Source organism: Streptomyces sp. NPDC043738 (assembly GCF_056436545.1).
In genome coordinates this window covers 360411-408322 of sequence record NZ_JBWKCJ010000004.1, presented here as the reverse complement: position 1 = coordinate 408322, position 47912 = coordinate 360411, and the positions used below count along the sequence as shown (strand labels likewise).

General features: G+C 73.6%; 49 protein-coding genes (1 of these 49 only partly in view). 33 read left to right on the top strand and 16 right to left on the bottom strand.

The annotated features are described in order from the left end of the window. Window positions 1–177: 177 nt before the first annotated feature. Both AC0680_RS09155 and AC0680_RS09150 read left to right on the top strand, forming a co-directional pair. Entirely contained in the window at window positions 178–612 is a 435-nt protein-coding gene (locus AC0680_RS09155; RefSeq protein WP_478626212.1) for a hypothetical protein, read from the top strand. A 16-nt stretch (window positions 613–628) separates the two neighbouring features. Further along, entirely contained in the window at window positions 629–1354 is a 726-nt protein-coding gene (locus tag AC0680_RS09150; RefSeq protein WP_478626210.1) for a helical backbone metal receptor, read from the top strand. A gap of 100 nt (window positions 1355–1454) precedes the next feature. Here the strand turns inward: AC0680_RS09150 and AC0680_RS09145 are convergent, their stop codons facing one another. Next, complete coding sequence (locus tag AC0680_RS09145; protein ID WP_478626208.1) at window positions 1455–1724, bottom strand: hypothetical protein; 270 nt, start codon at window positions 1722–1724, stop codon at window positions 1455–1457. Window positions 1725–1922: 198 nt separating this feature from the next. Between AC0680_RS09145 and AC0680_RS09140 the strand changes: the two genes are divergently transcribed. Continuing rightward, window positions 1923–2579, top strand: coding sequence for a maleylpyruvate isomerase N-terminal domain-containing protein (locus AC0680_RS09140; RefSeq protein ID WP_478626206.1), 657 nt, complete (start codon window positions 1923–1925; stop codon window positions 2577–2579). 40 nt (window positions 2580–2619) lie between these two features. Here the strand turns inward: AC0680_RS09140 and AC0680_RS09135 are convergent, their stop codons facing one another. Next, window positions 2620–3750, bottom strand: a complete 1131-nt coding sequence (locus AC0680_RS09135; protein ID WP_478626204.1) for a TDT family transporter — start codon at window positions 3748–3750, stop codon at window positions 2620–2622. Between the two features lie 86 nt (window positions 3751–3836). Here AC0680_RS09135 and AC0680_RS09130 point away from each other — a divergent pair, with 86 nt between their 5' ends. Both AC0680_RS09130 and AC0680_RS09125 read left to right on the top strand, forming a co-directional pair. Next, the gene (locus AC0680_RS09130) at window positions 3837–4760 is read left to right on the top strand and encodes a LysR family transcriptional regulator (protein ID WP_478626202.1); all 924 of its coding nucleotides are present in this window, start codon (window positions 3837–3839) and stop codon (window positions 4758–4760) included. A 115-nt stretch (window positions 4761–4875) separates the two neighbouring features. Continuing rightward, window positions 4876–5235, top strand: a complete 360-nt coding sequence (locus tag AC0680_RS09125) for a hypothetical protein (RefSeq protein WP_384428613.1) — start codon at window positions 4876–4878, stop codon at window positions 5233–5235. Window positions 5236–5240: 5 nt separating this feature from the next. Here AC0680_RS09125 and AC0680_RS09120 read toward each other — a convergent pair whose 3' ends face one another. The 3 genes from AC0680_RS09120 to AC0680_RS09110 form a co-directional block, all read right to left on the bottom strand. Continuing rightward, window positions 5241–5939, bottom strand: coding sequence for a gamma-glutamyl-gamma-aminobutyrate hydrolase family protein (locus AC0680_RS09120; RefSeq protein WP_478626200.1), 699 nt, complete (start codon window positions 5937–5939; stop codon window positions 5241–5243). 78 nt (window positions 5940–6017) lie between these two features. Beyond that, on the bottom strand, window positions 6018–7505 hold the full coding sequence (gene eat / locus AC0680_RS09115; protein ID WP_478626199.1) for an ethanolamine permease: 1488 nt from the start codon (window positions 7503–7505) through the stop codon (window positions 6018–6020). 140 nt (window positions 7506–7645) lie between these two features. Next, window positions 7646–8377, bottom strand: a complete 732-nt coding sequence (locus AC0680_RS09110) for a FadR/GntR family transcriptional regulator (protein WP_478626198.1) — start codon at window positions 8375–8377, stop codon at window positions 7646–7648. Window positions 8378–8450: 73 nt separating this feature from the next. Here AC0680_RS09110 and AC0680_RS09105 point away from each other — a divergent pair, with 73 nt between their 5' ends. The 4 genes from AC0680_RS09105 (at window position 8451) to AC0680_RS09090 (ending at window position 13389) form a co-directional block, all read left to right on the top strand. Next, a complete protein-coding gene (locus AC0680_RS09105) occupies window positions 8451–9818 on the top strand; it encodes a glutamine synthetase family protein (protein ID WP_393488159.1) in 1368 nt (455 codons plus the stop codon). A gap of 11 nt (window positions 9819–9829) precedes the next feature. Then, on the top strand, window positions 9830–11206 hold the full coding sequence (locus AC0680_RS09100) for an aldehyde dehydrogenase family protein (RefSeq protein ID WP_478626195.1): 1377 nt from the start codon (window positions 9830–9832) through the stop codon (window positions 11204–11206). After that, window positions 11207–12007 carry a 3-oxoacyl-ACP reductase gene (locus AC0680_RS09095; RefSeq protein ID WP_478626193.1) on the top strand — a complete coding sequence of 267 codons (801 nt, stop codon included), beginning with the start codon at window positions 11207–11209 and terminating at the stop codon, window positions 12005–12007. Between the two features lie 113 nt (window positions 12008–12120). Beyond that, on the top strand, window positions 12121–13389 hold the full coding sequence (locus AC0680_RS09090; RefSeq protein ID WP_478626191.1) for an HAD family hydrolase: 1269 nt from the start codon (window positions 12121–12123) through the stop codon (window positions 13387–13389). A gap of 35 nt (window positions 13390–13424) precedes the next feature. Here AC0680_RS09090 and AC0680_RS09085 read toward each other — a convergent pair whose 3' ends face one another. Further along, the gene (locus AC0680_RS09085; protein ID WP_478626189.1) at window positions 13425–14648 is read right to left on the bottom strand and encodes an amino acid deaminase/aldolase; all 1224 of its coding nucleotides are present in this window, start codon (window positions 14646–14648) and stop codon (window positions 13425–13427) included. Between the two features lie 360 nt (window positions 14649–15008). Between AC0680_RS09085 and AC0680_RS09080 the strand changes: the two genes are divergently transcribed. The 4 genes from AC0680_RS09080 (at window position 15009) to AC0680_RS09065 (ending at window position 19154) form a co-directional block, all read left to right on the top strand. Then, the gene (locus tag AC0680_RS09080) at window positions 15009–16319 is read left to right on the top strand and encodes a hypothetical protein (protein ID WP_478626187.1); all 1311 of its coding nucleotides are present in this window, start codon (window positions 15009–15011) and stop codon (window positions 16317–16319) included. Beyond that, window positions 16316–17476: a type VII secretion-associated serine protease mycosin gene (mycP, locus tag AC0680_RS09075; protein WP_478626185.1), complete on the top strand. Its 1161-nt coding sequence runs from the start codon at window positions 16316–16318 to the stop codon at window positions 17474–17476. The genes AC0680_RS09080 and mycP overlap by 4 nt, the downstream gene beginning before the upstream one ends. A 49-nt stretch (window positions 17477–17525) precedes the next feature. Then, window positions 17526–18257, top strand: a complete 732-nt coding sequence (locus AC0680_RS09070; protein WP_478626184.1) for an SseB family protein — start codon at window positions 17526–17528, stop codon at window positions 18255–18257. Between the two features lie 114 nt (window positions 18258–18371). Further along, on the top strand, window positions 18372–19154 hold the full coding sequence (locus tag AC0680_RS09065) for an MIP family channel protein (protein WP_478626182.1): 783 nt from the start codon (window positions 18372–18374) through the stop codon (window positions 19152–19154). Window positions 19155–19240: 86 nt separating this feature from the next. Here AC0680_RS09065 and AC0680_RS09060 read toward each other — a convergent pair whose 3' ends face one another. Beyond that, window positions 19241–19621, bottom strand: a complete 381-nt coding sequence (locus tag AC0680_RS09060; protein ID WP_393488147.1) for a DUF1844 domain-containing protein — start codon at window positions 19619–19621, stop codon at window positions 19241–19243. 344 nt (window positions 19622–19965) lie between these two features. On the opposite strand from AC0680_RS09060, the gene infC reads away from it, so the two are divergent. The 8 genes from infC (at window position 19966) to AC0680_RS09020 (ending at window position 29245) form a co-directional block, all read left to right on the top strand. Next, window positions 19966–20652 carry a translation initiation factor IF-3 gene (gene infC / locus AC0680_RS09055; protein WP_451447783.1) on the top strand — a complete coding sequence of 229 codons (687 nt, stop codon included), beginning with the start codon at window positions 19966–19968 and terminating at the stop codon, window positions 20650–20652. A gap of 121 nt (window positions 20653–20773) precedes the next feature. After that, complete coding sequence (gene rpmI / locus AC0680_RS09050; RefSeq protein WP_016576627.1) at window positions 20774–20968, top strand: 50S ribosomal protein L35; 195 nt, start codon at window positions 20774–20776, stop codon at window positions 20966–20968. A gap of 102 nt (window positions 20969–21070) precedes the next feature. Then, window positions 21071–21454, top strand: a complete 384-nt coding sequence (gene rplT / locus AC0680_RS09045; RefSeq protein WP_384428642.1) for a 50S ribosomal protein L20 — start codon at window positions 21071–21073, stop codon at window positions 21452–21454. Between the two features lie 132 nt (window positions 21455–21586). Then, entirely contained in the window at window positions 21587–22441 is an 855-nt protein-coding gene (locus tag AC0680_RS09040) for a TrmH family RNA methyltransferase (protein ID WP_478626179.1), read from the top strand. An 82-nt stretch (window positions 22442–22523) separates the two neighbouring features. After that, on the top strand, window positions 22524–23672 hold the full coding sequence (locus tag AC0680_RS09035; RefSeq protein WP_478626177.1) for a sensor histidine kinase: 1149 nt from the start codon (window positions 22524–22526) through the stop codon (window positions 23670–23672). 190 nt (window positions 23673–23862) lie between these two features. After that, a complete protein-coding gene (gene pheS / locus AC0680_RS09030) occupies window positions 23863–24987 on the top strand; it encodes a phenylalanine--tRNA ligase subunit alpha (protein ID WP_393488141.1) in 1125 nt (374 codons plus the stop codon). After that, entirely contained in the window at window positions 24987–27512 is a 2526-nt protein-coding gene (pheT, locus tag AC0680_RS09025; protein WP_478626175.1) for a phenylalanine--tRNA ligase subunit beta, read from the top strand. Before pheS ends, pheT begins: the two co-directional genes overlap by 1 nt. Before the next feature lie 482 nt (window positions 27513–27994). Further along, window positions 27995–29245, top strand: coding sequence for a PP2C family protein-serine/threonine phosphatase (locus AC0680_RS09020; protein WP_478626173.1), 1251 nt, complete (start codon window positions 27995–27997; stop codon window positions 29243–29245). 71 nt (window positions 29246–29316) lie between these two features. On the opposite strand, the gene AC0680_RS09015 is transcribed toward AC0680_RS09020, so the two are convergent. After that, a complete protein-coding gene (locus AC0680_RS09015) occupies window positions 29317–30261 on the bottom strand; it encodes an oxidoreductase (protein WP_478626172.1) in 945 nt (314 codons plus the stop codon). Between the two features lie 81 nt (window positions 30262–30342). Here AC0680_RS09015 and AC0680_RS09010 point away from each other — a divergent pair, with 81 nt between their 5' ends. The 3 genes from AC0680_RS09010 to AC0680_RS09000 all read left to right on the top strand — a co-directional run bounded on the left by AC0680_RS09010 (window position 30343) and on the right by AC0680_RS09000 (window position 33031). Next, on the top strand, window positions 30343–31020 hold the full coding sequence (locus AC0680_RS09010; RefSeq protein WP_478626171.1) for a TetR/AcrR family transcriptional regulator: 678 nt from the start codon (window positions 30343–30345) through the stop codon (window positions 31018–31020). Window positions 31021–31114: 94 nt separating this feature from the next. Continuing rightward, window positions 31115–32452, top strand: coding sequence for a transcriptional regulator (locus tag AC0680_RS09005; RefSeq protein WP_478626169.1), 1338 nt, complete (start codon window positions 31115–31117; stop codon window positions 32450–32452). 48 nt (window positions 32453–32500) lie between these two features. Continuing rightward, window positions 32501–33031, top strand: a complete 531-nt coding sequence (locus AC0680_RS09000) for an NUDIX domain-containing protein (RefSeq protein ID WP_393488131.1) — start codon at window positions 32501–32503, stop codon at window positions 33029–33031. 256 nt (window positions 33032–33287) lie between these two features. Here the strand turns inward: AC0680_RS09000 and AC0680_RS08995 are convergent, their stop codons facing one another. Both AC0680_RS08995 and AC0680_RS08990 read right to left on the bottom strand, forming a co-directional pair. Next, window positions 33288–33545, bottom strand: coding sequence for a hypothetical protein (locus AC0680_RS08995; RefSeq protein ID WP_478626167.1), 258 nt, complete (start codon window positions 33543–33545; stop codon window positions 33288–33290). 343 nt (window positions 33546–33888) lie between these two features. Further along, window positions 33889–34758, bottom strand: coding sequence for a 3-hydroxybutyryl-CoA dehydrogenase (locus AC0680_RS08990; protein WP_393488087.1), 870 nt, complete (start codon window positions 34756–34758; stop codon window positions 33889–33891). Between the two features lie 159 nt (window positions 34759–34917). Here AC0680_RS08990 and AC0680_RS08985 point away from each other — a divergent pair, with 159 nt between their 5' ends. Then, a complete protein-coding gene (locus AC0680_RS08985) occupies window positions 34918–36150 on the top strand; it encodes a glycoside hydrolase family 10-like protein (protein ID WP_478626166.1) in 1233 nt (410 codons plus the stop codon). A gap of 42 nt (window positions 36151–36192) precedes the next feature. Here AC0680_RS08985 and AC0680_RS08980 read toward each other — a convergent pair whose 3' ends face one another. Further along, window positions 36193–36402 (bottom strand): DUF1918 domain-containing protein, encoded by a 210-nt coding sequence (locus AC0680_RS08980; protein ID WP_384428818.1) that lies wholly within the window; start codon window positions 36400–36402, stop codon window positions 36193–36195. Between the two features lie 566 nt (window positions 36403–36968). Then, window positions 36969–37955 (bottom strand): DMT family transporter, encoded by a 987-nt coding sequence (locus AC0680_RS08975; RefSeq protein WP_478626163.1) that lies wholly within the window; start codon window positions 37953–37955, stop codon window positions 36969–36971. On the opposite strand from AC0680_RS08975, the gene AC0680_RS08970 reads away from it, so the two are divergent. From AC0680_RS08970 to AC0680_RS08950, 5 genes are all read left to right on the top strand, one after another. Further along, window positions 37954–39462 carry an aminotransferase-like domain-containing protein gene (locus AC0680_RS08970; protein ID WP_478626161.1) on the top strand — a complete coding sequence of 503 codons (1509 nt, stop codon included), beginning with the start codon at window positions 37954–37956 and terminating at the stop codon, window positions 39460–39462. The two genes, AC0680_RS08975 and AC0680_RS08970, sit on opposite strands and share 2 nt — an antisense overlap. A 104-nt stretch (window positions 39463–39566) precedes the next feature. Then, window positions 39567–40019 (top strand): GNAT family N-acetyltransferase, encoded by a 453-nt coding sequence (locus AC0680_RS08965; RefSeq protein ID WP_478626159.1) that lies wholly within the window; start codon window positions 39567–39569, stop codon window positions 40017–40019. A gap of 43 nt (window positions 40020–40062) precedes the next feature. Beyond that, window positions 40063–40632, top strand: coding sequence for a histidine phosphatase family protein (locus tag AC0680_RS08960; protein ID WP_468976695.1), 570 nt, complete (start codon window positions 40063–40065; stop codon window positions 40630–40632). 167 nt (window positions 40633–40799) lie between these two features. Further along, window positions 40800–41552, top strand: a complete 753-nt coding sequence (locus tag AC0680_RS08955) for a hypothetical protein (protein ID WP_478626157.1) — start codon at window positions 40800–40802, stop codon at window positions 41550–41552. A 5-nt stretch (window positions 41553–41557) separates the two neighbouring features. After that, window positions 41558–41932 (top strand): DUF4333 domain-containing protein, encoded by a 375-nt coding sequence (locus AC0680_RS08950; protein WP_478626156.1) that lies wholly within the window; start codon window positions 41558–41560, stop codon window positions 41930–41932. Between the two features lie 46 nt (window positions 41933–41978). On the opposite strand, the gene AC0680_RS08945 is transcribed toward AC0680_RS08950, so the two are convergent. Next, on the bottom strand, window positions 41979–42728 hold the full coding sequence (locus tag AC0680_RS08945) for a helix-turn-helix transcriptional regulator (RefSeq protein WP_478626154.1): 750 nt from the start codon (window positions 42726–42728) through the stop codon (window positions 41979–41981). A gap of 123 nt (window positions 42729–42851) precedes the next feature. Then, the gene (locus AC0680_RS08940) at window positions 42852–43940 is read right to left on the bottom strand and encodes a class I SAM-dependent methyltransferase (RefSeq protein WP_478626152.1); all 1089 of its coding nucleotides are present in this window, start codon (window positions 43938–43940) and stop codon (window positions 42852–42854) included. A 147-nt stretch (window positions 43941–44087) separates the two neighbouring features. On the opposite strand from AC0680_RS08940, the gene AC0680_RS08935 reads away from it, so the two are divergent. Further along, window positions 44088–44279: a DUF1059 domain-containing protein gene (locus tag AC0680_RS08935; RefSeq protein WP_478626150.1), complete on the top strand. Its 192-nt coding sequence runs from the start codon at window positions 44088–44090 to the stop codon at window positions 44277–44279. 20 nt (window positions 44280–44299) lie between these two features. Here AC0680_RS08935 and AC0680_RS08930 read toward each other — a convergent pair whose 3' ends face one another. Further along, window positions 44300–45064 carry a LysR substrate-binding domain-containing protein gene (locus AC0680_RS08930; protein ID WP_478626149.1) on the bottom strand — a complete coding sequence of 255 codons (765 nt, stop codon included), beginning with the start codon at window positions 45062–45064 and terminating at the stop codon, window positions 44300–44302. A 57-nt stretch (window positions 45065–45121) separates the two neighbouring features. Between AC0680_RS08930 and AC0680_RS08925 the strand changes: the two genes are divergently transcribed. Continuing rightward, window positions 45122–45526, top strand: coding sequence for a DUF5997 family protein (locus AC0680_RS08925; RefSeq protein ID WP_478626147.1), 405 nt, complete (start codon window positions 45122–45124; stop codon window positions 45524–45526). 76 nt (window positions 45527–45602) lie between these two features. On the opposite strand, the gene AC0680_RS08920 is transcribed toward AC0680_RS08925, so the two are convergent. Next, window positions 45603–46742: a PP2C family protein-serine/threonine phosphatase gene (locus AC0680_RS08920; protein ID WP_478626145.1), complete on the bottom strand. Its 1140-nt coding sequence runs from the start codon at window positions 46740–46742 to the stop codon at window positions 45603–45605. A gap of 151 nt (window positions 46743–46893) precedes the next feature. Between AC0680_RS08920 and argC the strand changes: the two genes are divergently transcribed. Further along, window positions 46894–47912, top strand: the 5' portion of a protein-coding gene (gene argC, locus AC0680_RS08915) for an N-acetyl-gamma-glutamyl-phosphate reductase (protein ID WP_478626144.1). The gene runs 10 nt beyond the window's last position; only the first 1019 of its 1029 coding nucleotides appear in the window; it begins with the start codon at window positions 46894–46896; its stop codon lies beyond the right edge, outside the window.

The following is a 47912-nucleotide window of genomic DNA, read 5'->3' as shown; positions in this document are numbered from 1 at the left end:
GTCATGCTGGATACGCACCCCCCGCCCCCCCCCCCCCCCCCTCCCCCCCCCTCCCCCCCCCCCCCCCCCCCCCCCCCCCCCCCCCCCCCCCCCCCCCCCCCCCCCGCCCTTGCGCGGCTCACCCGGGCGGGTGCGGGTAGCGGGCGGGACGGCGGGGCGGGTGATTGGCTGGAGTGCGTGAAGCCCGCGCACGCAGCCGCCGCCGCCCTGATCGGCGCGGCCACCCTGGGGATCGCCGCGCCGGTCGCGTCGGCGCAGGTCGAGCCCGATCCGATGGTGGCCGGACAACGGGTGAGCATCAGCGACGGCAGGCACTGCGCGACGGCTTCAGGAGCGCGGGTGGCCTCGGCGCTCTTCGGCTCGGTGGTGCTGCGGCCGGGGGAGCGCGGGATGGCCGCCGACGCCACGGTCGCTGAACAGGCCAGGCCGGGGCGCTACCAGGTCACCATCGAATGCGCGCCGGGCGGAGCGAGGTTCACCGAAACCGTGACGGTGCAGGACAGCCGGGTGGAGGGAGTGAACGTGACACAGGCGGCCGGTGGCCTGGTGCTGTTCGTGCTGGCCGGCAGCGCGGCGTATCTGCTGCGCCGCAGGGCCGGCGGGCGCGCCTGAGCCGTACCGTGGACGGATGACCGTGCAGCGCGTGGTGTCCCTGGTGCCCTCCCTCACCGAGGCGGTGGCCGCCTGCGCGCCCGAGTTGCTGGTCGGGGTCACCGACTGGTGCAGCCATCCGGCCGGGCTGGCGGCCGCCCGGGTCGGCGGCACCAAGAATCCCGACGCCCGGCGGATCGCCGCCCTGGCGCCCGACCTCGTGCTCGCCAACGAGGAGGAGAACCGCCCGCAGGACCTGGCCGCGCTGCGGGCCGCGGGCCTGGACGTCCTGGTCACCGAGGTGCGGGCCCTGGACCAGGGGCTGCGCGAGCTGGACCGCGTACTGGTCGCGGGCTGCGGGCTGGCCCGACCCGACTGGCTCGACGCCGCCGAGGCCGCATGGCGCGAGCTGCCGGCCCGGCCGGCGCCGCGGACCGCGGTGGTGCCGGTCTGGCGCCGGCCGTGGATGGTGCTCGGCCGGGACACCTTCGCCGGGGACCTGCTGGCCCGTCTCGGCGTGCGCAATCGCTACGCCGGCCACGCCGAGCGCTATCCGAGGATCGCGCTCGACGCGCTCAACGCCGGTCCGGCCGACCTCGTGGTCCTCCCCGACGAGCCGTACCGCTTCACCGTCGAGGACGGCCCCGAGGCGTTTCCCGGCCTGCCCGCCGCGCTGGTCAGCGGCCGCCATCTGACGTGGTACGGACCGTCGTTGACCGAGGCCCCGGCCGTACTGGCGACGGCCCTGGCCGCGGCGCGCTGAGCGACCGCGCCCAGGAACGCACGGCGCGCCGCCCGCCCGGCGGCCAGCCGGGACGCGCCGCCGCACCCCGGAGCAGCGTGCCGCGGGGTGCGGCGCGGTGTCAGCGGCGGCCTCGCCCGCCGGCGCGCACCAGGGTGCCGTCGATGTCGCCCGCGGCGGTCTGCTTGAGCGTGGCGACGGTCTTGTGGTTGTCGATGAGGATGTTCGTGAGGCAGCCGTCCGAGGGGAACAGGAGGCTGAACGTCGGTGCGCAGTGCACGTCCTCGTTGAAGAAATCGGACCAGCCCTTGGCACTGGCCGTGCCCGACGCCGACATCAGCAGCGCACCGGCCCCGAGGGCGCCCGCGACCAAACGCATTGCCTTACCCATGACGGAACTTCCTTCCTGTCTGGACCCGGTCCGGTGCCGGGATCACCGCGCTAACGAACCAGCAACGAGTGGATTACGCTGCGTTACTCCGTCGTGGTGACGGGGGCCGCCGAGCGCGTCGGCGGGAGCGGGGGCGTGCCACCCGGATCCGCCCAAATCCGTTTGTCCGCCGTTCGGGCACCGCACTACCGTGCCGGGGTGGATCTCTTCTCACGCTCCTGGGCGGCGCTGCGCACGGCGGTCGCCGAACTCCCGGACAAGGACTTCGAGCGGCCGTCCGGCTGCACCGGCTGGCTCGTACGGGACCTGGTGTGCCACCTGGTCATCGACGCGCAGGACGTCCTGATCACCCTCGTCACCCCGGCCGAGGCGGAACCGACCGTCGACGCCGTGACCTACTGGAAGGTCGGGGAGCAACCGCCGACCGGCCAGGATCCGCTCGACGCGCTGATCGTCCGGCTGGCCGCCGCCTACGAGGAACCGCACCTGCTCAAGTTCCACCTCGACGACGTCGGCTCCGCCGCCGGCCGCGCCGCCGAACTCGCCGACCGCGGCGCCCGGGTGAGCACTCAGGACGAGGTCCTCACCGTGGGCGACTACCTCACCGCGTACGTCCTGGAGTGGACGCTGCACCACCTCGACCTGATCGCGCACCTCCCGGATGCGGCCCGGCCGCCCGCGGAGGCCCTGGCCCGGTCCCGCGCGCTGCTGGAGGAGATCGCCGGCGGCGCGTTCCCCGCGTCGTTCAGCGACCAGGACGCACTTGTGGTCGGCACCGGCCGCCGGGCACCGACCGCCGAGGAGCGGGCCGCACTCGGCCGACTGGCCGCGAGACTGCCGCTCTTCCTCGGCTGAACCGACGAGCCGCAGCCCGGCGCCCCGGCACCGGAGCCGCTCAGTGCCCGGCCGGCGGCGGCGGTGCCGGCAGCCGGCCGTGTGCCAGGCCCGAGGCGGTGCGGGTGGCGGTCACCGCCACCGCCGTCACCAAGGCGGCGAACAGCGCCCCGGCCAGCCAGTCGAACACGCCCAGCCCGGTGTGCCGGGTCAGGCCCGCCGCGCCCGTGACGCAGGTCCCCAGCGGGAAGGTGAAGCCCCACCAGGTCATGGCGAAGCCCATGCCGTTGCGGAAGGCGCGGACCACCATCGCCGTCGCGATCGCCAGCCAGAGCAGCGCGAAGCCCATCACGGGCACGCCGTAGAGGACGGCGAAGGCGCTCATGGCGTGCGCGGAGGAGGCGTCCACGACTCCCGGGGCGACGTCGGCGAGGTTGTTCACGGCGGTGGTGGACTGGCCGAGCGGGCCGAGGACGAGGAACAGGGTCGGGGTGAGGGCGAGCGGCAGGGCGCCGTGGTGGAGCAGCCGGGACACCACCAGTGGCAGCACGAGCAGGGTGGCCAGCAGGGACATGCCGAAGAGCGCGTAGCAGCCGAGCACCATCGCCACTCGCCACTGGCCGGGCGGCAGGTGGGGGACCAGCGCGGGCCCCAGCGCCGCCGAGACCATGGGGGCGACCAGCGGCAGGAGCCACACCGGGGTGGCGCCGGCCGGCTCGATGCGGTGCCGGGTCACCATCAGGTACGGGATCACCGCGGCGCCCGTGAGGCCGACGAGGGTGCCGACGGTCCACAGGGCGGCGTCGGCGGCCACCGCGGCCGGCTCGCCGACGACGTCCCGGCCGACCGCGAGCGTGCCGCCGCCGACCGCCAGCAGCGCCATGGCCAGGCAGCCGTAGAACGGGGCGACGGCCGGGTCGAGGAGGTGGCGCCTGGCCTGGTCGGGGTGCCGGCGCCAGTGCACGGCCCGGGCGGCCAGCAGTGCCAGCAGCAGCACCGCCGACAGCGCCCAGACGGCCTCGTAGGCACCGCGCAGGCCGGGCGCCGTGAACGGGAGGGCCGCGCCGGCGTTGGCGACGATCGCCGTGCCCATGACGCAGGCGTACCAGTTCGGGCCGAGGTGGCGGACCGCCCCGGGGGTGCGGGGGGCGGCGGAGGTGGTGCGGGAAGGTGCTTGCGTAAGTGTTGCCATGAGAAGAGCGTGACTGCTCCAAGCGGCCCCCACCAGGGACATTGTCTCTATGAGGGCATAAGCTGGGGTTATGTGTCGGGGGATTGATGGGTGAGGTCCAGCCCGCCTCGTTGTCGCACCGGGTCCCGGACCTCGGCGCGCTGGAGCTGCTGCTCGCCATCGCCCGGCTCGGCAGTCTGGGGCGGGCCGCCCGTGCGCGCGGGATCAGCCAGCCGGCCGCCAGCAGCCGCCTTCGCGCCATGGAGCGCCAGCTGGGGGTGGCCCTGGTCGAGCGGTCGCCGCGGGGCTCCCGGCTGACGGACGCCGGGGTGCTGGTGACGGACTGGGCGCGGCGGGTGGTCGAGGCCGCCGAGGCGCTGGACGCGGGCGCCCAGGCGCTGCGCGGGCGGCGCGACTCCCGGCTGCGGGTCGCGGCGAGCATGACGATCGCCGAGTACCTGCTTCCGGGGTGGCTGATCTCGCTGCGCACGGAACTGCCCGGGACGGCCGTCTCGCTGCTGGCGGGGAACTCCAGCGCGGTGGCCGAGCGGCTGGCGCGGGGCGAGGCGGACCTGGGCTTCGTGGAGGGGCTGGACGTGCCGGCGGGGCTGGACGGCGCGGTCATCGGGCACGACCGGCTGGTCGTCGTCGCCGCGCCGTCGCATCGCTGGGCCCGGCGCCGTACGGAGCTGACCGCCGCCGAGCTGGCCGCGACCCCGCTGATCCTGCGCGAGCGCGGCTCCGGCACCCGGCAGGTGCTGGACGCGGCGCTCGCCGAGCACGGCGGGCTGGCCGAACCGCTGCTGGAGCTCGCCTCGACCACCGCCGTGAAGGCCGCCGTGGTGAGCGAGGCGGCGCCGTCGGTGCTCAGCGAGCTGGCGGTCGGCGAGGAGCTGAGCGCCCGGCGGCTGGTGGAGATCCCGGTGCGGGGACTGCGGCTCGGCCGTGACCTGCGTGCCGTGTGGCCGGCCGGGCAGCGGCCGGTGGGGCCGGCCCGTCACTTGCTGGGGCTGACCCGCGCGGCCTCCTGAGGCGGGCGGAACCGCCCGCCGCCGGCCCCACCCTTGCGTTAGTGTGTTCGAATCCTTGATCGCGTGCGCGCGACAGGATCTGACCATGCGCCAACTACCACTACGGGGACCACACATGAGGATGAGGACGACGGCCGGGATCATCGCCTCCACGGCTCTGCTCGGCACCGCGCTGGCCGGCGGTGTCGCCACGGCCGCCACGCCGGGCACCGCGCACCCGGCCGCCGCGGCCACCACCGCGACGGCCGCCTGCGTCAACGCCGAGGCGCAGGAGAACGTGAAGATCCGCAAGGAGCGCAAGCTGAACAGCACCGCGGTCGGGCTGTTCACCAAGGGCGCGAAGACCTGCATCCGCGGCAAGGCCACGGGGCAGTCGTACAACCTCTGCGGACGCTCGGGCACCGACTGGATGAAGATCACCTTCCGGGGCAACACCGGCTGGATCCCCGGCGCCTGCGGGTCGCGGGAGGTCTGAGGCTCCTACGCCTCCGGGGACGCCCCGCGTGCCGCCGCCACCAGCGCGTCCATCACGCGGGTGTCGTCCCCGGCCTCCGGGTGCCACTGCACCGCCAGCGCGAAGCCGCGCGCGTCCGGCAGCTCCAGCGCCTCGATGGTGCCGTCCTCCGCGTACGCCGAGGCCAGCAGCCCGCGCCCGAGTTGGTCCACTGCCTGGTGGTGGTAGGTCGGTACCGCCACCGGCTCGGGCAGCGCGCGGCCCAGCAGCGTCCCGGGGACCGGCTTGATGTCGTGCCGCCCGAAGACCCCGGGCGGCCCGGCGTGCCCGTCGAGGTGCTGGACGAGGGTGCCGCCCAGCGCCACGTTCAGCAGCTGCAGCCCGCGGCAGATGCCCAGCAGCGGTACGCCGCCCGCCAACGCGGCCTCGATCAGGGCGAGTTCCCAGGCGTCCCGGTCCAGGGCCGGCGGACCGGTCCGGGGATGCGGCTCCGCTCCGTACCGCGCCGGCGCCACGTCCGCGCCGCCGGCGATCACCAGCCCGTCCAGCCGTGCCACCGCCGCCGCGGCCGTCGCCGGATCGCCGGGCGGCAGCAGGGCGGCCAGCCCGCCCGAGCGCTGCACCAGCTTCGGATAGCCGGCCGGCACCAGCGCGGCCGGCTGGGTCCACACGCCCCAGCGGGCCTCTTCCTGGTAGGTGCTGATGCCGATGAGGGGCTGGGACATGGGGTGGGGTCCTCCGTGCGTGCGGATGGGGATCGGATCGCCGGTGCCGGACCGGATGCCCGGCCGGCACCGGGTGTCTCAGTCGCGTTCGAGCTCGGCCTCGGCCGCCGCCAGCGCCGCGAACTCCTCCTCGGGCGCCGCGGCGACCAGCCGGTGCCGGGAGTAGAACGCGAAGTACGCCAGCGCCACGACGTAGACGCCGAGCGCGATGAAGGCGGCGTCCTTGTCGACCAGGAACGTCGCCACCAGCGCCGAGCAGGCCAGGACGAAGGCGACGGACGAGGTCAGCATGCCGCCCGGGGTCCGGTAGGGGCGGGGCAGAGCGGGCTCGCGGCGGCGCAGCACGATGTGCGAGAGCGCCATCAGGGCGTAGGAGATGGTGGCGCCGAAGACCGCGACGTTCAGCATCCGGGCGCCGTCGCCGGTGGCCGCGGCCAGCGCGAAGCCCAGCGCGCCGGGCACCAGCAGGCCCAGGTAGGGGGCCTTGCGACGGCTGGTGAGGGAGAGGAAGCGGGGCAGGTAGCCGGCCCGGGAGAGCGCGAACAGCTGCCGGGACCCGGCGAAGATCAGGGAGAAGAAGGACGCCACCAGGCCCGCCAGCCCGGCGTAGTTGACGATCCGGCCGACGGTCGTGGGCTTGCCGTCCGGCTGGAGCGCCTGGACCAGCGGATCGCCCACCGACTGGATCGCGGCCGAGCCGCGCGCGCCGGTCGCGGCGACAAAGGTGATCAGCGCGAGCAGCAGCAGGATGCCCATCGCGGCGGCCATCGCCCTGGGCAGCGACCGGGCCGGGTCCTTGGTCTCCTCCGCCGCCAGCGGTACGCCCTCGATGCCGAGGAAGAACCACATGCCGAACGGGAAGGCCGCCCAGATACCGAGAATGCCGAACGGGAGCCAGGAGTTGGCGCCGAAGGCACCGGCCTGGACGGGGATGTCGTTGAGCGCGTCCACATGGAAGTCGGTGAGGGCGGCGAGCGCGAAGACGACGATCGCGGCGACCGCGACCGCGGTGACGATCAGGCTGAAGCGCAGCGCCTCACCGACGCCCCACAGGTGGATGCCGATGAACAGCACGAAGCAGGCGAGGTAGACCGGCCAGCTGGAGTGCAGTCCGAACAGGCCGAGCGATTCGACGTAGTCACCGATGAAGATGGAGATCGCGGCGGGCGCCAGGACGTATTCGATCAGGATGGCGGTGCCGGTGAGGAAGCCGCCCCAGGTGCCCAGTGCCCGGCGGGCGAAGCCGTAGCCGCCGCCCGCGGTGGGCAGGATCGAGGCCAGCTCCGCCAGCGCGAAGACCAGACAGGTGTACATCAGGCCCATCAGGACGGCGGCGATCGCCAGACCGCCGAAGCCGCCGTGCGCCAGTCCGTTGTTCCAGCCCGAGAAGTCGCCGGAGACGACGTAGGCGACGCCCAGGCCGGTCAGCAGCAGCGGTCCCGCGCTGCCGCGGCGCAGCGTGCGCCGCTCCAGATAGGTCTCGTCGGGCGACGCGCCGCCGCCCGGTGTGCCGCCGTCCACGGAAGCGGTGGGCGGTGCGGTCTGCGATTCCGTGCTGTCGGCCATGAGCCGCTCCTGCCTCGCCGAAGGGGAAAATCGAGCAAAGGTTCAGCGGCATACCTTTGCCCTGGGGGCCGCTCCGGCGCAAGACCCGTGCGTAAAAGAATGGTTAACAGGGGAGCTCGCGGGGCCCGGCGCGGCCGGGCTCAGGCCGCCGGGCCGGTCAGGAAGCCGCGCAGCAGCGCCGCGGTCCCGCAGCAGTGCTCCCGCATCACCTCGCGCGCGCCGTCCGCGTCGCCCTCCAGCACCGCCTCCACCAGCGCGCCGTGCTGGGCCTGGGAGTGCTCCAGATTGCGCACCAGCAGCGGAATGCAGTCCAACAGGTCGTTCACGCTCGCCCGTACCGCGGCGTACTGGGCCGCCAGCGAAGGCGAGCCGGACAGCTCCGCGAGCGTCAGATGCAGCAGGGTGTCGCGCCGGCGGTAGTCCGCCAGCGGCGCTTCCTGGGTCGCGGCCAGGGCCTGGCGCAGCCGGTCGGCCTGCTCGGCGGTCAGCCCGTGGGCCGCGCACAGGCCCGCCGCGCCCACCTCCAGCACCTCCCGGAACCGCAGGGTGTCCTCGACGTCGATCTTCTCGATCCGGCGCCGCAGCTCGGCCTCGCCCTGGTGCTCCTTGCGTGCGCGCACGAACGTGCCCCCGTAGCGCCCGCGCCGGCTCTCCACCAGGTCCTCGTCCTGCAGCACCTTGAGCACCTCGCGCAGGGTGACCCGGCTGATCTGCAGCCGCTCCGCCAACTCCCGCTCCGCGGGCAGTCGTTCGCCCTGGGGCACCAGGCCGAGCCGGACGATCTGGAGTATCTGCTCCAGCGCCTCCTCGAAACCGTTGCCCGCCCGCACCGGCCGCAGCACAGGTGCCAGCCGATCAGCCGCATCGTCCATCGAAACCCCTTCCCAAGCAAAGGTTCGTGTGCATACCTTATGACCTCCGGATGCAGTGACAGGAGGCAACACCGTGGCAGACCGCACGCCCCCACTCTCCGTCGAGGAGCTCAGAGTCCTCGTCGACGCCGGGGAGATCGACACTGTCGTCCTCGCCTTCACCGACATGCAGGGCAGGCTCCAGGGCAAGCGGTTCGCGGCCCGATACTTCCTCGACACCGTCCTGGAGCACGGCACGGAGGGCTGCAACTACCTCCTCGCCGTCGACGTCGACCTCAACACCGTCGACGGCTACCAGATGTCCTCCTGGGAACGCGGCTACGGCGACTTCGCCATGCACGGCGACACCGCCACCCTGCGCCGCACCCCCTGGAACCCCGGCACCGCCCTGATCACCGCCGACCTGGCCTGGCACGACGGCTCGCCGGTCGTCGCCTCGCCCCGGCAGATCCTGCGCCGCCAGCTCGACCGCCTGGCCGAGCGCGGCTGGCGCGCCTACGCCGGCACCGAGCTGGAGTTCATGCTCTTCAAGGACACCTACGAGGACGCCTGGTCCCGCGGCTACCGCCAGATGACCCCGGCCAACCAGTACAACGGCGACTACTCCGTCCTCGGCACCGGCCGCGTCGAGCCCGTGCTGCGCCGCATCCGCAACGAGATGGGCGCGGCCGGGATGACCGTGGAGTCCGCCAAGGGCGAGTGCAACCTCGGCCAGCACGAGATCGTGTTCGTCTACGACGAGGCGCTGACCACCTGCGACCAGCACTCCATCTACAAGACCGGTGCCAAGGAGATCGCCGCCCAGGAAGGCATGGCGCTCACCTTCATGGCGAAGTACGACGAGCGCGAGGGCAACTCCTGTCATATCCACCTCTCGCTCCAGGACGAGCAGGGGCGGCCCGTACTGGCCGATGACTCCGGCCCCTACGGCATGTCCCGCACCATGCAGCACTTCCTCGCCGGTCAGATCGCCGCGATGCGCGACTTCACGCTCTTCTACGCGCCGAACATCAACTCCTACAAGCGCTTCCGCCCCGGCTCCTTCGCCCCCACCGCCGTCGCCTGGGGCCCCGACAACCGCACCTGCGCGCTGCGGGTCGTCGGCCACGGCCGCTCCCACCGCCTGGAGAACCGCCTGCCCGGCGGCGATGTGAACCCCTACCTCGCGGTCGCCGCCATGGTCGCGGCCGGCCTGTACGGCATAGAACACCAGCTGGAGCTCCCCGAGGCGACCACCGGCAACGCCTACGCCGGCGACGCCGCCCATGTCCCCACCACGCTGCGCGAGGCCGCCGAGCGGTGGGAGAACAGCCCGATCGCCCGGGAGGCCTTCGGCGACGAGGTCGTCGACCACTACCGCCACATGGCCCGCGTCGAACAGGACGCCTACGACGCCGCCGTCACGGACTGGGAGCGCTTCCGCTCCTTCGAGCGCATGTAAGGAACCACGCTGTGTCCAATGGTCCGCACGAGCTGAAGATCCTCAACCCGGCCACCGAGGAAGTGGTGGCCACCGTCCCCACCACCTCCCCCGAAGAGGTCGACGCCGCCGTCCGCCGGGCGGCCGCGGCCCAGGAGGCCTGGGCCGCCGTCGCACCCGGCGACCGGGCCCGCCTGCTGCGCCGCTTCGCCGACGTCGTCGACGCCCATGTCGACCCGCTCGCCGAACTCGAACTCCGCGAGGCAGGCCACCCGCTGGGCAACGCCCGGTGGGAGGCGGGCAACGTCCGCGATCTGCTGCACTATGCCGCCGGGGGCGTGGAGCGCCTGACCGGCACCCAGATCCCGGTCGCCGGCGGTCTCAACATCACCGTCCAGGAGCCGCTCGGCGTGGTCGCCGTCATCGCGCCCTGGAACTTCCCGATGCCGATCGCCGCCTGGGGCGCCGCCCCCGCCCTCGCGGCCGGCAACGCCGTCCTGCTCAAGCCCGCCGAGACCACCCCGCTGACCGCGCTGCGGCTCGCCGAGCTGGCCCTGGAGGCCGGACTGCCCGAGGGCCTCTTCCAGGTCCTGCCCGGCGAGGGGCCCGTCACCGGCACCGCGCTGGTCGACCACCCCGGCGTCGCCAAGGTCGTCTTCACCGGCTCCACCGCCACCGGCCGGCAGATCGCCGCCCGCTGCGCGGCGCAGACCAAGCGGCTCACCCTCGAACTCGGCGGCAAGAGCCCCAACATCGTCTTCGCCGACGCCGACATCGAGGCCGCCGCGGCCGCCGCCCCCGGCTCCTTCCTCGACAACACCGGCCAGGACTGCTGCGCCCGCAGCCGCATCCTCGTCCAGCGCGGCGTCTACGACCGCTTCATGGAGCTGCTGGAGCCCGCCGTCAAGGCCTTCGCGGTCGGCGACCCGGCCGACCCCGCCACCCAGATGGGCCCGCTGATCTCCGCCGCCCAGCGCGAGCGGGTACGGTCCTACGTCCCCGAGGACGCCCCGGCCGCGATCCGCGGCGAGGCGCCCGCCGGCAAGGGCTTCTGGTACCCGGCCACCGTCCTGGAGGGCCACCCCGAGGACCGTACGGCCGTCGAGGAGATCTTCGGGCCGGTCGCCGTGGTCCTGCCCTTCGACGACGAGGCCGAGGCGGTGCGGCTCGCCAACGCCACCGACTACGGCCTGTCCGGCTCGCTGTGGACCCGCGACGTCGGCCGTGCGCTGCGCGTCTCGCGCGCCGTCGCGGCCGGCAACCTCTCCGTCAACTCCCACAGCAGCGTGCGCTACTGGACCCCCTTCGGCGGGTTCAAGCAGTCCGGCCTCGGCCGTGAGCTGGGCCCGGACGCGCTCGCCGCCTTCACCGAGACCAAGAACATCTTCATCAGCACAGAGGAGCGCTAAGTGACCGACCAGACCGCAGTGTGCCGCCGCCTCGTCGGCCGTACCGCCGTGATCACCGGGGCCGGCAGCGGCATCGGCCTGGCCACCGCCCGCCGGCTCGCCTCCGAAGGCGCCAACGTCGTCTGCGCCGACATCGACGAGACGGCCGGCAAGGCCGCCGCCGAAGAGGTCGGCGGCACTTTCGTCCAGGTCGACGTGACCGACTCCGAGCAGGTCGAGGCGCTCTACAAGACCGCCTTCGACACCTACGGCTCGGTCGATGTCACCTTCAACAACGCCGGCATCTCGCCGCCCGACGACGACTCGATCCTCACCACCGGCCTGGACGCCTGGAAGCGCGTCCAGGAGGTCAACCTGACCTCGGTCTACCTGTGCTGCAAGCACGCGCTGCCCTACATGCAGAGCCAGTTCGAGCGGACCGGCCGCGGCGGCTCCATCATCAACACCGCCTCCTTCGTCGCCGTCATGGGCGCCGCCACCTCCCAGATCAGCTACACCGCCTCCAAGGGCGGCGTGCTGGCGATGTCCCGTGAACTGGGCGTGCAGTTCGCCCGCGAGGGCATCCGGGTCAACGCCCTGTGCCCGGGGCCGGTCAACACCCCGCTGCTCAAGGAGCTGTTCGCCAAGGACCCCGAGCGCGCCGCGCGCCGCCTGGTGCACGTCCCCGTCGGGCGGTTCGCCGAGCCCGAGGAGATCGCCGCCGCGGTCGCCTTCCTCGCCAGCGACGACTCCTCGTTCGTCAACGCCGCCGAATTCCTGGTCGACGGCGGTATCGCGGGAGCGTACGTCACCCCGCTGTAAGCCGCCTGTTGTTCACCTCCAGGCAAGCGCCACGGCGGCCGGACGTCGCTCGACGCCCGGCCGCCATGCGCTAGCGTCCGCCTTCGGTTCTTCGTTCGACAGGAGTGCGTTCCATGCTCAACAAGCGTCGCTGGCTGGCAGCCTGTGCCGCCCTCGCCGTCGCCGGAGGCGGCGTCGCGGTCGCCCAGACGGCCACCGCCGGGCCGGCCCCGCGCCACTGCCCCACCCTCCACGTGTCCAAGGGCTGGTACGGCGACAACCACGCCAAGCTGCAGAAGATGATCGACGAGCGCGGCAGCTGCTCCGGAAGCGGGGGCGCGCGACCGGTCGCGACCTTCGACTGGGACAACACCGTCGTCAAGAACGACATCTCCGACGCCACGCTGGCCTGGATGCTCCGGCACGACAAGGTGCTGCGCCCGGCGAGCTGGAAGGCCACCAACAAGTGGCTGACCGACGACGCCGCCCGCGCGCTCACCAAGGCCTGCGGCACCTCCGTGCCCGCCGGCCGTCCGCTGCCGACGTCGACCGACACCGACTGCACCGACGAGATCCTCGACGTCTACCAGGACGCCGAGACCTCCACCGGCAAGAAGGCGTTCGAGGGGGAGTGGAACCACCGGCGCACCGTCCCCGAGTACGTCTGGATCACCCAGCTGTTCGCCGGCCACAGCCCCGAGCGGCTGACCGGCTTCGCCCGCGCCGCGCGCGCCGAGAACCTCGCCGCGCCGATCGGCACGGAGCAGAAGGTCGGCACGCACACGATGGAGGGCTACGTCCGCTACTACACGCAGCAGCGCGACCTCATCGGCACCCTCAAGAAGGCCGGCTTCGACGTCTACATCGTCTCCGCCTCGGCGGAGCCGCTGGTACGCGCCTGGGCGCCCGGCGTGGGCATCGACCGCGACCACGTCATCGGCATCCGCAACCTCGTCCGCGACGGCAGGCTCACCACCGGAGTCCAGGGCTGCGGCGACGTCGAGGACACCAACGGCGAGGTCCTGACGTACATGGACGGCAAGCGCTGCTGGATCAACCAGGAGATCTTCCACGTCAAGGGAGCCAAGGCCTGGCGGCAGCAGGACCGGGCGCACCGCCCCGCCTTCGCCGCGGGCGACGCCGAGACCGATGTGACCTTCGTCGGCGACGCCACCGCGGGACACCTGGCCATCAACCGCAACAAGCCCGAGCTGATGTGCCGGGCCTACGACAACAGCGATCACCGCTGGCTGGTCAACCCGATGTTCATCGAGCCCAAGAAGCGTCAGGCCGACCCGTACCCGTGCGCGACCGCCGGCTACACCCGGCCGGACGGCACGCTCGGTCCGGTCCACCGCGCCGACGGCTCGGTGATCCCCGACCAGCAGGACACCGTGTACTGACCGCACCGATCCGTACCCGGGGAGGCCCGCGCCGGTCACAGAAAGGCGTGGCCCTCCCCGCGGTACGTCGGCACTGTGTCCACCACCTCGTCCCCGTCGACCAGTTGCAGCCGGTCGAACCGCTCGCACAGCTCACCGGCCTTGGCGTGCCGGAACCACACCTTGTCGCCGATCGCCAGCCGGTCCGCGGCCGGCCCCAGCAGCGGCGTCTGCACCTCGCCGGGCCCCTCCTGCGGGTCGTAGCGCAGCCCGGCGGGCAGATGCGGTACCGGCAGCCGGTCCGCGCCCGCCACCCCCGACGCCGGATAGCCCCCGCCCAGCACCGTCACCACGCCGGGACCGGGCCGGCGCACCACCGGCTGGGCGAACAGCGCCGCCGGCCGCCCGCTGAACGAACGGAAGTTGTCGAACAGTCGCGGCACATACAGCCCCGATCCGGCCGCGATCTCGGTGACGGCCGCCTCCGCCGCCGTGTGCTGCACACTGCCGGTCCCACCGCCGTTGACGAACTCCAGCCGCGGGGCCACCGCCCGCACCGCCCGTACGGCCTCCCAGCGGCGCCGCGCCAGCTCCTTGCGCGCCGCCGCCTGCATCACCCGGACCGTCCGCGAGAACACCGGCTTGCCGGCGACCTCGTCGCCCACACCCGCCACGTGCCCCTCGTACGCCATCAGCCCCACCAGCCGGAACCCGGGGCGGCGCACCACCGTCCGGGCCAGCGCGGCCAGTTGGGCCGGCGCCCGCAGCGGCGAGCGCCGCGCGCCGACCCGCACCCCGCCGCCCAGCAGCCGGAAGGAGGTGTCCAGCTCCAGGCACACCCGCACCTCCTCGCCGCCGCGGGCGCCGTCCGGACGCGCCGCGTCGATCAGATCGAGCTGCGCCGGATCGTCGACCATCACCGTCACCGCGCCGGCGAGCGCGGCATCGGCGGTCAGCTCGGCGAAGCCGGCCCGGTCCACCGACGGGTACGCCAGCAGCACGTCAGGGAAGCCCGAACGCGCCAGCCACAGCGATTCGGCCAGCGTGAAACTCATGATCCCGGCGAATCCGTCCCGCGCCAGCACCCGTTCCAGCAGGGCCCGGCAGCGCACCGACTTGCTCGCCACCCGGATCGGCTTCCCCTTCGAGCGGCGCACCAGATCCGCGGCGTTGGCGTCGAAGGCCTGCAGGTCGACGACGGCCAGCGGTGCGTCGAGGTGGGCGGTGGCCCGGTCGTAACGGGCTTTGTCGCCATGGGTGTCGGCGGTGTGCGGGGACATGGCCCGCAGCCTGCCAGACCTCTTTACCACTGGGTAGGGGAGAGATCGCGACAGAGCGGACATGGCGGCGACCGGGGGTACCCCCTGCTCATTCGGAGCCTGGGGGAGGGTTGGAGCGCCGACGGCGCCAGCCCTTAGAGTGGCCCGACACCGCAACCAGCAGGTCAGCGGCGTGTTGTCCGGATACCAGCCACCCTGCCCCGATTGCGGATCGGGTCCGGGGACACGGCGCAAGGGGGAGCGCGGGTGAGCACCGACGCCGATTTCGCCGATGCGCGGCACATCCCGCCCATACCCCCGCGGCCTTCCCCAAGCTCTCCACTCCGTTCGAGCGGGGGAGGCCCCGATCGGCAGCCCCCGGTGACCGCGGCGCCCGCGCCGAACACCGACCCCCGTACGACCGTGCTGCGCCGGGTCCCGAGCCCGCCGCCCGCCCCGCCCATCGGGGCGCAGGCCGCGCAGCCCCCTGCCGACCCCACACCGCCCCAGCGGCCCACGCCCCCCGCCGTCCCGCCGCGCCCCACCGCGCCACCACCGGCGCCGCCCACCGCACCACCCCCGGCGCCGCCCGCCGCGCCACCCCAGGGCCCGCACCACGCGCCCGGCTCCCCGGCACCCGCCGCACCGCCGCCCCGGCGCCCGGACACCTTCCGGGACACCGCCGCCTTCCACCTGGCCAACAGTCAGGAGCTGTGGAACGGCAACGGCGAGCCCGGCGCCCCGCCGCGGGCCCGCAAGCCCGCCTCCGCCACCCCGTCCGCGGCACCCGGCAGCGAGCCGCCGACGCACGCGGCCGAGCGTCCACCGCAGCCGCCCTGGCCCCAACGGCCCCTGCCGCACCAGACGGCCGGAGCCGTCCCCGGCATGCCCGCCCGGCCCCGGCCGCGGCCCTCGGCCGGCCGCCGCCCCGGCGCCCGGCTGGCCGCCGTCGCGGCCTGCCTCGTCCTCGGCATCGGCCTCATCGGCGGTGCGGCGGCCGGCAGTTGGCTCACCGACGACTCCGCCGACGCCCCGCCCACCCCCGAGGCCGCCTTCGCCGCGGGCCGCGACGCCTGGCGCAACACCCCCGTCGACACGCTCTTCCCGCGCACCGTCGACGGCCTGGGCGTCGGCCCCGGCGGCGCCGACCGGACCTGGACCCGGATCGCCGTCGCCCCCGACAGCGGCTGCACCGGCGCCTACGACCGCCCGCTCGCCGAGGCGCTCGCCGGGGCGGGCTGCGTCCGCCTGCTGCGCGCCACGTACCTCGACGCCACCCGCTCCAGCGTCATCACGGTCGGCGCGCAGACCGCCAAGGCCGACGCGGCCGGAATGATCGCCCTCAACACCCGCTTCAGCACCAAGAGCCTGGGCAGCCGCACGGACCTGATGCCGCTGCCGTACGCCGCCGAGGGCACCCCGGCCGAGGACTTCGGGCGCGCCCAGCGGGCCAGTTGGACCGTCCGGGTGCTCACCGACATCCCGGTGATCGTCTTCGCCGTCTCCGGCTTCGCCGACGGCCGGGCCGTGTCCGAACCGCAGTCCGCCGAGGCCGCGGTCCGGCCGGGCGCCACCACCGCCCCGGCCGAGTCCGGCCTGGGCCACGACGCCAAGGACCTCGCGGACCGCATCGCGGCCGACTTCCGCACCGCGTCCGGCATCTCCTCGCACACCACGGAGTCCTCGCCATGACGAAGACCATGCTGCGCGGCGCCGCCGTCGCGCTGGCCTCCGCCGCGCTCGCCGTGCTGCCCTCCGTGCCCGCCCGGGCCGATGTGATCCGCGCCCAGGAGTGGGGCCTTCAGGCCGTCCACGCCCAGCAGGCCTGGCGTACGACCAAGGGCGCGGGCGTCACCGTCGCCGTGCTGGACACCGGAGTCGACGCCAACCACCCCGACCTGGAGGGCCAGGTCCTGCCGGAGAAGGACCTGATCGGCTTCGGAGCCGGCCCGGGGGACGCGGCATGGGCCCGGCACGGCACCGGAATGGCCAGCGTCATCGCCGGCCGGGGCCATGGCCAGGGCCGCCGGGACGGCGTGCTCGGCGTCGCCCCCGAAGCCAGGATCCTCCCGGTCCGGGTGATCCTGGAGGACAACGATCCGCAGCGCGGGCGGGCCCGCACGGAGAAGGCCGGCGCGCTCGCCGACGGCATCCGCTGGGCCGCCGACCACGGCGCCGACGTGATCAGCATGTCGCTCGGCGACGACAGCGAGTCCGCACACCCCGAACCGCGCGAGGACGCCGCCATCCAGTACGCCCTCGGCAAGGGCATCCCCGTCGTCGCCTCCGCGGGCAACGGCGGCGAGAAGGGCAACCGCGTCTCCTACCCCGCCGCCTACCCGGGCGTCATCGCCGCCACCGCCGTCAACTACCAGCGTGAACGCGCCGACTTCTCCACCCGCCACTGGTACGCGACGGTCAGCGCACCCGGCGACGAGATCGCCATGGCCGGCAACGGCAGCGCCTACGTCTCGGGCTGGGGCACCAGCCCCGCCGCCGCCTTCGTCTCCGGCGCCGTCGCGCTGGTCCGCTCCGCCCACCCCGACCTGAGCCCCGCCCAGATCCGCCGCCTGCTCACCGCCACCGCCCAGGACTCCCCCGAGGGAGGCCGCGACGACGACTACGGTGCCGGCCTGATCGACCCCGCCGCCGCCCTCAAGGCCGCCCCCGCCCTCAAGCCCACCCCCCAGAAGCCGTCCCCCGCCGCCTATGGCGCTCGCTACTTCGGCCCCGGCCCCACCAAGGACGACCCCACCGCCGGCCCCGTCGACTGGCTCCCCTGGACCGCCGGCGCCATCGGCCTGGCCCTCGTCGCCGCCGCGGCCCTCATCTGGCGGACCCGCGCCTGAGGCCCCCGGCCCGCAACGGCACGGCAAGCCGGCAGATACGCTCGCCGACGTGCAGAAGAACATCCCCGATCCCGGCTTCTCCGACGACGACGGCTCGGCCGACCCCGCGCTGGCGGCCGCCCTGGCGGCGTACGACGACGACCGGAGCGCCGAGCCGCAGCTCCTCGCGGCGCTGTCCGGCGCCCGCGTACTCGTCCCGGTCGTCGCCCTCCTCGGCGAGGTCGAAACCGGCCCGGACGGCCTGCGCCGGGAGAAGACCAGCGACATGGCGGTCCCCACGCTGCAGGCCCCGGACGGCCGCCGCGCGCTGCCCGCCTTCACGTCGATGGAGACGCTCCAGCGCTGGCGCCCGGACGCCCGCCCGGTGGCGGTTCCGCTCCGGCAGGCGCTGCTGGCCGCCTCCCACGAGCAGGCCGACACCCTCGTCATCGACCTGGCGGGCCCGGTCACCTACCAGCTCACCGGCCCCGCGCTGCGTGCCCTCGCGGAGGGCCGTACGACCGCCGACCCGCTCGCCGACCCGGCCGTCACCGACGCGCTGCGCGCCCTGCTCGCCGCCGAGCCCGCCGTGCTCGTCGCCCATCTCGCGCCGTCCGACGAGACCGACGGCACGCTCGCGCTCGGCCTCGCCGCCGGGGCACCGACCGCCGAGGTCGCCCAGCGACTGGCGCGGTCGCTGGCCACCGACGAGGTGCTGCGCGCCCGGCTCGTACGGGGCCTGGACCTGGCCCTTCTGCCGCCCGGCGGCACGACGGCCGGGGAACCCCTCTTCCGGCGCTGATCCACCGCCCCGGGGCCCGGCATCCGGCCCGGGCCCGGGGCCGCCCGACGGGCGAGGTCGTCTCCAGGGCCGCACAATGCGAGGAGAGCTCAAGATCCACGCGAGGAGAGCCCCATGGAGAAATCCGAGACGGAGGCGGCGACCTCCACGATTCTGACCCGCGTCGTCGTGGCCGAGTTCCTCGGCACGCTGCTTCTGGTCTTCTTCGGCGTCGGCTCGGTGGTGCTGGCCGGCGAGTACATCGGCACCTTCGGCATCGCCCTGGCCTTCGGTTTCACGATGCTGGCACTGGCCTACGCCCTCGGCCCGATCTCCGGATGCCACATCAACCCCGCGGTGACGCTCGGCATGCTGCTGGCCCGCCGCATCACGGTGCGTACGGCCGTCGAGTACTGGATCGCCCAGATCGTGGGCGCCATCGTCGGCTCCGCGGTGCTCCTCCTGGTCGCCACGCAGATCCCGGGCCTGCAGACACACGGGGCCTTCGGCACGAACGGCTGGGGCGACCGCTCGGCGGTGCACATCAACCTCGGCGGTGCCTTCGTCATCGAGATCGTGATGACGTTCCTGTTCGTCTTCGTGGTGCTGGCGGCCACCCACAAGGTGGCCGTGCTCGGCTTCGGCGGACTGGCGATCGGCCTGGCGCTGGCCATCGTCCACCTGGTCGGCATCCCGCTGACCGGCACCTCGGTGAACCCGGCGCGGTCCATCGGCCCGGCCCTGTTCGCGGGCGGCGCGGCCATCACCCAGCTGTGGCTGTTCATCGTCGCGCCGCTGATCGGCGGCGCCCTGGCGGCCGCGGTCCATCAGGTCACCCATCCGCCCCACGAGCCGCTCATCGTCGCCGACGAGGGCATGCCCGCCGAGCCCGCGACCGGCCCCGGCGGACGGCCCTGAGGCCCGGCGCCACCCGCGCACGCACGCACGACGGGCCCCGGCCGTCTCCCGGCCGGGGCCCGTCGTGCGGTGCGGAGATCCGCGGCTCAGCCGTAAACGGGGCCGGTGAACTTCTCCCCGGGACCCTGCCCCGGCTCGTCCGGCACGACCGACGCCTCACGGAACGCCAGCTGCAGCGACTTCAGCCCGTCCCGCAGGGGGGCCGCGTGGTACGAGCCGATCTCGGTGGCGCTGGCGGTGACCAGCCCGGCGAGCGCCTGGATGAGCTTGCGCGCCTCGTCGAGGTCCTTGTGCGCCGCGCCGTCCTCGGCGAGCCCCAGGTTGACCGCCGCCGAACTCATCAGATGCACCGCGACCGTGGTGATCACCTCGACCGCCGGCACCTCCGCGATGTCACGGGTCATGGCGTCGAAGTCGGGTTGCGCCGCGCTCGCGGCGTCGGGCTGCTGCGGGGTCTGGTCGCTCATGTCTTCGGGCTTCTTCCTGCTGAGGGGTCGGCTCCAGCCTATGGGCAGTGCCCGACGGCCCCGCGTCCGGGAGTGTCGTCAACGGCGCGGAGCGCTTCCGCGCCGCCACCGGTGCCCGCACAGGAGTGGGGGCCACCCCTTGACTCGTGTATTCTGGTGTTCCGACCGGCCGGACACGCATGTGACCGGCCCACAAGTGGAGGCTCCGATCTCCCACCCGACCGACCTCAGGTTGGCGGGTCAACGGTCCGGCTGCGCCCCGCGGAGACTTCGCGGCGGTGCTCCAGATCTATGTGGAGCCCCGCCTGTGTCCCGTCCGGGGCGTTTTGCATGTACCGGCGCGGTTGGTCACACCGAACAGACGTTACGCGGCAGTCCGCCAGGCCGTCGCGTGGTGCTACCGAGGAGGATCCATCAGCGCCGAGCCCCGCATCAACGACCGGATTCGCGTCCCCGAGGTGCGACTCGTCGGTCCCAGTGGCGAGCAGGTCGGCATTGTGCCGCTTGCCAAGGCCCTGGAGCTTGCGCAGGAGTACGACCTCGACCTGGTCGAGGTGGCGGCGAACGCCCGTCCGCCGGTCTGCAAGCTCATGGACTACGGAAAGTTCAAGTACGAGTCGGCCATGAAGGCCCGTGAGGCGCGCAAGAACCAGGCGCACACGGTCATCAAGGAGATGAAGCTCCGGCCGAAGATCGACCCGCACGACTATGACACCAAGAAGGGTCACGTCGTCCGGTTCCTCAAGCAGGGTGACAAGGTCAAGATCACGATCATGTTCCGTGGTCGCGAGCAGTCCCGCCCCGAGCTGGGCTTCCGGCTGCTGCAGCGGCTCGCGTCCGACGTGGAGGAGCTCGGCTTCATCGAGTCGAACCCGAAGCAGGACGGCCGAAACATGATCATGGTCCTCGGTCCGCACAAGAAGAAGACCGAGGCGATGGCCGAGGCCCGTGAGGCGCAGGCCGCCCGCAAGGCGGAGCGCCAGGGCGGAGCTCCCGCGGAGGAGCCCGCCGAGGAGCCCGCCGAGGCGTGATCTCTGGGCGAGCCCCGGATTCATGCCGGGGCACCCGCCCCGGATACCAACCGATACATCTGACGCTCCCGCTAGCCGGTCCGTGCCGGTGGGAGCGCCACTGACGAGGAGAGAACGGCGCATGCCGAAGAACAAGACGCACAGCGGTGCCAGCAAGCGCTTCAAGGTCACCGGCTCCGGCAAGGTGCTGCGCGAGCGCGCCGGCAAGCGCCACCTGCTCGAGCACAAGTCGTCCCGCGTGACGCGTCGCCTCACCGGCAACGCCGAGATGGCCCCGGGCGACGCCGCGAAGATCAAGAAGCTTCTCGGCAAGTGAGCCGCCGCGCCCCTCGACGATCGGGGCGCGCGACTTCGACCGGGACACAATCGACTTGGGTCGTGTGACGACAACCACGACCCCGCTACAAGGAGTTAACAAGTGGCACGCGTCAAGCGGGCAGTCAACGCCCACAAGAAGCGCCGGGCGATCCTCGAGCAGGCCAGCGGCTACCGAGGCCAGCGCTCGCGCCTGTACCGCAAGGCGAAGGAGCAGGTCACCCACTCCCTCGTCTACAACTACAACGACCGCAAGAAGCGCAAGGGCGACTTCCGTCAGCTGTGGATCCAGCGCATCAACGCCGCTGCCCGCCAGAACGGCATGACCTACAACCGCTTCATCCAGGGTCTGAAGGCCGCCAACATCGAGGTCGACCGCAAGATCCTCGCGGACCTCGCGGTCAACGACATGAACGCGTTCGCCGCGCTCGTCGAGGCCGCTCAGAAGGCGCTTCCGAGCGACGTCAACGCCCCGAAGGCTGCCTGAACCCCAGCCTGACGACGTTGTGACGTGGACCCGCAGGCCCCGGCCTGCGGGTCCGCCGCATTTCCGGACCGGGCGCCGACGGACCGGCCCCCGTCCCCGCACGCACCGAACGACAGAAGTGAGCCGCCGCCCATGGGCACCCCCGAGCTGATCTCCCCGCGTTCCCCGCGCGTCACCGCCGCCCGGCGGCTGGCCCGCCGCGCCTTCCGCGGCAAGGAGCGCCGGTTCATCGCCGAGGGCCCGCAGGCCGTACGGGAGGCCATCGCGCACCGCGTCGACGGCGCGCCCACGCTCATCGAGCTGTTCGCCACCGCCGAGGCCGCCGAGCGGCACGCCGAGATCGTCGAGGCGGCCCGCGCGGCCGGCGTACGGGTGCACCTCGCCGACGACCGGACCGTCGCGGACATCTCCCAGACCGTCACGCCGCAGGGCCTGCTCGGCGTCTGCCGGTTCCTGGACTCGCCGTTCGAGGAGATCCTCGCCGCCCGCCCGCAGCTGATCGCGGTGCTCGCCAACGTCCGCGACCCCGGCAACGCCGGTACGGTGCTGCGGTGCGCGGACGCCGCCGGTGCGGACGCGGTCGTGCTGACCGACGCCTCGGTGGACCTGTACAACCCCAAGTCGGTACGCGCCTCGGTCGGTTCGCTCTTCCACCTGCCGGTGGCGGTCGGCGTACCGGTCCAGCGGGTGGTGGAGGGGCTGCGGACCGCCGGTGTGCGGATCCTGGCCGCCGACGGCGCGGGCGACCGCGACCTGGACGCCGAGCTGGACGCCGGCTCCATGGGCGGGCCCACCGCCTGGGTCTTCGGCAACGAGGCCTGGGGCCTGCCCGAGGAGACCCGGGCGCTCGCGGACGCCGTCGTACGGGTTCCCATCCACGGCAAGGCGGAGAGCCTCAACCTCGCCACCGCCGCCGCGGTCTGCCTCTACGCCTCCGCCCGCGCCCAGCGCAGCCCCGGCGGCTGCCGCGCGGTGTCACCCGCCTGAGGGGCGTACCGCGGATCGTCCCGGCACATCCGAGGCGAGCTAGTAGTCTTGCGTGCCGGGGGCCCGGGAGGGGGTAACGGGGATGGGTGTGAGGACTTCCGGCATCACAGTCGCCACTGACGGCGGTCCGGCCGGCGGGACCGGGCGCGTACCGTCGCCCGCCACCGGGCCGGAAGCGTACGGTGCGGGACTCGACCCCGACGATCTGCCCGACGGCCTGGTCGTCTCCGACGAGACCGGCCGGGTCGTCTGCTTCAACGCCGCGGCCGCCAGGATCACCGGAATCGCCTCCGAGGACGCGCTGGGCCGCCCCCTCGAACAGGCCCTGCCGCTGCAGGACGTCGAGGGCCGCCGCTGGTGGCGGATCACCGACCCCTATGGCGGGCTCGCCATCCGCCGGGGCCAGCCCGAGCGCAATCTGCTGCTCGGCGGCCGCGAGGTGCTGGTCTCCGCCCGTTACGTCCGCAGCCGGCCCACCGGGCCCGTGCAGCGGTTGGTGATCGCGCTGCGCGGCACCGAGGCCCGCCGGCGTACGGAACTGAGCCACGCCGAGCTGATCGCCACCGTCGCCCATGAACTGCGCTCCCCGCTGACCTCCGTCAAGGGGTTCACCGCCACCCTCCTCCAAAAGTGGGAACGCTTCACCGACGACCAGAAGCGGCTGATGCTGGAGACGGTGGACGCCGACGCCAACCGCGTCACCCGCCTGATCGCCGAACTGCTGGACATCTCCCGGATCGACTCCGGGCGGCTGGAGGTCCGGCGGCAGCGCGTCGACATGATCGCCGCGGTCCGCCGGCACGTCCAGGCGCAGACCACCGCGGGCCAGCGGCCGGACCGCTTCCTGATCCGGATGAGGGGGCCGCTGCCGGATCTGTGGGCGGACCCGGACAAGGTCGACCAGGTGCTCGGCAATCTGCTGGAAAATGCGGTGCGCCACGGCGAGGGAACCGTCACCATCGAGGTCGGACCAGCGACGGACGCGACCAGCACGGAGGGGACGAGCGTCACCGTGAGCGACGAGGGCCCCGGTATTCCGGAGGAGTCGATGAGCCGCGTCTTCACCCGCTTCTGGCGGGGCAGCAAGCGCGGCGGCACGGGCCTGGGCCTGTACATCGTCAAGGGCATCGTCGAGGCGCACGGCGGCACGATCACGGTCGGCCGGGCCCCGGCCGGCGGCGCGCAGTTCCGATTTAGCCTGCCCGTCGCGACGCCGGCCTTCCTGGCTTGAGTGTTCCGCGGCGGGCGCCCCGCAGGGGCGCGGGCCGGTCGCGCTGCCCGTCCCCCTTAGACTTGACCTTTGGCACCTTTGGCGCACAGGCATCGCGGGCACAGCGCGAGCTCGGCATCCGACCTTTGTGATCGAGGAGCCGAGGCGAAGCGAGCCAAGCCAAGCCAGTCCACCGGAAGCACGGGAAGAGATGTCCGCACCCAATAAGTCGTACGACCCTGTCGAGGTCGAAGCCCTGAAACCGGAAGAGATCGCCGCCCGGCTGGACGAGGCGCTGGCCGCCATCGCCGCCGCGGGCGACCTCGACGCGCTCGCCCAGGCGAAGATCGCGCACACCGGTGGCACCTCGCCGCTCGCCCTCGCCAACCGCGAGATCGGCGCCCTGCCCCCCCAGGCCAAGGCGGAGGCCGGCAAGCGCGTCGGCCAGGCCCGCGGCCGGGTGAACCAGGCGCTCAAGGCCCGTCAGGAGGAGCTGGAGGCGGAGCGCGACGCGCGCGTGCTCGTCGAGGAGGCGGTGGATGTCACGCTGCCCTACGACCGCACCCCGGCCGGCGCCCGGCACCCGCTCACCACGTTCATGGAGCGGGTCGCCGACGTCTTCGTCGCGATGGGCTACGAGGTCGCCGAGGGCCCCGAGGTCGAGGCGGAGTGGTTCAACTTCGACGCCCTGAACTTCGTGCCCGACCACCCGGCGCGCCAGATGCAGGACACCTTCTTCGTCCAGGGCAACGGCACCGAGGGCGACGAGAGCGGCGTCGTGCTGCGCACCCACACCTCACCGGTGCAGGCCCGTACGCTCGTCGACCGCGAGCCGCCCGTGTACGTCGTCTGCCCGGGGCGGGTCTACCGCACCGACGAGCTGGACGCCACGCACTCCCCGGTCTTCCACCAGATCGAGCTGCTCGCTGTCGACGAGGGCCTGACCATGGCCGACCTCAAGGGCACGCTCGACCACATGGTCCGGGCGCTGTTCGGCCCCGACATGAAGACCCGGCTGCGGCCGAACTACTTCCCGTTCACCGAGCCGTCCGCCGAGATGGACATGGTCTGCTACGTCTGCCGTGGCGAGTCCGTGGGCAACCCCGACCGCCCGTGCCGCACCTGCTCCAGCGAGGGCTGGATCGAGCTGGGCGGCTGCGGAATGGTCAACCCCAAGGTGCTCGTCGCCTGCGGTGTCGACCCCGAGAAGTACAGCGGCTTCGCCTTCGGGTTCGGCATCGACCGGATGCTGATGTTCCGGCACAACGTGGAAGACATGCGCGACATGTTCGAGGGCGACGTCCGGTTCACCCGGCCGTTCGGGATGGAGATCTGATGCGGGTCCCGCTTTCTTGGCTGCGGGAGTACGTCGACCTGCCGGCGACGGAGTCCGGCCGTGACGTACAGGCCAAGCTCATTGCCGTCGGCCTGGAGGTCGAGACCGTCGAGCGGCTCGGCGAGGGCCTCAAGGGCCCGCTCGTCGTCGGTCAGGTGCTGACCATCGAGGAGCTGGAGGGCTTCAAGAAGCCGATCCGCTTCTGCACGGTCGACGTCGGCGACGCCAACGGCACCGGCGAGCCGCAGGAGATCGTCTGCGGCGCCCGCAACTTCTCGGTGGGCGACAAGGTCGTGGTGGTCCTCCCGGGCGCCGTGCTGCCCGGCGACTTCAAGATCGCCGCGCGCAAGACCTACGGCAAGAAGTCGCACGGCATGATCTGCTCCGGCGACGAGCTGGGCATGGGCGACGACGGCTCGGGCGGCATCATCGTGCTGCCGCCGGAGTACGAGGTGGGCATCGACGCCATCGAGCTGCTGGAGCTCGTCGACGAGGTGCTGGACATCGCCGTCACCCCGGACCGCGGCTACTGCCTGTCGATGCGCGGTGTCGCCCGCGAGGCCGCCACCGCCTACGGACTGCCGCTGCGCGACCCGGCCCTGCTGGACGTGCCGCCGCCGAACTCCGCCGGCTACCCGGTCAAGGTCTCCGACCCCATCGGCTGCGACCGCTTCACGGCCCGCACCGTCACCGGACTGGAGCCCGAGGCGCGTTCCCCGATCTGGCTGCAGCGCCGGCTGCAGAAGGCCGGGATGCGCCCGATCTCGCTCGCCGTCGACATCACCAACTACGTGATGCTGGAGCTCGGCCAGCCGCTGCACGCCTACGACCGCGCCACCGTGGACGGTCCGATCGGCGTCCGGCGCGCCACCCCCGGCGAGCAGCTGACCACCCTGGACGGCACCAAGCGGGTGCTGGACGCCGGGGACCTGGTCATCACCGACAACCGCGGCCCCATCGGCCTCGCGGGTGTCATGGGCGGCGCCAACACGGAGATCGCGGGTCCGGTCATCGACCCGGAGACCGGACAGCCGCGCGGCACCACCGACATCGTGGTGGAGGCCGCGCACTTCGACGCGATCTCCATCGCCCGTACGGCCCGCCGGCACAAGCTGTCCTCGGAGGCGGCCAAGCGCTTCGAGCGCGGCGTGGACCCGGAGGCCGCGTCCGCCGCGGCGCAGCGGACCGTCGACCTGCTGGTGCTGCTCGGCGGCGGCACCGCCGAGGACGGCGTCACCGAGGTCGTCTCGCCCCGCGGGCCGCGCACGATCACCATCCCCGCCGACCACCCGGACAAGGTCGCCGGCGTCGCCTACGGCCGGGAGACCGTCGTCCGCCGCCTCCAGCAGGTCGGCTGCGACGTCTACGGGCAGGACGAGCTGGTCGTGACCGTGCCGTCCTGGCGGCCCGACCTCGGCAACCCCAACGACCTGGCCGAAGAGGTCATCCGGCTGGAGGGCTACGAGAACCTGCCCTCCACGCTCCCGAAGCCGCCGGCCGGTCGCGGGCTGACCGAGCGTCAGCGGCTGCACCGCCGGGTCGGCCGGGCGCTGGCCGGCGCCGGCTACGTCGAGGCGCTGAACTACCCCTTCACCGGCTCGCACGTCCTGGACCAGCTGGGCATCGAGGCGGACGACCCGCGGCGCGCCGCGGTCACCCTCGTCAACCCGCTGTCCGACGAGGAGCCCGACCTCCGTACGACCCTGATCCCGGGGTTGCTCGGTGCGCTGCGCCGCAACTACGGCCGGGGCACGCACGATCTCGCGCTCTTCGAGACCGGGCCGGTCTTCCGGGCGACCGGGGACGAGAAGCCGGCCAGCCGGCTGGTCGTCGACCGCCGGCCGACCGACGACGAGATCGCCTCGCTGGACGCCTCCCTGCCGCAGCAGCCGCGGCGCGCCGCCGTGGTGCTCGCCGGCGGCCGTGAGCAGGCCGGCTGGTGGGGCGAGGCGCGCCCCGGGACCTGGGCGGACGCCATCGAGGCGGGCCGTACGGTCGCGCGGGAGGCGGGCGTCGAGCTGATCGTCCGTCAGGACCAGCACGCGCCGTTCCACCCGGGCCGGTGCGCGGCGCTGCTCGCCCTCGTCGACGGCGAGGAGGTCCTCGTCGGCAACGCCGGTGAGCTGCACCCGCGCGTCATCAAGTCGCTCGCGCTGCCGGAGCGTACGTGCGCGATGGAGATCGACCTGGACCGCCTGGAGCGGGCCGGTGCCGGCCCGCTGCGCGCGCCGAAGATCTCGGCGTTCCCGGTCGCGACCCAGGACGTCGCGCTGGTCGTCGACGGCTCGGTCCCGGCGGCGGACGTCGAGAGCGCGCTGCGCGACGGTGCGGGCGAACTGCTGGAGTCGCTGCGGCTCTTCGACGTCTTCACCGGCGAGCAGCTCGGTGCGGGCAAGAAGTCGCTGGCGTACGCGCTGCGCTTCCGCGCCGCGGACCGCACGCTGACCGCGGAGGAGGCCACGGTCGCCCGCGACGCGGCGGTGGCCGTGGCCGTGGAGCGGACCGGTGCGGTGCTGCGCGGCTGAGCGGACCGCCTGCCTGTGTTGAGGGGCGAGGGCGCGGAGGGCGAGAGCCTTCCGCGCCCTCGCCCCTTCCGCGTGCGGGGGTTCGCTCTGCGGTGGGTGGGCGGTGTGGTGCCTGTGGGGGACCGGGGCGGGGGCGAGGAACCCGACGGACCCCTGCACCATCACCCAATCGAGTGGTTATTTACCTATCGTCGCGGGATGGCCACATAACGTCGCGAGAATCGACGAGGTCGATGAGGCCCGCGTGACCGCTGCAGGCGGGCCGAACCGATCGGCGCAACACCTGCAAGGGGCCACCGGCCAGGGCTTGTCCGATGGGCCAGGGTCGGAAGGGCCGCGGCGTCCGGTGCGGCGCATCGCAAGGCGCCGGAGCGTCTCGATGACGAAGCTCTCGGGACTCTTCGGCAACGCCGCGGGGTGCCCGTGCCAGGCGCCGCGGGCCGGCCATGACCCATCGGACGGGCCCTAGGGGGACCAACGGCATGATCCGAACGTGGACGCGGGGCGCGGCGCGCGCCGGCGCGGCCCGTGTCCGGCGGGCCACGGTCTTCGTCCTGCCGGGCCTGTGGGTGCTCGGCGTGGTGGGCTGGGAGCTCTACCACCCGACCAGCGGTCAGCTGCTGCAACTCCTCGCCGCCGCACCGGCCATCGCCTGCGCGGGCACCGGCCGCCGCCAGTGCGTCCTGCTGGGCGGGGGGTGCGCGCTGCTCGCCCTCGTGCCGTTCGGCGGGGAGGGACCCGGGGCCGGTCCGGGCACCCGCGTGCTGACCTGCGGTGCGATTCTCGCGGTGATCGGCGCCAGCTATCTGACGGCCGGCCGGCGGCTGCGGCTGGTGCGGGAGCTGGAGCGCACCCGCGAGGTCGCCGCGGCCGCGCAGCGGGTGCTGCTGCGGCCGTTGCCGCCGCGGATCGACGGGCTGGCGCTGGCGGCCGATCACCTCTCGGTGAGCGAGGGCGCGGTGGTCGGCGGGGACCTGTACGAGGTCGTGGGGACCCGGCACGGCGTCCGGGCGGTGATCGGCGATGTGCGCGGGCACGGGCTGGCGGCCATGGGCATGGTCGCGGCGATGCTCGGCAGCTTCCGCGAGGTGGTGCACGACGAGGCCGAACTGCCCGGTGTGCTGCGCCGGTTGGAGCTGTCGCACCAGCGGCATCTGCGGGAGCGGGGGCGCGTCGAGCAGCCGGGGGGCGGTGCGGAGACGGCGAGCCCGCTCGCGGAGGAGTTCGTGACGCTGCTGCTGGTGCAGGTCGCGCAGGACGGGACGGTCACGGCGCTGAACTGCGGGCATCCATGGCCGTATCGGATCGACTGCGAGGCCCTCGCGCCGGTCGCCCTGGTCGCCCCGGCCGATCCGATGCCGCCACTGGGGCTGTTTCCGCTGCCGGAGGAGCTGGCCGCGGTGCGGTGCGGTCGGCTGGAGCCCGGTGCGGCGCTCTTCCTGCACACCGACGGGGCGGTGGACGCCCGGGACGCGGCGGGGGAGTTCTTCCCGCTGGCGGAGGCGTTGCGCGGCAGCGTCGAGGCGTCCGAGTCGCCCCGCGGCCCCGTGCCGTCCGGGATGGTGGACGAGGTGCGGGAGGCGCTGCTGCGCCATGCCGGCGGGCGGCTGACGGACGATGTGGCGCTGCTGATGCTCTGCAACGACCGGGTGCGGCCGCCGGCCCGGGCGGCCGGGGCGGGGCGGCGTTCGCTGTCGCTCGGCGGGCGCGGGACCGGCAGGGGCGCCTCCTAGGGGGCCGACGGATCAGGGCCGACCTGCCCTGGCCCCCGCCGGTCCCGGCCGTACGCTCCTCGTGGCCCCGGTCAGTGCCCGTCTTCCGCGGCGGCCTTGGCGGCCTTCTCGCCGCTCGGCGACGGGAAGCCGACGCCGGTCAGCTCCTCGGAGGCCTCCCACAGGCGCTTGGCGCTCTGCGGGTCGCTGGCCGCGGCCGACCTGCTGACCATCGTCGGCCCGCCGCGCATCTCGCCGAACCCGTCGGGGCCCAGATAGGCGGCACCGGGCAGGTCCTGGGTGGCGGCGTACAGCGTCGGCAGCGCGCCGGCCCTGTTGTCCTGGGCGATCACCCTGTTGCCGATCCGCATCAGGGCGCGCCGGACCGCGCTGGCGTCGTGGCTCTGCAGATTGGTGGCGGCGTAGCCGGGGTGCGCGGCGAGGGCGCGCACGGGGGAGCCCGCCGCGGTCAGGCGGCGCTGCAGTTCCAGGGTGAACAGCAGGTTGGCCAGCTTGGACTGGGAGTACGCCCGGTAGGGGGTGTATTCACCGGTCAGGTCCAGGTTCTCGAAGTGGACGCGGGTGCCGGGGGCCTTGTGCGCCATGGACGCCACCGTGACCACGCGGTCGGTGAGGTGCGGCAGCAGCAGGTTGGTCAGCGCGAAGTGGCCGAGGTGGTTGGTGCCGAACTGCATCTCGAAGCCGTCCTTGGTGCGGGACTCCGGGACGGCCATCACTCCGGCGTTGTTGATCAGCAGGTCCAGTCCGCCCCGCCAGGACTCGGCGAACGTGCGCACGGAGGCGAGGTCGGCGAGGTCGAGGCGGCGCACTTCGAGCGTGCCCTTGGTGCCCTTGACGCTGGCGGCGGCCTCCTCGCCGCGCCTGACGTCCCGTACGGCGAGCACGACATGCGCGCCGGCCCGGGCGAGGGCGTCGACGGTGGCGAGGCCGAGCCCGCTGTTGGCGCCGGTGACCACGGCGGTGCGGCCGGTGTGGTCGGGGAGGCGGGTTGCGTTCCAGGTGGGTGTGTGAGCCATGCCCCCAATGTAGGCAGCGTCAACAATGATGTCAATGACAACAATGTAGCCAGTGAATACATCGACGCTAGGATGGCGGTCATGCAGACTCGTCGCTACCACCACGGAGACCTTCGCGCCGCGCTGCTGGACCGCGCCGAGCAGACGCTCCGCGAGAAGGGTCCGGGAGCCCTGTCCCTGCGGGAACTCGCCCGGGACCTCGGCGTCAGCCACGCCGCGCCGAGCCGGCACTTCAAGGACAAGCAGGCGCTGCTGGACGCGCTGGCGCTCACCGGGTTCGAACGCATGGACGCGGCCCTGACCGCGTCCCAGGCGGCGGCCGGCGAGTCGTTCGCCGAGCGGCTCGGCGCGCTCGCCCGCGCCTACGTCGACTTCGCCACCGCCAACGCGGCGCTCCTCGACCTCATGTACACGGTCAAGCACGAGCCGGAGGCGTCCGAGGCGCTGATCGCGGCCGCGCACCGGCTCGCGGCGATGGCCGTGGAACTGGCCGCGGACGGGCAGCGCAGCGGCGACGTACGGGAGGGGCCCGTCGAACGGATCGCGATGCCGCTCTTCACCACCCTGCACGGCTTCGCCGGGCTCGCCACCAGCGGCGTGCTCTCCGCGGACGAGGTCGCCTCCGGTCTCGACGACGTGATCGGTTACATGCTGCGGGGCTGCGCGGCGGACGGACGCGAGGTCACGTGGTCCGAAGGGGCGCCCGGCCTGTACTGCCTGGGACCGCGCCCGCCCCGGGGCACTTCACACCCCGTGTGAAGCGGGGTTCACTACGCTCGACTGGCGGAGTGGTGAAGTCGACAAGGCCATGAGCGGGGAGCCCCACGACGGGCCCGCTCACCGGGAGGCCGTTGTGGAGCCCAATACCCTGCTCGATGCGATTCTCGACGAGGCCGGCATCTCGCACGCCGGACTGGCCGCCCGGATCAACCGCCTGGGGCGGCAGCGCGGGATGGTGCTGAGGTACGAACACACCGCGGTGGCCCGGTGGTTGAAGGGCCAGCGGCCGCGCGGACAGGTTCCGGACCTGATCTGCGAGGTCCTCGGCGAACGGCTGCACCGGCCGGTCGGTCTCGACGACATCGGACTGAGCCGCCCGGGACGCCACAGCGCCCCCGACACCCCGCTGTCCGGCTTCGTCGAGCGGGCGACCGCGCTGTGGCGGTCCGACGAGCAGCAGCGGCCGCATGTGCTCGCCGCCCCCGCGCTCACCGGCACCTCGGCGGTCATCCCCGTATGGGAGTGGGAGAACCCGCCCGAGGACTGCGATGTCTCACGCGACGGGCTGACCCGGGTGGGCCTCGCCGACATCGAGATGCTGCGCGCCGCGCGCACCCACTACGAGCAGATGTACCGCAAGGCGGGCGGTATCGCGACCAGAGCGCGCATCGTGGGATTCCTCAACGCCGAGGCGGCGCCGCTGCTACGGGGCAGCTACAGCGACGCGACGGGGCGTCAGCTCCACCGGGCGACCGGCGGCCTGGTCGCCGTCGCCGGCATCTGCGCCTACGACTCCGACGCCCTCGGGCTGGCCCAGCGCTACTTCCATCAGGCGCTGCGGCTGGCGAAGGCCAGCGGGGACCGCGGCCTCGGCGCGTACGTCATCGCGCTGCTGGTCAACCAGTCCCTCTTCGTACGGGAGTACCGCCAGGCGGTCGCCTTCGCGGAGGCCGCGCTGCGGGCCGCGGGCCCGCAGATCACCCCGGCGCTCTCCGCGGACCTCTACGCGATGCAGGCCAAGTCCTACGCCCGGCTCGGCGACGGCGCCAGCGCACTGGCGTGCATCCGGCGCGCGGAGGCGGCCGCGGAGCGCATCCGGCCCGGGCTGGAGCCGGCCGAGACGGGCTATGTGCAGCCCGGCCTGGTGAACGTACAAGTGGCGGAGGCACTCCTCAGCCTCGGTGACCTGCGGGCCGCCCGGGAGCAGGCGGACGCCGCCGTCGACACCCCCGCACACGACCGCGGCCGGGTCCACCGGCTGGCCATGCTCACCCATATCGAGCTGCGCCAGGGCGATGCGGACCGGGCCGTGGCCAACGCGGCCCAGATGACGGAGCAGGCCCGGGGCATGGAGTCGCAACGGCTGCGGGACCGGCTGCGGGCGGTACGCGAGCATCTGGCGGAGACCGGGAGCTCCGCGACGGACGAGGCGGCCGAACTCATCGACGAGGTGCTGCGCGTTCCGCTCTGACCGGGCACGTGTCACCTTGCCGGTCCAACAGCGGAAGGTGGCAGTTACGTGCGGTGGAACAATCTCAGCGAGAAGCCCGTCTATGCGAACCCGTGGTTCCGGGTCAATCTGGCCGATGTGGCGTTGCCCGACGGCCGTCACCTGGACCACTTCCTGATCCGGATGCGGCCGGTCGCCGTCGCCACGGTGGTCAACGCCGCCCATGAGGTGCTGCTGCTGTGGCGGCACCGGTTCATCACCGACACCTGGGGATGGGAGCTGGCGGCCGGGGTCGTCGAGGACGGCGAGGACGTCGCGGCCGCGGCCGCGCGGGAGATGGAGGAGGAGACCGGGTGGCGCCCCGGCCCGCTCCGGCACCTGCTCACCGTGGAGCCGTCCAACGGCCTCACCGACGCCCGGCATCACATCTACTGGTCCGACGAGGGGGAGTACCTCGGCCTGCCGCAGGACGACTTCGAGTCCGAGCGGCGCGAGTGGGTGCCGTTGAAGCTGGTGCCCGACATGGTGGGCCGGGGGGAGGTGCCGGCCGCCGGTATGGCCGCGGCCCTGCTGATGCTGCACCACATCCACCTGGGCTGAGGGGACCGGGCCGGCCGGGGGGGGGGGGGGGGGGGGGGGGGGGGGGGGGGGGGGGGGGGGGGGGGGGGGGGGGGGGGGGGGGGGGGGCGGGGGGGGAGGGGGGGGGGGAGGGGGGGGGAGGGGGAATGGGGGGGGGCGCGGTCTCGGGGGGGGCTCGGTCCTGTGTGGGTTTGCCCCCCCGCCCACCTGGTGGGGGGGGCCTGGGCGGCCGGGGGGGGGGGGGGGGGGGCGCCCCCCCCCCCCCCCCGCGGCGGGCTCATCGGCCGAGCGCCTGCCACAGGGCGACCACCAGTGCCGCGAGTCCCGTGAGTGCGGCGAGGGACGGCAGTGGCCAGCGGGTGCTCTCCAGCCGCGTGACGCGGGCGGTCAGTTCGTCCGCGTCACGCGCGCTCTGCTCGGAGCGCTGCGCCTGCAGCGCGAGTTGGCCGTCGACCCGGGCGGTGCGTACGTCGAGCAGACGCCTCAGCTCCGCTAAGTCGGCGGGGGTCAGGTCGGGTTCGGGGTGGGCGGTCACGGTCCGCTCCTCATTCCTTCGGTCAGCGACTTCGTCGTGCGTACGCGCCTCAGTCAACTGCGCTGCGCCGAAGGGCGGGAGCGTGTGCGGTGGGCAGATGCGGGTCTGCACTTCACACCCCGTGTGAAGTGACCGCGGGTGACGGCGGGGCGGCATGCGCACGGGGTGTGAACCGCGCACCCCCGCCGGGTCCCCGCACACGCTTCCGTGTCCACGCGCGGGGGAGTTGACTCGAACTCCCCACGGGGAACCGGAGCCGGCGGATGGGCGCCCGCCGGCCCGGAGTCCGCCCGCCGGAACTCCCCCGAGCGGCGGGCGGGCACTCCTCCCGAGCATCCCGTTCTCAGTACGAGTAGAACCCCGACCCCGACTTCCGGCCCAGGCGGCCGGCGTCGACCATGCGCTGGAGCAGCGGGGGAGCGGCGTAGAGGGGTTCCTTGTACTCGTGGTACATGGAGTCGGCGACCGAGACCACGGTGTCCAGGCCGATCAGGTCGGACAGCTTCAGCGGGCCCATGGGGTGGGCGCAGCCCATCTCCATGCCGTTGTCGATGTCCTCGCGGCTGGCGATGCCCGACTCGAACATCCGGATCGCGGAGAGCAGATACGGGATGAGCAGGGCGTTGACGACGAAGCCGGAGCGGTCCTGGGCGCGGATGGCGTGCTTGCCCAGCACGTCCTGCACCAGGGCCTCGGCGCGCTTGATGGTCTCCTCGCCGGTGGTGAGGGCGGGGATGAGCTCCACCAGCTTCTGCACCGGGGCGGGGTTGAAGAAGTGGATGCCGATGACCTGGTCGGGGCGGGAGGTGGCGACCGCCAGCTTCACCAGCGGGATCGACGAGGTGTTGGACGCCAGGATCGCGTCCGGCCGGGTGATCACCTGATCGAGGACCTGGAAGATCTCGGTCTTGACCTGTTCGTTCTCCACGACGGCCTCGATGACGAGATCGCGGTCGGCGAACTCACCGAGGTCGGTGGTGAAGCTGAGCCGGTCGAGTGTCGCGTCGCGCTCCGCGACGGTGATCTTGCCGCGCTCGGCGGCCTTGCCGAGGGAGTTGGTCAAGCGGGTGCGGCCCAGCTCCAGAGCCTCGCCGGTGGTCTCGGCGACCATGACGTCCAGCCCGGCGCGGGCGCACACCTCGGCGATGCCTGCGCCCATCTGGCCGCAACCGACCACTCCGACGCGTGCAATGTCGGCAAATGAGTCCGTCACCTCGTGCCTTTCGCTGTTCTTCAGGACCGGCGGTACGCCGTAAGGGTCCGACGCCCGCCTCGGCCCCGACGTTACTCCGCGCGGTGCTGTGCTACGGCCGCCGGGGCGGGCATTCTGAGCCCTCAGGACAGGATGAAACGGACAAGCTGGGGACTTTTGATGAGACGGATCACACGAAGGGGCTTCGCGGTGGCCGCGCTCGGCGCGGCCTCCTCGCTGCTGGCGCCGGGTGCGGCGGCGGCGCCCTCGGCAGGTGCGCCGCGGCGCGAGATGCGGGGCATGTGGCTGGCGACCGTCGGCAACCTGGACTGGCCCTCCAGCGCGAGACTCTCCCCCGCCGAGCAACAGCGCGAGCTGCGCGCCCACTTCGACTCGGCCGTCAGGCACCGGCTCAACACGGTCTTCTTCCAGGTGCGCGCCACCGCGGACGCGCTGTGGCCCTCCCCGTACGAGCCGTGGGCCCAGTCGCTGACCGGGCAGCAGGGCCGCGACCCCGGGTGGGACCCGCTGGACTTCGCGGTCCGCGAGGCGCACCGCCGCGGGCTCGAACTGCACGCGTGGTGCAACCCGTACCGGATCGCCCACCACACCGATCCGCAGCGGCTGGCGGCCGGCCACCCGGCCCGCCGGAACTCGTGGTGGACGGTCGCGTACGGCGGCAAGCTCTACTACGACCCCGGGCTGCCGGAGGTCCGCGGCTTCGTCCAGGACGCGATGCTGGACGCGGTCGCCCGCTACCCCGTCGACGGACTGCACTTCGACGACTACTTCTATCCGTATCCGGTCGCCGGCGCGCGCTTCGACGACGACGAGGCGTACGACACCTACGGCGGCGACTTCGACAACCGGGCCGACTGGCGGCGGGACAACATCGACCGGCTCGTCCTCGAGACGGCGCAGCGGCTACAGGAGGGGGGAGCGCGGACCGGGCGCCGGGTGCGGTTCGGCGTCAGCCCGTTCGCGGTCTGGCGCAATCAGAGCACCGACCCGCAGGGTTCCCGTACGCGGGCCGGGGTGGAGACCTATGACGACATGTACGCCGACACCCGCCGATGGGTGCGCGAGGGCTGGCTGGACTACATCGTGCCGCAGGTCTACTGGCCGCTCGGGACCACGGGCGCCGACTACGCCGAACTGGTGCCCTGGTGGTCACGGACCGTCGAGGGCACCGGCGTCGACCTCTACATCGGCGAGGCGCTCTACAAGGCCGGCAGCAGCGAGCCGGCGGCCTGGAAGGACCCGGCCGAACTCTCCCGGCACCTCACCTTCGCCCGCGCCCACCCGCAGGTCGGCGGGCATGTCTACTTCTCGGCGAAGGAGGTGGCCAGGGACCGGACGGGGGCGCTGGCGCGGGTCGTACGCGATCACTACGGCAGCCCGACACGGCCGTAGCGACCTTCCGCCACGGCCGTCGCGGAATCCGTATGCGGTGCCTTACCGGCCGGGGTCGATGTCGGAGGTCTTCGCGTGCCGGACGACCGAGTCGGGGCCGGGCGACATGATCGCTTCGTGTCCGTCCTCGGCACGGACACGGTACGGCGGATCGCCGTTCGTCCCCAGTACCTCGATGATCTCGACGACCCGGTCGTGATGTCCCACGGTCCTGCCGTGCACCACCAGCCGGTCGCCCTTGGTCGCGTGCATCAGGGGTCCTCCACGCTTCGGGCGGCCATGCGACCCGTACGGCCGACGACGCGACGGCCGAGCGGTTGAACGGCCAACGATTCCAACGGTTGACGGGCCTGACGCGGCCCGGACGGCGGTACGTGCCATCGCGGCAAGTTTACGTCCGGAGGCGGGGGGCGCACCTTGGAAGGCCGCTCGTAAATTCCCCTCCGCCCACCCCCAAAGGGGGGTGGGCGGGGCAGGAGAGGAGGTGGGGCGGCCGGGAGGGCAGTTGGGCCGGCCAGGAGAGCAGATGGGCGGCGCCCCCCCGGTGGGCCGGCATCGTTCGGTGCTTCCCCGGGGCGGCGTTCGCGTGGTGCCCGCAGGGTTGACGTGCGTTCGGTGCCTCCCCGGGGCGGCGTTCGCGCGGTGCCCGCAGGGGTGACGTTCGCTCGGTGCCCCCCCCGGGGGGCGCTCGCGTCGTGCCTCCCCAGGGGCCGGCGTTCGCGTCGTGTCTCCCCGGGGGTGGCGTTCGTGTCGTGCCTCCCGGTGGGCGGCAACACCTCCGTGCCCTCGCGGCAGCTACCCCTGTGCCCTCGCGGCAGCTACCCCCGTGCTCTCTGGGTGACGGCGATGCAGGCCAGGACCGCCAGTGCGGCCGCGGGTGCGGCCGGCGGCAGCTGCTCGCCGAGCAGCAGGACGGACCACACCAACGTCAGCAGCGGCTGGGCGAGCTGGAGCTGGCTCGCCTTGGCGATGCCGATCGCGGCCATTCCCCGGTACCAGACGACCATCCCGAGGAACTGCGAGCCGATCGCCAGCCACAGCAGCCCGCCGACCGCGTGCGCGGTCAGCCGCAGCGGTTCGGTCGAGAGCGCGACCGCCGTGCCCACCGCCGTCAGCGGGAGCGCCAGCACCAGTGCCCAGCCCATGACCTGCCAGCCCGGCATGTGGCGGGCCAGCCGGCCGCCCTCGGTGTAGCCGGCCGCGCACACCAGCAGCGCCGCGAACAGGAACAGATCGCCGCGACTCGGCGCCCCGCCGCTCTGCTGCACCGTGAAGCCGATGACGACGGCGGCACCGATCAGCGACGCGATCCAGAAGGTGCGGGAGGGCCGGGCGCCGGTCCGTATGACGGAGCCGGCGGCGGTGGCCAGGGGCAGCAGGCCGATCACCACGGCCGCATGAGAGGTGGTGGAGGTCTCCAGGGCGAGTGTGGTCAGCAGCGGGAAGCCGAGGACCACACCGCCCGTGACGACCGCGATCCCCGCCCAGTGGCGGCGCTCGGGAACGCGCACCCTGAACACCGCGAGCGCGCCGCCGGCCAGCGCGGTGGCCAGCACGCTGCGCAGCATCACCACCGTCCAGGGGCCCATGCCCTCCAGGGCCCAGGCGGTCGCGGGGAAGGTGAACGAGAAGGCGGCGACGCCGAGGGCGGCGAGCAGGGCGCCACGGGTGCCCGCGGCGCGGTCGGCGATGGGGGCTGCCGCACCCGCGTCGGTGGACGCGCGGGGCGGGGCACCCTGGCCGGCGGCGGGCGGGACGTCGACCGCTATCGCAGTCGGGGTAGTAGCGCTATCGTGTGCTCTCATGCAAGAGCGTAGCAGTGGGGCTGAGCTGGCCGCGACCCTCCGGAGGGAGCTGGACCGCTACTCCCCAGGTGAGAAGCTGCCGTCGAGTCGGGTACTCGTGGAGCGGCATCGGGTCAGTCCGGTGACCGTCTCCCGGGCGCTGGCCGAACTGGCCGCCGAGGGTCTGGTCGTCACCCGTCCCGGCGCCGGGGCCTTCCGGGCCCGGCCCCGCTCCGAGGCGCCGCGGCCGGTCGACACCTCCTGGCAGGAGATCGCGCTGAGCGCGGAACCGGCCGCCGACCAGGTGCCGCGCAGCGTCGACGCCTCCGGCGTGCTGGCCACGCTCGCCACACCCGCCCCCGGAGTGATCGAACTCAACGGCGGCTACCTCCACCCCGGTCTGCAGCCCGAACGGGCCCTGGCCGCCGCACTGGCCCGGGCCGGTCGCCGGCCGGGCGCCTGGGGGCGGCCGCCGGTCGAGGGCGTGCCGGAGCTGCGCGCCTGGTTCGCGCGGGAGATCGGCGGCCCCGGCGGCGCGCTCGCCGCGAGCGACGTCCTGGTCACCGCGGGCGGCCAGAACGCGCTGACCGCCGCGCTGCGCGCGCTCGCCGCGCCCGGCGCTCCGGTGCTCGTGGAGTCCCCGACCTACCCGGGCATGCTCGCCGTCGCCCGCGCCTCCGGCGTGCGGCCGGTGCCCGTGCCGATGGACGCGGACGGGGTGCGTACGGACCTGCTCGCCGACGCCTTCCGCGCCAGCGGCGCGCGGCTCTTCGTCTGCCAGCCGCTGTTCCAGAACCCGACCGGGACGGTGCTCGCGGGGGAGCGGCGGCGCGAGGTGCTGCGGGTGGCCCGCGCGGCCGGCGCGTTCGTGATCGAGGACGACTTCGCGCGGCTGCTGGGCCACGGCGACGCCCCCGCGCTCCCGCCGACGCTGATGGCGGAGGACCGCGACGGCACGGTCGTGCACATCCGCTCCCTGACCAAGATCACCTCGCCCAACCTCCGGGTGGGCGTCCTCGCCGCCCGCGGCCCGGTCCTCGACCGGCTGCGCGCCGTCCAGGTCGTCGACAACTTCTTCGTCCCGGGGCCACTGCAGGAGGCCGCCCTGGAACTCGTCGGATCCCCCGCCTGGTCCCGCCATCTGCGGCTGGTCGCGGGCGAGTTGACCGCCCGCCGCAACGCGCTGACCGCAGCCCTGCGCACGCGGCTGCCCGCGCTGGTCGAGCACGGACCCGGACCCGGGACGGAGTACGGCAGGGACCGGGGACGGCCCGGCGGCCTGCACATCCCGCCGGGCGGATTCCACCTCTGGCTGCGGCTGCCGGACGGCATTGACGAGGCGGCGCTGACCGGCGCGGCGCTGCGGGCCGGCGTCGCCGTCGCGGCCGGCCGGCCGTACTTCCCCGCCGAGCCGCCGGCCGGACATCTGCGCATCAGCTTCGCGGCCGCGGCCGGCATCGGCGAACTCACGGAGGGCGTCCGCAGGCTGCGCACGGCCTGCGAGGACGTGGGGGTGCCGGCGAGCTGAGGGCGCGGGCGGGCCGCGGCAGCGCGGCGGGCGGGCCGGGCACCGCTCCGCTCACCGCGTCAAGTGGTTCGACGCGGCCCCGGCTCTTCTGCGAACCTCCCGGCATGAACGATCACGCCCTCGACGGCTACGAGCTCAGCTGCGACCCGGCCCGCCTCGACGCCGACCTGGTGCACCACTGGCTGTCCACCGACACCTACTGGGCCCAGGGCCGCCCCCGGGAGCTGCACGACCGCGCCGTCGCGGGCTCGCTCAACTTCGGTCTGTACCAGACCGTCTCCGGCCGCCAGGTCGCCTACGCCCGGGTCGTCACCGACCACGCCACCTTCGCCTGGCTGTGCGACGTCTACGTCTGCCGCGACGACCGCGGCCGGGGCCTGGGCACAACCCTGGTGGAGGCGATAGCCGAGCACCTGGCACCCTGCGGGCTGGGCCGGCTGACGCTCGCCACCAAGGACGCCCACGGCGTGTACGAGAAGGTCGGCTTCCGGCCCCTGGTGGCGCCGGAACAGTGGATGACGCTCGGACTGGTCGACCCCGGTCCTATCGTGATCTGACCAACAGGAGCCTGCGGGGCGGCCCTGCTCTTACCATCGGCGAATGAGCGTTCGACTCAAGCTGCTCGCCGCGGCCCGCAGCTCCTCGCTGCTCGCGACGCGGTTCGACGACGACCGCCCGCTCGACGCCGCCGGATGGCACGCGGCCGAGCGGGCCGCCCCCGTGCTGTGCCGCCTGGCCGCCGCCGAACTGCGCTACTGCTCGCCGTCGGCCCGCTGCCGGGAGACCGGCGAGGCGCTGGGCCTCGGCCCGCTCGCCCAACCGGCGCTCCGGGACTGCGACATGGGGCGCTGGCGCGGCCGCACCCTGGGCGAGGTGACCGCCGCCGAGCCCCGCGCGGTGGAGACCTGGCTCGCCGACCCGGGCTCCGCTCCGCACGGCGGGGAGTCGCTGGTGGCCTTCATCACCCGCGTCGGCGGCTGGCTGGACACCCGGCCGGCCGAGGACGCCGACGGCCTGCTCGCGGTCGCCGAGCCCGGCGTGGTCCGCGCCGCCCTGGTCTACGCGCTCCAGGCGCCGCCGTACTCGTACTGGCGCATCGACGTCCAGCCGCTGTCGGTGACCACCCTGACCCGCCGCTCCGGCGGGTGGGACCTCCAGTTGGAGGCCTGAGCCGCGCGCCACCCGGAAAGCCCATCCCGCCGGCTCGGCCGCTTTGGGCGGGCGCGCCCGTGTGACCTGCGGGAAGAGCGTGCGCAGCGCCGTTGCCCCGGTGCGCGGCCCCGCGGGCGGCGCGCCATCGAGGTGCGCACTCCCCGGCCGGGCGCTTGTCTCGTTCTATGCACATACGCCACATTCCTCTGTATGCGCTGGCGGCCGGTGCGCTGGCGGTGACCCTCCTGCTCTTCGGCGGCGGCGACGGTGGGGGAGCGGACGCCGCCACCGGGGCCGTCACCGATGCGGTGAGCAACGCGGTGAAGGGCGCCGTCAAAAGCGCCACACCCGCCTCGGACACCTCGCACCCGGTGGTCGTCGAGCCCGCCACCGTGGCGCCCGGCGCCGCCTTCACGGTCTACGACGGCGGCAACTGCCGGGGCGAGTCGGCCGAGGCCGGCTTCGGCGGCGCGGACATCCCGGCCGTGCCGCTGTCCCCCCTCGACGGCCGGTTCGGTGGCACCGCGACCATGCCGCAGGGCATCGCGCCCGGTACGTACCCCGTCACCGTCACCTGCGGCGGGGCGGGCAGCGGACCGGGCCCCGCGGCGCACGGCGCATCCGGCGACCAGCAGAGCGGTGCCGACGGCCGGCAGGCCTTCTCCGGCACCGTGACCGTCTCCGACAGCGCCGATGTCTCCGGCGGTGCCGAGGTCTCCGGCGGCGCCGGCGTCTCCAGCGGTACCGGTGTCTCCGGCGGTAGCGATGCGCCCGGCGGTGCCGACGACGTCGTTCCGCAGGGCGGCTCGCACACCGGCCTCGGCGGCGCCGCCGGCAACGGCCCGGTCACCACGGCGCTCGGCGGTGCGCTGCTGCTGGGCGCGGCCGGCTGGGGAGCCCTCGCCCACCGCCGGCGCCCCCGCGGGCCCCGGGGCTGACGGCGGTGCACGCACACCCCCAGCGGCGCGGCGCCACCCTCGGCCTGGTCATCGGCATCGTCACCTGCCTCCTGGCGGCCGGAGCCCTCGCCCTGGCCGCCGCCCGGCTGCGCGACCGCGAAGCCACCAGCGAGGTCGACGGCGGCACCCACACCGTGCTGCGCACCGAGATAGCCAGAAGCGTCAGCGGCCAGCTCACCCTGCCGTTCCGTCACGGGCCCGACGCGGTGCGGTGCTTCGGCGACCTTAGGCCCGTGCCGTCCGCGGCGGTGCGCTGCACCGCGCACTTCCCCCTCGGCCCCGACCGGCAGCTGACCGTCGAGGTCACCCGGGTCCAGCACGACAAGGTCAGCTACCGCCGGCGCGCCGTCCCCCGCTGACGGTCCGGCGCCGCCGGGCGACCGGGCCGGTGCGCGGTCGCGCGGTCTACGGCCCGAGCCGTACCGCCGTGGCTCCCCGCGCCAGCCATGCGTTCGCCGCCTCGACCCGGCTGCTGACCCGCAGTTTCGCGTAGGCGTGCTCCAGGTGTTTGTCGACGGTGCGCGGGCTGATCGCGAGGCGGCGGGCGATCTGCTGGTTGCTCAGCCCGCGGGCGAGCAGGGTCAGGACGGCGGATTCCCGGCGGGTGATCAGGGGCGGGACGGTGCGCGGCGGGGCGAGCCGGTCCATGGCGTGGCTGAGCCGGGTGCGCAACAGGGCGGCGGCCGCCACGTCGTCGTCGGAGAAGTCGCCGCCGCTGCGGCTGATCGCCATGCACACCTTGCGCGGCACCCCCTCGGCGTAGCCGGCCGGGAACGACATCGCGAGCTGCTGCTCGGCGCCGAAGGGCCGGTAGACGTCGGTGTAGACGGCGAGGGCGTGGAACTCGCTGCGGGTCTGCAGCGTGGAGCGGCGCATCGGTGTACCGGGTCCCGTCGTGGTGTGCCGCACCAGCGAGTCGGTCGCCGCCTCACGGGCGAAGGCGTCCCGTACGTCCTGGCTCAGCAGATCGGCGGGGAGGGTCAGCGGCCGGTCGGCGGCGCCGGCGCGGGGCGACCAGATGATGCTGTCGCCGGGGACCGCGGAGAGCATCACCGGAAGCAGCGCCGGGACGAGGGTCTCCTCGTCGACGGCATCGATCAGCAGGTCCACGACGGCGAGAATGCGTCGCAGCCCGGCCTCCGCCGCCGCATTCATACCTCCAGCGTACGAGCGGGTAGGGGGCAGTCAAGGCAGGACCGCGGGGCGGGGAGGCGCCGCGGTCCTGGGGGAAGCCACCCGGCCGGCCGGGGGAAGACCGGCCGGGCGCGTCAGGCGCTACTAACGCCCGACGGCATAGACGCGGTTGACCGGGCTCTCGGCCGCCAGCCGCCAGTGGTGGAGTCCGGCTTCGTCCGCGATGTCCCGCAGGGCCTCCTCGCCCGCGTGGTTCCCCAGCGCCTGCGGACCGTGCTGGGCCAGCGCGGACGGCAGGCACACGGCGACCGAGGCGGCGGTGATGGCCCGGCCGACCGGGTTGGCGTTCTCCGCCACGTTCGCCGAGGCGTTCGGCTCGACGATCATGCAGGTCCCGCCGTCGGCGAGCGCGTGCTCGGCGTGCCGCAGCGCGCCGCCGGGGTCGCCGATGTCGTGCAGGCAGTCGAAGAACGTGATCAGGTCGAAGTCCTCGCCCGGGAAGTCCTGGGCGGTGGCGACCTCGAAGCCGACCCGGTCGTCCAGCCCCTGCTCGGCCGCGATGCCGCGGGCCGCTTCGATCGACGGCCGGTGGAAGTCGAAGCCCTGGAAGTGCGACCGGGGGAAGGCCTGCGCCATGAGCGTCGTGGAGTAGCCGTAGCCGCATCCGACGTCCGCGACGAGGGCGCCGCGCTCCAGCTTCTGCACCACGCCGTCCAGCGCGGTCAGCCACTCCGGCACCAGCGCGGCTCGGTATCCGGGCCGGAAGAACTCCGCGGTGCCGTCGAACAGCGCCGGGCCGTGTTCCTCCCACCCCACGCCCTCACCGGTGCGGAACGCCTCCATCAGGCTGTCCTCGGTGGCGTAGAGGGCCTGCATCATGGTGAAGAAACCGGCGGCGTAGGTGGGCGCTCCCGGGTCCGCGAGGACCGCGGCGTGCTCGTCGGGCAGCTCGTAGGTGTCGGTGGCGGCCGCATGCGTGACGTACTCGCCGGCCACCTGGGCGGCGAGCCATTCGCGCACATAGCGCTCCACGAGCCCGGTGCGCTCCGCGAGCTGTGCGGAGGTGAGCGGACCGGCGCCGGCCATGGCCGAGTACAGGCCCAGCCGGTCGCCGAGCGAGGTGCACAGACCGGCGACCGCGGCCCCGCCGTCGGTGATCACACGCTCCAGGAACTCCTGCACACGCCCCTCGTCCACAGTGCTCCCGCGGTCGGCCCCGGCGGCCCTCGCCATCCCTCCCACCTCCTTGCCTTCTCCCTCTTGTCTCACTACCGCTCATCTCCCACTGCAGCAGCACGGTCACCCCTCGCGCCATACGGGATTCGCCGTATGCGGAGGGCGGGCGCCACGGGCCGAGACTGGGAGAGGAGGAGGTGCACCATGCGCAAGAAGATCGACTGCCGGGACTTCCCGAGCGAGACGAACTGCAGCCTCGTCATCTCCGGTGAGGAGGAAGAGGTGGTCCGCGCCGCCAGCGAGCACGCGGTCTCCGTCCACGGCCACACCGACAGCCCCGAACTGCGCGAGCAGATCAGGTCGACGCTGAAGAACGAGATGCCGCAGCACGCCTGAGGCGCGGCCGGCGGCGGGCCCTACGACCGGCGGCGGGGCTTACCGCGCTTGCCGCCGCCCCGTGAACCGCCGGCAGTGCCGCGCGAGGTCTTCCCGGCCGACTTGCCGGCCGCGGGCTTGCGCCGCGCGCCGCCGGTGTCGGGGCGCTTGGCCTTGGGCTGCGCGGGAGTCGGGCGGCGCCCCCGCGAGCTGTTGACGGTCCGCCCGCGGACGATCCCGATGAAGTCCTCCACCAGGTCGGTGGTCTCCTCCTGCGGCCACGACAGCGCCACGCGCGAGGCGGGAGCGTCCAGGACCGGACGGTAGGTCAGGTCCTTGCGGTGGTGCAGCCGGGCCAGCGACTGCGGGACGACGAGCACGCCCACTCCGGCCGCCACCAGTGCGATGGCGTCCGCCGTCGTGGCGGGGCGCTCGATGGCGGGCCGCCCCGGCAGGCGCTCCCAGTCGAGGGTGTCGTCGAGGGGGTGCAGCACGATCTCGTCGGCCAGATCCTCGGCCGAGACCTCGTCGACCGCCGCCACGAGGTGGTCCTTGGGGACCACGACCACCGTCGTCTCGGTGTAGAGCGGGATCGCGCTGAGGTCGTCCCGGTCGACCGGCAGCCGTACGAAACCCGCGTCGGCGTCGCCGCCCCGCAGGACCTCGCACGCCTCGGCGGCGGGCACCCCGATGAGGGTCAGGGGGATGTCGGGCAGCCGCTCGTTCCAGATCCGCACCCACTTCGTGGGCGTCACTCCCGGGACGTAGGCGAGCCGGAACGAGGGGGATTCTTCCGAGCCGGTCACCGCACCAGGCTACCGGTCGTGGTCAGAGGCGGTGCACACGCTCGATACCCTTGACACATGACGTCGCACAAGACCGCCCAGACGATGAAGCCCGCGACCGCGGCGAAGAAGCTGGGCGTGTACCTCGAGGCCACCCCCGCCGAGTTCCAGGAGGGTGTCGTCTCGCGCACCGAGCTGAACGCCCTGCAGGCCGATCCGCCCGAGTGGCTGCAGGAGCTGCGACGCAACGGCCCGCACCCCCGGCCGGTGGTCGCGGCGAAGCTGGGCGTGTCCATCTCGGGTCTCGCCCGCGGCGGGGTCACCGAGCCGCTCACCACGGAGCAGATCGAGGCGCTCAAGGAGGAGAGCCCCGACTGGCTGCAGAAGGAGCGCGCCACCCAGGCCGAGGTCCGCAAGGAAGCCGTGCGCATCAAGGAGAAGAACGCCGCCCGGGCCGCCGAGCCCGACGCCCCGCGTTCCTGACCCCGCCTGCCGGGACACCCCCGGCCCGCTCACCGGCGCCGCCGGGCCCGCCGCCGGTCCGCGGGAGCCGGGCCGGCTATCGGGGCGCCTGGTCGTCCAGCCGGTCGACGACCAGCAGCGCGGCATCGTCCGCCAGGTGGCCCCTGGTGTGCTGGACCAGCCCCTGGTGCAGGTACTCCAAGAACTCCGGCGGAGGGCAGGCGGGCGCCGCTTCCATGGCCTCGGGGAGGGCGAAGAAGCCGTTGTCGCGGTCGCGGGCCTCGATCACGCCGTCGGTGTGCAGCAGCAGGCGGTCGCCGGGCGGGAACGGATAGCTCTCCGCCTTGGCGGGAGGGCCGGTGATGAAGTCCTCCAGTCCCAGGGGCGGCAGCGGCGAGGCGGGCATCAGCGCCTGCACCTCGCCCTGCCGCAGCACGAGCGGCGGCGGGTGGCCGCGGTTGACCAGCTGGACGACGGGCATGTCGGGCACCTGGGCGATCAGCGCGGTGACGAACCCCTCGGCCAGTGACTCCGCGTCGCCCGCACCGGGCCCGGCCTTCTCCCGTTGCAGTGCGGCCGCGCAGTGGTTCATGACCTCCACGAGGTCGTCCTCGTAGTGCACGGCCTCCCGGAACGCGCCCAGCACGGCGGCGGCGCCCCGCACGGCGGGCAGCCCCTTGCCCCGTACGTCCCCCACGATCATCCGGACCCCGTACCGGGTCTGCACGGCCTCGTAGAGGTCGCCGCCGATCTGCGCCCCGGTCTCCGCCGCGAGGTACATGCCGGCCGCCCGTACCGGGCCCAGCCGGGCGGGGACCGGACGCATCAGGACCTCCTGCGCCGCCGCGGCGATCCGGCGGACCTGGTCGAGTTCGCTCGCCCGGCGCGTGTGCATGGCGCTGCTGGTCGCGATGCTGGCCGCGGACACCAGGAAGATGGCCAGGAAGTTGGTGTAGACCTGCTGGCTGCCCCATGCCTGGTTGTGGGTGGCGGTGGCCACACTGACGGCCAGCGCGACACACGCCGCCGAGACCGTCCCCTTGGGCCCCATCGTCACCGCGGCCAGCGCCGGCGTCGCGGTGAGCAGCGGGCCCGTGTACAGAAAGTGCGCGGGCGAGAACTCGATGCCCACCACGAGCAGGGCGATCGCGAAGGGCACGCACTGCGCGACGGCGAAGAGGGCCCGGCCGTGACCGCCGGCTTCCGGTCGAGAAGGTGCGCGGAGGGGAGACCGCATGGGTACAGCCTGCCTCGCCGAGGTGGAGTGCTCTACTCAGCGCTCATGCGGCCCCGGTCCCCGGTCCCCGGTGCGACCGAGCGGCCCGACCTCAGGGCATTGCATAAAACTGCTGTATTCCGTATAGTCATGCCATCAAGGAGGAGGGTCCATGACGGTACGAGCGGCAGTGGCCGGTGCGAGCGGGTATGCGGGGGGTGAGGTGCTGCGCCTGCTTCTGGGGCACCCGGAGGTCGAGATCGGCGCGCTGACCGGGCACTCCAACGCGGGGCAGCGTCTGGGTTCGCTGCAGCCGCATCTGCTCCCGCTGGCCGACCGGGAGCTCCAGCCGACCTCCGCCGAGGTGCTGGCCGGCCATGACGTCGTCTTCCTCGCGCTGCCGCACGGCCAGTCCGCCGCGGTCGCCGAGGAGCTCGGGCCGGACGTCCTCGTCGTCGACATGGGCGCCGACTTCCGGCTCAAGGACGCGGCGGACTGGCAGCGGTTCTACGGCAGTGAGCACGCCGGCACCTGGCCCTACGGCCTCCCCGAACTGCCGGGTTGCCGTGCTGCGCTGGAGGGGTCCAAGCGCATCGCGGTGCCCGGTTGCTACCCGACCGCCGTCTCGCTCGCGCTCTTCCCCGCGTACGCCGCCGGGCTCGTCGAGGCCGAGGCCGTGGTCGTCGCCGCGTCCGGTACGTCCGGCGCCGGCAAGGCCGCCAAGCCGCATCTGCTCGGCTCGGAGGTCATGGGCTCGATGTCCCCGTACGGCGTGGGCGGCGTGCACCGGCACACCCCCGAGATGATCCAGAACCTCGGCGCGGTCGCGGGGGAGCCGGTCACCGTCTCCTTCACCCCGACCCTGGCGCCGATGCCGCGCGGCATCCTCGCCACCTGCTCGGCGAAGGCGAAGCCCGGCGTGGACGCCGCCGTCGTACGGGCCGCGTACGACAAGGCCTTCGCCGACGAGCCGTTCGTCCGGCTGCTCCCCGAGGGGCAGTGGCCGGCGACCGCCGCCGTCTACGGCTCCAACGCCGCGCAGATCCAGGTGGCGTACGACGAGGCGGCCGGCCGGGTCATCGTGATCAGCGCCATCGACAACCTCACCAAGGGCACCGCGGGCGGCGCCCTGCAGTCCATGAACATCGCCCTCGGTCTCGACGAGGCCACCGGACTTTCGACGATCGGAGT

What these genes read in the sequence shown, in the direction of transcription:
- AC0680_RS09035 (WP_478626177.1), top strand. Translation starts at nt 22,524, where the DNA reads ATGGGTGTGAGGACTTCCGGCATCACAGTCGCCACTGACGGCGGTCCG.
- AC0680_RS08920 (WP_478626145.1), bottom strand. Translation starts at nt 46,742, where the DNA reads ATGCGGTCTCCCCTCCGCGCACCTTCTCGACCGGAAGCCGGCGGTCAC.
- AC0680_RS08980 (WP_384428818.1), bottom strand. Translation starts at nt 36,402, where the DNA reads ATGCACGCGACCAAGGGCGACCGGCTGGTGGTGCACGGCAGGACCGTG.
- AC0680_RS09120 (WP_478626200.1), bottom strand. Translation starts at nt 5,939, where the DNA reads ATGTCCCAGCCCCTCATCGGCATCAGCACCTACCAGGAAGAGGCCCGC.
- AC0680_RS08945 (WP_478626154.1), bottom strand. Translation starts at nt 42,728, where the DNA reads ATGAATGCGGCGGCGGAGGCCGGGCTGCGACGCATTCTCGCCGTCGTG.
- AC0680_RS09130 (WP_478626202.1), top strand. Translation starts at nt 3,837, where the DNA reads ATGGGTGAGGTCCAGCCCGCCTCGTTGTCGCACCGGGTCCCGGACCTC.
- AC0680_RS09040 (WP_478626179.1), top strand. Translation starts at nt 21,587, where the DNA reads ATGGGCACCCCCGAGCTGATCTCCCCGCGTTCCCCGCGCGTCACCGCC.
- AC0680_RS09090 (WP_478626191.1), top strand. Translation starts at nt 12,121, where the DNA reads ATGCTCAACAAGCGTCGCTGGCTGGCAGCCTGTGCCGCCCTCGCCGTC.
- AC0680_RS09110 (WP_478626198.1), bottom strand. Translation starts at nt 8,377, where the DNA reads ATGGACGATGCGGCTGATCGGCTGGCACCTGTGCTGCGGCCGGTGCGG.
- AC0680_RS08965 (WP_478626159.1), top strand. Translation starts at nt 39,567, where the DNA reads ATGAACGATCACGCCCTCGACGGCTACGAGCTCAGCTGCGACCCGGCC.
- AC0680_RS08935 (WP_478626150.1), top strand. Translation starts at nt 44,088, where the DNA reads ATGCGCAAGAAGATCGACTGCCGGGACTTCCCGAGCGAGACGAACTGC.
- AC0680_RS09015 (WP_478626172.1), bottom strand. Translation starts at nt 30,261, where the DNA reads ATGGCTCACACACCCACCTGGAACGCAACCCGCCTCCCCGACCACACC.
- AC0680_RS09065 (WP_478626182.1), top strand. Translation starts at nt 18,372, where the DNA reads ATGGAGAAATCCGAGACGGAGGCGGCGACCTCCACGATTCTGACCCGC.
- AC0680_RS08975 (WP_478626163.1), bottom strand. Translation starts at nt 37,955, where the DNA reads ATGAGAGCACACGATAGCGCTACTACCCCGACTGCGATAGCGGTCGAC.
- AC0680_RS09010 (WP_478626171.1), top strand. Translation starts at nt 30,343, where the DNA reads ATGCAGACTCGTCGCTACCACCACGGAGACCTTCGCGCCGCGCTGCTG.
- AC0680_RS09060 (WP_393488147.1), bottom strand. Translation starts at nt 19,621, where the DNA reads ATGAGCGACCAGACCCCGCAGCAGCCCGACGCCGCGAGCGCGGCGCAA.
- AC0680_RS08970 (WP_478626161.1), top strand. Translation starts at nt 37,954, where the DNA reads ATGCAAGAGCGTAGCAGTGGGGCTGAGCTGGCCGCGACCCTCCGGAGG.
- mycP (WP_478626185.1), top strand. Translation starts at nt 16,316, where the DNA reads ATGACGAAGACCATGCTGCGCGGCGCCGCCGTCGCGCTGGCCTCCGCC.
- AC0680_RS08925 (WP_478626147.1), top strand. Translation starts at nt 45,122, where the DNA reads ATGACGTCGCACAAGACCGCCCAGACGATGAAGCCCGCGACCGCGGCG.
- rpmI (WP_016576627.1), top strand. Translation starts at nt 20,774, where the DNA reads ATGCCGAAGAACAAGACGCACAGCGGTGCCAGCAAGCGCTTCAAGGTC.
- AC0680_RS08985 (WP_478626166.1), top strand. Translation starts at nt 34,918, where the DNA reads ATGAGACGGATCACACGAAGGGGCTTCGCGGTGGCCGCGCTCGGCGCG.
- AC0680_RS08940 (WP_478626152.1), bottom strand. Translation starts at nt 43,940, where the DNA reads ATGGCGAGGGCCGCCGGGGCCGACCGCGGGAGCACTGTGGACGAGGGG.
- AC0680_RS09125 (WP_384428613.1), top strand. Translation starts at nt 4,876, where the DNA reads ATGAGGATGAGGACGACGGCCGGGATCATCGCCTCCACGGCTCTGCTC.
- AC0680_RS09135 (WP_478626204.1), bottom strand. Translation starts at nt 3,750, where the DNA reads ATGGCAACACTTACGCAAGCACCTTCCCGCACCACCTCCGCCGCCCCC.
- AC0680_RS08960 (WP_468976695.1), top strand. Translation starts at nt 40,063, where the DNA reads ATGAGCGTTCGACTCAAGCTGCTCGCCGCGGCCCGCAGCTCCTCGCTG.
- AC0680_RS09020 (WP_478626173.1), top strand. Translation starts at nt 27,995, where the DNA reads ATGATCCGAACGTGGACGCGGGGCGCGGCGCGCGCCGGCGCGGCCCGT.
- pheT (WP_478626175.1), top strand. Translation starts at nt 24,987, where the DNA reads ATGCGGGTCCCGCTTTCTTGGCTGCGGGAGTACGTCGACCTGCCGGCG.
- AC0680_RS09085 (WP_478626189.1), bottom strand. Translation starts at nt 14,648, where the DNA reads ATGTCCCCGCACACCGCCGACACCCATGGCGACAAAGCCCGTTACGAC.
- AC0680_RS09150 (WP_478626210.1), top strand. Translation starts at nt 629, where the DNA reads ATGACCGTGCAGCGCGTGGTGTCCCTGGTGCCCTCCCTCACCGAGGCG.
- AC0680_RS08955 (WP_478626157.1), top strand. Translation starts at nt 40,800, where the DNA reads ATGCACATACGCCACATTCCTCTGTATGCGCTGGCGGCCGGTGCGCTG.
- eat (WP_478626199.1), bottom strand. Translation starts at nt 7,505, where the DNA reads ATGGCCGACAGCACGGAATCGCAGACCGCACCGCCCACCGCTTCCGTG.
- AC0680_RS09145 (WP_478626208.1), bottom strand. Translation starts at nt 1,724, where the DNA reads ATGGGTAAGGCAATGCGTTTGGTCGCGGGCGCCCTCGGGGCCGGTGCG.
- pheS (WP_393488141.1), top strand. Translation starts at nt 23,863, where the DNA reads ATGTCCGCACCCAATAAGTCGTACGACCCTGTCGAGGTCGAAGCCCTG.